General features: G+C 64.9%; 53 protein-coding genes and 1 pseudogene (2 of these 54 only partly in view). 19 read left to right on the plus strand and 35 right to left on the minus strand.

Translation table 11 applies throughout. The features are described from left to right. Positions 1–1100, minus strand: partial view of an NAD-dependent succinate-semialdehyde dehydrogenase gene (locus tag FB460_RS00805; RefSeq protein WP_142092248.1) — the 5' portion only. The gene continues 367 nt to the left of window position 1, outside the view; only the first 1100 of its 1467 coding nucleotides appear in the window; the start codon lies at positions 1098–1100; its stop codon lies off the left edge, out of view. Positions 1101–1328: 228 nt separating this feature from the next. On the opposite strand from FB460_RS00805, the gene FB460_RS00810 reads away from it, so the two are divergent. The 4 genes from FB460_RS00810 to ptsP are packed head-to-tail and all read left to right on the plus strand — an operon-like array spanning position 1329 to position 6313. Then, entirely contained in the window at positions 1329–3404 is a 2076-nt protein-coding gene (locus tag FB460_RS00810) for a glucose PTS transporter subunit IIA (RefSeq protein ID WP_142093272.1), read from the plus strand. A 38-nt stretch (positions 3405–3442) separates the two neighbouring features. Next, positions 3443–4336 carry a PRD domain-containing protein gene (locus tag FB460_RS00815; RefSeq protein WP_142092249.1) on the plus strand — a complete coding sequence of 298 codons (894 nt, stop codon included), beginning with the start codon at positions 3443–3445 and terminating at the stop codon, positions 4334–4336. Next, complete coding sequence (locus tag FB460_RS00820) at positions 4333–4599, plus strand: HPr family phosphocarrier protein (RefSeq protein ID WP_142092250.1); 267 nt, start codon at positions 4333–4335, stop codon at positions 4597–4599. Before FB460_RS00815 ends, FB460_RS00820 begins: the two co-directional genes overlap by 4 nt. 7 nt (positions 4600–4606) lie before the next feature. After that, the gene (ptsP, locus tag FB460_RS00825) at positions 4607–6313 is read left to right on the plus strand and encodes a phosphoenolpyruvate--protein phosphotransferase (RefSeq protein WP_142092251.1); all 1707 of its coding nucleotides are present in this window, start codon (positions 4607–4609) and stop codon (positions 6311–6313) included. 94 nt (positions 6314–6407) lie between these two features. Here ptsP and FB460_RS00830 read toward each other — a convergent pair whose 3' ends face one another. The 3 genes from FB460_RS00830 to FB460_RS00840 form a co-directional block, all read right to left on the minus strand. Further along, a complete protein-coding gene (locus FB460_RS00830; protein ID WP_211345772.1) occupies positions 6408–7325 on the minus strand; it encodes an AEC family transporter in 918 nt (305 codons plus the stop codon). A gap of 84 nt (positions 7326–7409) precedes the next feature. After that, on the minus strand, positions 7410–7919 hold the full coding sequence (locus FB460_RS00835; protein ID WP_170209890.1) for a GtrA family protein: 510 nt from the start codon (positions 7917–7919) through the stop codon (positions 7410–7412). Between the two features lie 8 nt (positions 7920–7927). Continuing rightward, the gene (locus tag FB460_RS00840) at positions 7928–8284 is read right to left on the minus strand and encodes a DUF423 domain-containing protein (protein WP_142092253.1); all 357 of its coding nucleotides are present in this window, start codon (positions 8282–8284) and stop codon (positions 7928–7930) included. A gap of 261 nt (positions 8285–8545) precedes the next feature. On the opposite strand from FB460_RS00840, the gene FB460_RS00845 reads away from it, so the two are divergent. From FB460_RS00845 to FB460_RS00865, 5 genes and pseudogenes are all read left to right on the plus strand, one after another. Beyond that, positions 8546–9802 carry a quaternary amine ABC transporter ATP-binding protein gene (locus tag FB460_RS00845; RefSeq protein WP_142092254.1) on the plus strand — a complete coding sequence of 419 codons (1257 nt, stop codon included), beginning with the start codon at positions 8546–8548 and terminating at the stop codon, positions 9800–9802. Then, positions 9799–10710, plus strand: a pseudogene (locus tag FB460_RS00850) (ABC transporter permease); the annotation flags it as partial. The gene FB460_RS00845 and the pseudogene FB460_RS00850, both read left to right, overlap by 4 nt. A 156-nt stretch (positions 10711–10866) precedes the next feature. Further along, positions 10867–11886 (plus strand): glycine betaine ABC transporter substrate-binding protein, encoded by a 1020-nt coding sequence (locus FB460_RS00855; protein WP_142092256.1) that lies wholly within the window; start codon positions 10867–10869, stop codon positions 11884–11886. 270 nt (positions 11887–12156) lie between these two features. Further along, the gene (locus FB460_RS00860; RefSeq protein WP_142092257.1) at positions 12157–12354 is read left to right on the plus strand and encodes a hypothetical protein; all 198 of its coding nucleotides are present in this window, start codon (positions 12157–12159) and stop codon (positions 12352–12354) included. Further along, positions 12338–12676 carry a type II toxin-antitoxin system PemK/MazF family toxin gene (locus FB460_RS00865; RefSeq protein ID WP_142092258.1) on the plus strand — a complete coding sequence of 113 codons (339 nt, stop codon included), beginning with the start codon at positions 12338–12340 and terminating at the stop codon, positions 12674–12676. The genes FB460_RS00860 and FB460_RS00865 overlap by 17 nt, the downstream gene beginning before the upstream one ends. A 119-nt stretch (positions 12677–12795) precedes the next feature. On the opposite strand, the gene tpx is transcribed toward FB460_RS00865, so the two are convergent. Genes tpx through FB460_RS00890 form a run of 5 tightly spaced genes read right to left on the minus strand, consistent with a single transcriptional unit; the run spans position 12796 to position 16853 of the window. After that, positions 12796–13293 carry a thiol peroxidase gene (gene tpx / locus FB460_RS00870; protein ID WP_142092259.1) on the minus strand — a complete coding sequence of 166 codons (498 nt, stop codon included), beginning with the start codon at positions 13291–13293 and terminating at the stop codon, positions 12796–12798. A 23-nt stretch (positions 13294–13316) separates the two neighbouring features. Continuing rightward, the gene (locus tag FB460_RS00875; protein WP_142092260.1) at positions 13317–14072 is read right to left on the minus strand and encodes a YihY/virulence factor BrkB family protein; all 756 of its coding nucleotides are present in this window, start codon (positions 14070–14072) and stop codon (positions 13317–13319) included. Between the two features lie 16 nt (positions 14073–14088). Continuing rightward, complete coding sequence (locus tag FB460_RS00880; protein WP_142092261.1) at positions 14089–14856, minus strand: metal ABC transporter ATP-binding protein; 768 nt, start codon at positions 14854–14856, stop codon at positions 14089–14091. Beyond that, on the minus strand, positions 14849–15664 hold the full coding sequence (locus FB460_RS00885; RefSeq protein WP_211345773.1) for a metal ABC transporter permease: 816 nt from the start codon (positions 15662–15664) through the stop codon (positions 14849–14851). Before FB460_RS00885 ends, FB460_RS00880 begins: the two co-directional genes overlap by 8 nt. Before the next feature lie 34 nt (positions 15665–15698). Next, positions 15699–16853 (minus strand): metal ABC transporter substrate-binding protein, encoded by a 1155-nt coding sequence (locus FB460_RS00890; protein ID WP_211345774.1) that lies wholly within the window; start codon positions 16851–16853, stop codon positions 15699–15701. 153 nt (positions 16854–17006) lie between these two features. Here FB460_RS00890 and FB460_RS00895 point away from each other — a divergent pair, with 153 nt between their 5' ends. Next, positions 17007–18746, plus strand: a complete 1740-nt coding sequence (locus FB460_RS00895) for a S49 family peptidase (protein ID WP_142092263.1) — start codon at positions 17007–17009, stop codon at positions 18744–18746. 220 nt (positions 18747–18966) lie between these two features. Here FB460_RS00895 and FB460_RS00900 read toward each other — a convergent pair whose 3' ends face one another. Beyond that, positions 18967–19587, minus strand: coding sequence for an L-threonylcarbamoyladenylate synthase (locus FB460_RS00900; protein WP_142092264.1), 621 nt, complete (start codon positions 19585–19587; stop codon positions 18967–18969). Positions 19588–19954: 367 nt separating this feature from the next. Here FB460_RS00900 and FB460_RS00905 point away from each other — a divergent pair, with 367 nt between their 5' ends. From FB460_RS00905 to FB460_RS00915, 3 genes are read left to right on the plus strand one after another with little or no spacing between them, the layout of a single operon-like run. Further along, a complete protein-coding gene (locus FB460_RS00905) occupies positions 19955–21343 on the plus strand; it encodes a TrkH family potassium uptake protein (RefSeq protein ID WP_246044188.1) in 1389 nt (462 codons plus the stop codon). Continuing rightward, positions 21336–22046 carry a potassium channel family protein gene (locus FB460_RS00910; RefSeq protein WP_211345775.1) on the plus strand — a complete coding sequence of 237 codons (711 nt, stop codon included), beginning with the start codon at positions 21336–21338 and terminating at the stop codon, positions 22044–22046. The genes FB460_RS00905 and FB460_RS00910 overlap by 8 nt, the downstream gene beginning before the upstream one ends. Positions 22047–22072: 26 nt before the next feature. Further along, positions 22073–23200 carry a MalY/PatB family protein gene (locus FB460_RS00915; RefSeq protein ID WP_142092265.1) on the plus strand — a complete coding sequence of 376 codons (1128 nt, stop codon included), beginning with the start codon at positions 22073–22075 and terminating at the stop codon, positions 23198–23200. 105 nt (positions 23201–23305) lie between these two features. Here the strand turns inward: FB460_RS00915 and FB460_RS00920 are convergent, their stop codons facing one another. Continuing rightward, on the minus strand, positions 23306–23698 hold the full coding sequence (locus FB460_RS00920) for a pilus assembly protein TadG-related protein (RefSeq protein ID WP_211345776.1): 393 nt from the start codon (positions 23696–23698) through the stop codon (positions 23306–23308). Positions 23699–23815: 117 nt separating this feature from the next. On the opposite strand from FB460_RS00920, the gene FB460_RS00925 reads away from it, so the two are divergent. After that, entirely contained in the window at positions 23816–25060 is a 1245-nt protein-coding gene (locus FB460_RS00925) for a DUF349 domain-containing protein (protein ID WP_142092267.1), read from the plus strand. Positions 25061–25075: 15 nt separating this feature from the next. Here the strand turns inward: FB460_RS00925 and FB460_RS00930 are convergent, their stop codons facing one another. The 9 genes from FB460_RS00930 to ruvC form a co-directional block, all read right to left on the minus strand. Continuing rightward, positions 25076–27355, minus strand: a complete 2280-nt coding sequence (locus tag FB460_RS00930; RefSeq protein ID WP_142093275.1) for a RelA/SpoT family protein — start codon at positions 27353–27355, stop codon at positions 25076–25078. Positions 27356–27616: 261 nt separating this feature from the next. Further along, complete coding sequence (locus FB460_RS00935; RefSeq protein ID WP_142092268.1) at positions 27617–28690, minus strand: potassium channel family protein; 1074 nt, start codon at positions 28688–28690, stop codon at positions 27617–27619. Continuing rightward, positions 28687–29196: an adenine phosphoribosyltransferase gene (locus FB460_RS00940; protein ID WP_246044189.1), complete on the minus strand. Its 510-nt coding sequence runs from the start codon at positions 29194–29196 to the stop codon at positions 28687–28689. The genes FB460_RS00935 and FB460_RS00940 overlap by 4 nt, the downstream gene beginning before the upstream one ends. Positions 29197–29200: 4 nt before the next feature. Next, entirely contained in the window at positions 29201–30376 is a 1176-nt protein-coding gene (secF, locus tag FB460_RS00945) for a protein translocase subunit SecF (protein ID WP_142092270.1), read from the minus strand. Between the two features lies 1 nt (position 30377). Beyond that, complete coding sequence (gene secD, locus FB460_RS00950; RefSeq protein ID WP_142093276.1) at positions 30378–31940, minus strand: protein translocase subunit SecD; 1563 nt, start codon at positions 31938–31940, stop codon at positions 30378–30380. 30 nt (positions 31941–31970) lie between these two features. After that, positions 31971–32315, minus strand: coding sequence for a preprotein translocase subunit YajC (gene yajC / locus FB460_RS00955; protein ID WP_142092271.1), 345 nt, complete (start codon positions 32313–32315; stop codon positions 31971–31973). Between the two features lie 141 nt (positions 32316–32456). Then, positions 32457–33527 (minus strand): Holliday junction branch migration DNA helicase RuvB, encoded by a 1071-nt coding sequence (ruvB, locus tag FB460_RS00960; protein WP_142092272.1) that lies wholly within the window; start codon positions 33525–33527, stop codon positions 32457–32459. A gap of 23 nt (positions 33528–33550) precedes the next feature. Next, the gene (gene ruvA, locus FB460_RS00965; RefSeq protein ID WP_142092273.1) at positions 33551–34156 is read right to left on the minus strand and encodes a Holliday junction branch migration protein RuvA; all 606 of its coding nucleotides are present in this window, start codon (positions 34154–34156) and stop codon (positions 33551–33553) included. Next, complete coding sequence (gene ruvC / locus FB460_RS00970; protein WP_142092274.1) at positions 34153–34806, minus strand: crossover junction endodeoxyribonuclease RuvC; 654 nt, start codon at positions 34804–34806, stop codon at positions 34153–34155. The genes ruvA and ruvC overlap by 4 nt, the downstream gene beginning before the upstream one ends. 137 nt (positions 34807–34943) lie before the next feature. Here ruvC and FB460_RS00975 point away from each other — a divergent pair, with 137 nt between their 5' ends. Then, positions 34944–35903 carry a patatin-like phospholipase family protein gene (locus tag FB460_RS00975; protein ID WP_211345777.1) on the plus strand — a complete coding sequence of 320 codons (960 nt, stop codon included), beginning with the start codon at positions 34944–34946 and terminating at the stop codon, positions 35901–35903. Positions 35904–35927: 24 nt separating this feature from the next. On the opposite strand, the gene FB460_RS00980 is transcribed toward FB460_RS00975, so the two are convergent. The 7 genes from FB460_RS00980 to FB460_RS01010 all read right to left on the minus strand — a co-directional run bounded on the left by FB460_RS00980 (position 35928) and on the right by FB460_RS01010 (position 44328). Next, positions 35928–36677, minus strand: coding sequence for a YebC/PmpR family DNA-binding transcriptional regulator (locus FB460_RS00980; RefSeq protein ID WP_142092276.1), 750 nt, complete (start codon positions 36675–36677; stop codon positions 35928–35930). A gap of 46 nt (positions 36678–36723) precedes the next feature. Further along, positions 36724–37761 carry a GNAT family N-acetyltransferase gene (locus FB460_RS00985; RefSeq protein ID WP_142092277.1) on the minus strand — a complete coding sequence of 346 codons (1038 nt, stop codon included), beginning with the start codon at positions 37759–37761 and terminating at the stop codon, positions 36724–36726. A 112-nt stretch (positions 37762–37873) separates the two neighbouring features. Continuing rightward, entirely contained in the window at positions 37874–38695 is an 822-nt protein-coding gene (locus FB460_RS00990; protein ID WP_142092278.1) for a lysophospholipid acyltransferase family protein, read from the minus strand. Then, positions 38692–40242, minus strand: a complete 1551-nt coding sequence (locus tag FB460_RS00995) for a lactate racemase domain-containing protein (protein ID WP_170209891.1) — start codon at positions 40240–40242, stop codon at positions 38692–38694. Before FB460_RS00995 ends, FB460_RS00990 begins: the two co-directional genes overlap by 4 nt. A 1-nt stretch (position 40243) precedes the next feature. Continuing rightward, positions 40244–42562 carry an HAD-IB family hydrolase gene (locus FB460_RS01000; RefSeq protein ID WP_142092280.1) on the minus strand — a complete coding sequence of 773 codons (2319 nt, stop codon included), beginning with the start codon at positions 42560–42562 and terminating at the stop codon, positions 40244–40246. Continuing rightward, a complete protein-coding gene (priA, locus tag FB460_RS01005; RefSeq protein WP_246044191.1) occupies positions 42555–43292 on the minus strand; it encodes a bifunctional 1-(5-phosphoribosyl)-5-((5-phosphoribosylamino)methylideneamino)imidazole-4-carboxamide isomerase/phosphoribosylanthranilate isomerase PriA in 738 nt (245 codons plus the stop codon). Before priA ends, FB460_RS01000 begins: the two co-directional genes overlap by 8 nt. A gap of 10 nt (positions 43293–43302) precedes the next feature. After that, complete coding sequence (locus FB460_RS01010; RefSeq protein ID WP_211345778.1) at positions 43303–44328, minus strand: hypothetical protein; 1026 nt, start codon at positions 44326–44328, stop codon at positions 43303–43305. A 41-nt stretch (positions 44329–44369) separates the two neighbouring features. Between FB460_RS01010 and FB460_RS01015 the strand changes: the two genes are divergently transcribed. From FB460_RS01015 to FB460_RS01030, 4 genes are read left to right on the plus strand one after another with little or no spacing between them, the layout of a single operon-like run. Next, complete coding sequence (locus FB460_RS01015) at positions 44370–45449, plus strand: glycosyltransferase family 2 protein (protein WP_142092282.1); 1080 nt, start codon at positions 44370–44372, stop codon at positions 45447–45449. Continuing rightward, positions 45442–46392 (plus strand): glycosyltransferase family 2 protein, encoded by a 951-nt coding sequence (locus tag FB460_RS01020; RefSeq protein ID WP_142092283.1) that lies wholly within the window; start codon positions 45442–45444, stop codon positions 46390–46392. The genes FB460_RS01015 and FB460_RS01020 overlap by 8 nt, the downstream gene beginning before the upstream one ends. A gap of 56 nt (positions 46393–46448) precedes the next feature. Further along, positions 46449–47831, plus strand: a complete 1383-nt coding sequence (locus FB460_RS01025) for a polysialyltransferase family glycosyltransferase (RefSeq protein WP_142092284.1) — start codon at positions 46449–46451, stop codon at positions 47829–47831. Positions 47832–47882: 51 nt separating this feature from the next. After that, a complete protein-coding gene (locus tag FB460_RS01030; protein ID WP_142092285.1) occupies positions 47883–48425 on the plus strand; it encodes a hypothetical protein in 543 nt (180 codons plus the stop codon). 70 nt (positions 48426–48495) lie between these two features. On the opposite strand, the gene FB460_RS01035 is transcribed toward FB460_RS01030, so the two are convergent. From FB460_RS01035 to dnaE, 8 genes are all read right to left on the minus strand, one after another. Further along, on the minus strand, positions 48496–49884 hold the full coding sequence (locus FB460_RS01035; RefSeq protein ID WP_142092286.1) for a hypothetical protein: 1389 nt from the start codon (positions 49882–49884) through the stop codon (positions 48496–48498). 194 nt (positions 49885–50078) lie between these two features. After that, entirely contained in the window at positions 50079–51563 is a 1485-nt protein-coding gene (locus tag FB460_RS12985) for a hypothetical protein (protein WP_170209892.1), read from the minus strand. Positions 51564–51692: 129 nt separating this feature from the next. Beyond that, complete coding sequence (gene hisH / locus FB460_RS01045) at positions 51693–52316, minus strand: imidazole glycerol phosphate synthase subunit HisH (RefSeq protein WP_142092287.1); 624 nt, start codon at positions 52314–52316, stop codon at positions 51693–51695. Beyond that, complete coding sequence (hisB, locus tag FB460_RS01050; protein ID WP_142092288.1) at positions 52313–52945, minus strand: imidazoleglycerol-phosphate dehydratase HisB; 633 nt, start codon at positions 52943–52945, stop codon at positions 52313–52315. The genes hisH and hisB overlap by 4 nt, the downstream gene beginning before the upstream one ends. Next, positions 52942–54087: a histidinol-phosphate transaminase gene (locus FB460_RS01055; protein ID WP_142092289.1), complete on the minus strand. Its 1146-nt coding sequence runs from the start codon at positions 54085–54087 to the stop codon at positions 52942–52944. The genes hisB and FB460_RS01055 overlap by 4 nt, the downstream gene beginning before the upstream one ends. Beyond that, positions 54087–55403, minus strand: coding sequence for a histidinol dehydrogenase (gene hisD, locus FB460_RS01060; RefSeq protein ID WP_425466943.1), 1317 nt, complete (start codon positions 55401–55403; stop codon positions 54087–54089). Before hisD ends, FB460_RS01055 begins: the two co-directional genes overlap by 1 nt. Positions 55404–55430: 27 nt before the next feature. Then, positions 55431–56045: a hypothetical protein gene (locus tag FB460_RS01065; RefSeq protein ID WP_142092290.1), complete on the minus strand. Its 615-nt coding sequence runs from the start codon at positions 56043–56045 to the stop codon at positions 55431–55433. Beyond that, positions 56042–57671 carry the 3' end of a DNA polymerase III subunit alpha gene (dnaE, locus tag FB460_RS01070; protein WP_246044271.1) on the minus strand. 1862 nt of this gene lie beyond the right edge of the window, so only the last 1630 of its 3492 coding nucleotides appear in the window; its start codon lies beyond the right edge, outside the window; the stop codon is at positions 56042–56044. The genes FB460_RS01065 and dnaE overlap by 4 nt, the downstream gene beginning before the upstream one ends.

The following is a 57671-nucleotide window of genomic DNA, read 5'->3' on the forward strand; positions in this document are numbered from 1 at the left end:
TCATGGGCCCTGCCGCCGAGCTCCAGCGTCGCTCCCCTGCTGATCGCGTCTCGCACGAGGGAATCGACCTTGTCCACCGCCTCGGCATCGATGAGTGGCCCCACCACGGCCTCGTCGGTGACACCGCGCCCCACGGTCAGTGCCGCGAGGCGTTCCCGAAGACGCTCGGCGAACTCGGTGGCGATCGGCCGCTGCACCAGAATGCGGTTGGCTGCGGTGCAGGCCTGCCCGATGTTGCGCATCTTCGCCTGCATGACGCCATCCACAGCGGCATCGAGGTCGGCGTCCTCGAACACCAGGAACGGCGCATTGCCGCCGAGCTCCATCGATGTGCGCATCACGGTCCGTGACGCCTGCTCCAGCAACTTCTTGCCCACCGGCGTCGACCCGGTGAAGGACAGCTTGCGAGACCGCGGGTCGGAGATCAGGCCACCCATCACCTCGCCGGAGGTGCTGGTGGTCACGACGTTGACCACGCCCGCCGGCGCGCCGGCCCGCTCGAGGATCTCGGCGAGCGCCAGCGTCGAGAGCGGCGTCTGTGAAGCGGGTTTGATGACCGACGTGCACCCGGCCGCCATCGCCGGCCCGATCTTGCGCGTGCCCATGGCCAGCGGGAAGTTCCACGGGGTGATGAACACGCATGGCCCCACGGGCTGACGCGCCACCAGCACGCGGCTGCCGCCGACGGGCGAGGTCATGTAGCCGCCGTCGATCCGGACCGCCTCCTCGGAGAACCAACGGAAGAATTCGGCCGCGTACGCCACCTCTCCCCTGCTCTCGGTGAGTGGTTTGCCCATCTCCAGGGTCATGATGAGGGCCAGACGCTCGGTCTCCTCGGTCATGATCGAGAAGGCCCGACGCAGGATCTCGGCCCGCTCGCGCGGCGGCGTCGCGGCCCACTCTCCCTGCGCCCGGTCCGCGGCGTCCAACGCTTCCACCCCCTGGTCGGCATCGGCATCGGCGACCCGGCACAGGACCTTCGCCGTCGAGGGATCCTCCACGGCGAAGGTCGACGCCCCGGGGCGCCACTGGCCGTCGATATGGAGCTCCTTGGGAACCGAGTTGATCGCGCCGACTTCATTGTGCTTCGTCTCGGTCATGGCCGAACCTCCTGAATCGGGTGGACACACGTGGATCGTCTGGCAAGTCCTACGCCACGTAGTGTATGGTTGTGTCAACCGAGGGCCCGCTGGGGCCTGCCACAGGGTTGTTACTCGCTGGGATCAACGAGGCAAGACCTGGGACATCATCCGTGTCCCGGGTCTTTTTTGCTGCCCGCACTTTGTTGACCGGACGCGAGAGCACCCCCGGATCAAGGAGTCATGACGATGCCGTCTACAAAGACCTCCGCCGAGGCCATCGTGGCCGGGCTGGGAGGGCCGGAAAATATCCGGTCCTTCACGCACTGTGCCACGCGCCTCCGCTTCGAGCTCGAGAATGCGGACAAGGTCGACAAGTCCGCTCTCGAAGAGATTCCCGCTGTCATGGGTGCGGTTCCCCAGAGCGGCGACCGTTACCAGGTGATCGTCGGTGGCGCTGTCGAATCCCTCTACGACGGGATCAAGCAGCTACCGTCCATCAGCAATCGCAAGGCCGATGCCGCTCGCTCCGATGACGACGTCAAGGCCGAACAACGCGCCAAGGCCCGTGGCAAGATGCCCTGGCTGGACAACTTCTTCGAGTTCCTCTCCGATTCGTTCCGGCCGATCATCGGCGTGCTTCTCGGTGCCTCGCTCATCATCGCCATCGCCTCGGTGATCGATGCGCTCGGCATCGTCGACTTCCGTGCCGAGGACAAGGGCGCATCGTGGGTCTTCATCGACGCGATGTGGAACGCCGTCTTCTACTTCCTGCCCATCATGGTGGCCTACAACGCCGCGAAGAAGCTGAAGATCGACCCGTGGGTCGGCGCCGCGATCATGGCGGCGTTGATGACTCCGGACCACTTCATGAAGCTCTCCGACACCGAGCGCTTCGCCGACACGATCTGCACCATGAACGAGACGCTCGGCACCGAGCAGTGCACGGCGCAGATCTTCGGCATTCCGCTGCAGCTCAATGAATACGGTGGACAGGTCTTCGTCCCGCTCATCATGGTCGCGGTGCTCGCGATGGTCTACAAGGGCCTGCAGAAGATCTTCCCGGCGAACGTGCAGATGGTGTTCGTACCCTTCCTGTCGATGGCGATCATGATCCCGGTCACCGCCTTCCTGCTCGGCCCCCTGGGCGTCTGGCTCGGCAACGGCCTCGGCGTCGGCCTCTCCTGGATGAACTCGAACGCCCCCTTCGTCTTCGCCATCCTCATCCCGATGCTGTACCCGTTCCTGGTTCCGCTGGGCCTGCACTGGCCACTCAACGCCCTGATGCTCATCAACATCCAGACGCTCGGCTACGACTTCATCCAGGGCCCCATGGGTGCATGGAACTTCGCCTGCTTCGGCGCCACCGCCGGTGTGCTGGTGATCTCGCTGCGCGACCGGGACACCCAGATGCGTCAGACCTCCATCGGCGCCCTGGCCGCTGGCCTGTTTGGTGGTATCTCCGAGCCCTCGCTCTACGGCATCCACCTGCGCTTCAAGCGGATCTACCCCCGCATGCTCGTGGGATGTTTCGCCGGTGGTCTGACGATCGCGATCCTCAGTGCGCCGTTCGAGGGCGTGCAGACGCATGCCTTCGCATTCACCTCGCTGCTCACGATCCCCGTCTTCGACCCGATGTGGGTCTACGCCATCTCGGTCGGTGTCGCCTTCTTCACCGCCATGGCCCTGATCGTCATCACCGATTACCGGACTCCCGAGGAACGCGCCGAGGTCCGGGCACGCGTGGCTGCGGCAACCGCCGGTGGCGGCTCTGCCGCAGCGCTCCATGCCGCTGATGACGCCGACTCCCCCGTCGCCGACTCCCCCGCCGCCGACTCCCCCGTCGCCGACTCCTCGTCGGACGCCGGGGAGACCGTGGAACTCCTCGCCCCCGTTTCGGGCAAGGTCGTCGCTCTCGACGATGTGCCCGACAAGGTGTTCGCCTCACGGGCACTGGGTGAGGGCGTCGGGATCCAGACCACCGAGGGAACGATCGTGGCACCGGTGTCGGGTGAACTCGTCACCGTCGCCAAGACCGGGCATGCCTTCGGGATCCGCACCGCCGACGGCGTCGAGGTGCTGGTGCACGTCGGTATCGACACGGTGCAGATGAAGGGTGAGGGGTTCGACGTGGCCGTGACCAAACGCGACCACGTCAAGGCAGGCGATGTTCTCGCAACGGTGGACCTCGCAGCCATCGAGAAGGCCGGTCATGACACCACCACCGTCATGACGGTGACCAACAGTGCCACACTGGGAGGCGTCACACCGATCACCGGAATCGACGCCACGCCGAGCGTGGCGGTGATCTCGGTCCAGCGCTGAACCGGTAGCGTTCCGGTTCAACCGAACACGGAAGAATCATGGACATCCTGCGTGTGTTCAACAACAACGTCGTCCTTGCCCGGTCTGCCGGGGGCGACGAGGTGATCCTGGTCGGGCGCGGTCTGGGTTTCCAGGCCCGGCCCGGCCAGCCGGTCGACCCGAAGCGGGTGGTGCGGAAGTTCGTGCCCGCAGACGGGCGCGACCCGGATCACCTGGCCGAACTGCTCGCCGATGTTCCGCCGGAATATGTGGCGTTGCTCAGCGAGGCCATGGTCAAGGCCGGGTTGGACCAGCAGGTCCATGATTCCCCGACGCTCGTCATCGCGTTGGCCGATCACGTCGCTTTCGCGCAGAAGCGTCTGGCCGCTGGCGTCAGCGTCGAATACCCCCTGTTGGCCGAGGTGCAGCACCTCTACCCTGAGGAATACGCCGAGGGCCGACGCCTGTGGGCCAGTCTGCGGGAACTCGACATGGATCTCCCCGAGGCCGAATCCGTGGCGTTCACACTGCATCTGGTCAACGCCGGGTTCGCCAGTGGCGATCTCTCCCAGACCTATCGCATGACCGGCGTCATCCAGCAGATGCTGGACGTGATCGCCACCACCTACGACATCGACCTCGACCAGAGCTCGGCGAATGTCGGACGGTTCATCACCCACCTTCGGTACCTGTTCGTCCGCATCCACGAGCATGCGCAACTCGCCGAGGACCACGCGGCGATCAACCTCGCCATCCGGCAGGCCCACCCGGTGGCGCTCCAGTGCGCCGAAAGACTGGCTCACATCATGGAACTGCGTCTCGGATCAGGGCTCACCGAGGACGAAATGGCCTACCTGACCCTCCACGTGGCCCGAGTGGCCGACGACCGGCTCGCAGCCGACACCACACCTGCCCGCAAGAAGGAAAGTCCAACGGAAGGAAACCCCTCATGATCACCCGAACCGCCACCATCGCCTCCAGCGTGGGGTTGCATGCCCGCCCCGCCGCGATCTTCGCCAAGGCAGCCGCGGACACCGATCTGGACATCACGATCTCCCTCGGTGACGAGGAGGCCGACGCCGCCAGCGTTCTCGAGGTGATGACCCTGGGCGCCAAGCACGGCGATGAGGTCACCCTTTCCTGCGAGGACGACGGTGCCGAGGCCGCCCTCGATTCCCTCGTCGATCTGCTCGGGCGCGATCTGGACAAGGAGTGAACCCCTGATGCCTGACCCCACCGACCTGACTGTTGACCCCCACCGTGTGCTGACCGGTATCGGCGTGTGCGCCGGCACCGCCAGCGCCCCGATCGTGCTGGTGAGCCCGGCACCCGGCGTCGACGAGGACGAACCCCCGTGCACCGATCCGGCCGCCGATGGGCAACGCGTCCGTGACGCCATGAAGGCCGTCGCAGACGATCTGACCGCCCGAGCCGAGGCGACCGACGGCACCACGCGGCAGATCCTCGAGACGACGGCCCAGCTCGCCACCGACCGGGCCATCGCCAAGGCGGTCGACAAGCAGCTCAAGAAGGGGTCAGGCATCACCCGCGCCGTGCACGACGCCACGGCCACCTATGCCGAGATGCTCGCGCAGCTCGGCGGCTACATGGCCGAACGCGTCACCGACCTCATGGACATTCGGGATCGGGTGATCTGCGAACTCCGAGGAGTCCCGGCCCCCGGTGTGCCGCGTCTGGAGCAGCCCACCATCGTGGTCGCCCGGGATCTCGCGCCCGCCGAGACCGCGACCCTCGATCCCGAGCTCGTGGCCGGCATCGTCACCGAACAGGGCGGCCCCACCAGCCACACCGCCATTCTCGCCGCCCAACTCGGGATTCCCGCCGTGGTGCGCGTCAACGGTGCCCTCGAGCTGACCGCGGACGACCGCCTCGCCATCGACGGTGGCGCCGGACGCGTCATCGTCTCCCCCACCGACGACGAAGTCGCCGAACTCGCCGAACGGGCCCGCCGCCGAGAAGCGGCCCTCGCCGACTCCCACGGCTCGGGACGCACAGCGGACGGACACGCCGTTCCGTTGCTGGCGAACATCGGCACCGCCGACGACGCCCGCCGCGCCGCGACCCAGGACGTCGAGGGCTCGGGACTGTTCCGCACCGAGTTCCTCTTCCTCGACCGGGACCAAGCTCCGACCCTCGAAGAACAGACCGAGACCTACACCACGGTTCTCGAGGCCTTCGGTGAACGCAAGGTCGTGGTGCGCACACTCGACGCCGGCGCCGACAAGCCCCTCGTGTTCGCCGACCAGGGCGAGGATGAGAACCCGGCCCTGGGCGTGCGTGGCCTGCGTCTCTCCCGTGCCCGGGAAGACCTCCTCGACACCCAACTGGAGGCTCTTGCCGCCGCGCACCGCGCCACCGGAGGAGACCTCCACGTCATGGCGCCCATGGTGGCGACCGTCGAGGAAGCCCGCTGGTTCGCCGAGAAGGTGCGTGCCACCGGTCTGCCCCACGTCGGCATCATGATCGAGGTCCCGGCGGCGGCCATCAACGCGCGGCATCTGCTGGCCGAGGTCGACTTCGCCTCCATCGGCACCAACGACCTCTCCCAGTACACCTACGCCGCCGACCGCATGCAGGGCGAACTCGCCGACCTGCTCTCCCCCTGGCAGCCCGCGCTGCTCGCCATGGTGCAGGCGGCCTGCATCGGTGGTGCGGAGACCGACTCCGCCATCGGGGTCTGCGGTGAAGCAGGCGGAGACCCCCTGGTCGCCCTCGTCCTCGTCGGGCTCGGCGTGTCCACGCTCTCGATGGCTCCGGGCAAGGTCACCGCGGTGCGAGCCGCCCTCGCCCGCCATGACTTGGCGACCTGTCAGGAAATGGCCCGACGCGCGGTCGCGGCCCCCACCGCCGAAGCGGCCCGGCAGGCCGTGATCGATCTGGCACACCCCGAGGTCCTCGACCTGCTGTGAGGCTGTCCGTGGATCGGTCGGTTCACCGACCGATCCACGACGCATCACAACGTGCCGATCCACGACGCATCACAACGTGCCGATCCACGACGCATCACAACGTGCCGATCCACGGCAACATCCACGTCACCAACGCCACCGTCACGAAGCTCATCACCGTGGTGACCGTGACGGTGTCGCCGACCGTGCGGGTATCGCCCTTCATCTCGATCGCAAACAGATAGGCGTTCACTGCCGACGGCATCGCCGACGCCAGCACCAGCGACTGCAACGGAATTCCGTGCATGCCGATGAGCAGACCCACGCCGACCGCAACCACCGGCATCACGAAGATCCGGATTCCACTGGCCACCAGCACGGACGCAGTGAGCCGTGGACGTCCCGTTGCCCCGAGCTGGATTCCCAAGGCCAACAGCACCATCGGAAGAGTGGCCTGCGACAACAGCTCGACGCCGGACATGACACCCTGCGGCAGCGACCATCCGAGTGACCTCAGGATCACGGCGAGCAGCATCGCCCACATGACCGGCATGCGGATCATCTTCATCACCGCCGAACGCATACCTCCGGCCGAGCCGTAGACCAGCGGAAACACGATGAAACCCAGGACGACCGAGGCTATGAACAACAGGACGCTCTGATCGAATCCGACCTGTCCGAGCGCGAACAGTGCAATCGGCAGCCCCATGTTCCCGGTGTTGCCGATGGCTCCGGTCACCATCACCGCGCGTCGTTTCTCCGACGGCAGTCCCATCCCCATTCCGATGACCAAACCGAGAACCACACCCACCAGGGTGACTGCGGTGTAGGCCACCGACACCTGCACCATCGCACCAGCCGACACCTCGGTGGTCAGCAGCGTGTGCAGCGCGAGTGCGGGAGTGAGCGCCTGAAGGCTGATCTTGCTGATCGTCTGAGTGTCCAGCGTGAATCGGCGCGCCAGAACCGCACCCGTGCCGGCCACGAGGACCACCGGGACGATCACGTTGAACAGCGCATTCAGCAGGGCCACTCACGCACCATAACGGGGCCGACGCCGGGTTGGACCCGATTCCACGAGCCACATCCCCTCATCCGATGACAGCCGGGGGTTGCGTCAGTCGACGAGGCGACCTTCATGGTCGAGCACCGAGTGACGCCGTGGGAACACCCAAAAACGCATCATGAGGTACATGTACAGGCCCTCCACCACCGCTGCACAGATCCGGGCCACCTCCGGTGGCGTCCCGGACCACTCCAAGAGGCTCGAGAAACCGAGCACCCAGAGCAGATAGTTGGAGATGACCACCACTGATTGTTTGCCGGACTGTTTGGCGAAGTCACCTTCGGCACGGAAGTTCAGCCACCGATTCAGCAGGAAGTTCACGATGGACGCCACCCCGAATCCGATCGACACCGCCACCGGATACGGCACCCCGCCGACGTGCACGAGGAGGCTCAACAGTGCGATGTCCAGAGCGAATGTCGTCAGGGAGAGGATGGCCCAGCCGATCCAGGTGGCGGGGATCCACGACAGCCACGTGGGCAGAAGTCGATGCACACCGTGCGTGAATGCGTTGTACCGCTCGGCAGCACTTGTGGTGCGTGACGACTCCGACGAACCCACGTGTGGCCTCAGGCGCGCGGCGGGCGCAGATCGAAGGCGGACAGGGCGAGGCCCACGATCATGAGCACGCCGCCGATGGGGGTGATGGCTCCGAGCCATCCGGTATCGGTGAGGACCAGGAGATAGAGAGTGAAGGAGAAGATCGCCGAACCGGCCACGATCAACAGCCCGGCGCGACGCCGGACCCCGGCAACCCCCAGACCGATGAGCGCGAGCGCCGCGTACATGTGATAACGCGCCCCGGTTTCGAAGGTTGCCACGCGCTCAGGACTCAGCCCTTCAGGGAGGCCATGGGCGCCGAATGCCCCGATGGCCACGGCCAGTGCCGCCCACAGAGCCCCCAGACGGACAAGTCCCGAACTCATTATTCCCCTCTCATCAATGGCCGGTGAGACTCCCTTCCAGCAGCCTCCGACCATAACGCCTGCATAACTTTCCTTGCGGCGAAGCCCCTAGTCAGAGGCTGATCGTCGATGCCGATGACGCTTTGCCGCCACAACATTCCACGGTTGATGACAGCGTAGGCGTTAGCATGCCATGGTGGCTCGTCGCGCCGAAAACGGCCGATACCTGCTGAAACCTATGTGGGCCGATACCTGCTGAAACCTATGTGGATGGAGTAGTACGTGAGCGCTGGGAACGCTGAACCCGCCAGTGGGGTCCGCAGAGAGGGGGAAGCGACGGAATCGGCGGCCGATCTCTCTGCTGTACCAGCCATCCAAGCGAAGAACGTCTGGAAGATCTTCGGATCCAAGACCTCGCACTATGCACGGCTCCTGAAGTCCGGAGAAGAACTCGATCCGGATTCGATCCATGGCACAGCGGCGGTGGTGAACGCCTCCTTCGAGGTGAAACGCGGCGAGACCTTCGTGGTCATGGGGCTCTCCGGCTCAGGAAAGTCGACGCTGCTGCGAACTCTCAACGGACTGAACCCGGCCACTGCAGGTGATGTGCTCATCAACGGTCAGGCCCTGACCGGAGTCTCCAAGCAGGAACTCCGCAGGATCCGTCGCGATGAACTCTCCATGGTGTTCCAGCACTTCGCGCTCCTGCCCCACAAGACCGTCCTGGACAATGTCGCCTACGGGCTGGAAGTGCGGGGCGTGGACCGGAAGTCGCGCTATGAGACCGCCATGCGGTGGATCGAACGTGTGGACCTCACCGGCAACGAGGGTTACTACCCCGACCAGCTATCTGGTGGCATGCGTCAGCGCGTCGGCCTGGCTCGAGCCCTCGCGGCCGAGACCGACATCCTGCTGATGGACGAAGCCTTCTCCGCACTCGACCCGCTCATCCGCGCCGACCTTCAGCAGCAGCTGCTGGATCTGCAGCAGGAGCTGGGCAAGACGATCGTGTTCATCACCCATGACCTCAACGAGGCCATGCGTCTGGGCGATCGCATCGCCATCATGAAATCCGGGCGCATCGTGCAACTCGGCACCACCACCGAGATCCTCTACTCCCCCGCCGACGACTATGTCCGCCGCTTCATCCACGACGTGGACCGAAGCCGCGTCCTCACCGCTGGGATGGTCGTGGACAAGACGGCTCCCACCTTCAAACCCGATGAGAGCGCGGAGGAGGTCTGTCGTCGGCTCGAGGCCGCCGGGCACACCGCGGGGTCCGTGCTCGAGGGCGGCAAGGTTCTGGGCGTGGTGCATCTGCGCAATGTCCGGTCCGCCACGGGGACGATCCGGGAAGTGATGAACACCGCCGAACCGGTCGGTAGATACACACCGATAGCCGAGCTCTTCAGCAGGGCGGCCGAACAGATCGAACCGCTGGCCATCATGGATCGCGATGGAACTCTTCTGGGCCTGCTGAGCCAGGACCGCATGCTCGATTCCATGTCCGGCTCCGACACCTCGGGAGGTCACGCCTGATGTTCGATCCGATCAATCCCGACATCCCCGTTGGCGAATGGATCGCCGACGGTATCGACGTCCTCACCGACGCATGGGCCGGATTCTTCGACGTCGTCGAAGAGGTTCTGGCGACTCTCCACGAGCAGCTCCTGTCCATTCTGGCGGGCCCTCCGTACTGGGTGATGATGATCGTGTTCGCGGCCATCGCCTACCTGGTTGGATCGCACCGTTCCTCCCTGAAGATCGGGAAAACCTCGGTTCCTGTTCTCGTCGGCTCCTGGCGTCTCGCCCTTTTCTCCTTGATCGGGTTCTACGTGATCCGCGGCATGGATGTGTGGGAGCACGCGATGGACACGATCGCCTTGGTGATCGTGGCCGTGGCTCTGGCGCTTCTGATTGCGATTCCGCTTGGCATCCTGGCGTCGAAAGTCACGTGGGTGTCGCGTGTTCTGCGCCCGATCCTGGACCTGATGCAGACCATGCCCGCCTTGGTCTACCTCGTGCCCGCCATCACGATCTTCGGCGTGGGCGTCGTTCCCGGCGCGATCGCCACGGTCATCTTCGCCATGCCTCCTGGCGTCCGTCTCACCGAGCTGGCACTGCGTCAGGTGGATGAAGAACTCGTGGAGGCAGGGCAGGCCTTCGGCGCCACGGGGTGGCGGATCCTGTGGCAGATCCAGGTCCCCGTCGCCATGAAGACCATCATGGCCGGTGTCAACCAGGTCATCATGCTCGCCCTGTCCATGGTTGTCCTGGCCGGTATGGCCGGTGCCGGCGGCTTGGGTGGTGACGTGGTCGGCTCGCTCGCGTCGTTGAACGTCCCGCTGGGTATGAGTGCCGGTATGGCCGTGGTCATCATCGCCATCTGGCTCGACCGCGTCAGCAATGGCCTCAGTGACCGGCGTCCACGCACCAAGAAGGCACCAACCACCGGACCCGACGACGCGGATGAATCGTCAGAACAGACCGAGCACGCCGAGCAGGGTGCAGCCTGAGACCGTCGGGCGCCCACAGGAAACACGGAATTCAATCCCGAGAACAAGTACCAAGAGACCACACGAAGAAGCGAGATCCAGGAGGACATCGTGACCATCAAGGCCAAGTACATCGCGGCGCTGGCTGCAACCGGCGCATTGGCACTGGCTGGCTGTGGGGCCAGCAACTCCGGTGGTGAAGGTGGAGAAGGTGGCAGCGGAGACAGCAAGGGCTCCGACACCGCCGCCGCATTCACCGACTGCACCGTTGGCGAGAGCTTCGCCGCGGCCGAGGGTGAGGGCACCGGTGAGGACAAGGACACCGAGCTCACCATCGGTGCCTTCAACGGCTGGGACGAGTCGTTCGCGACCGCGCACCTGCTCAAGGCCGTCCTTGAGGAGGAGGGCTACACCGTCACGGTCGAGGCCTTCGAAGCCGCGCCGGCCTTCGCAGGTGTCGCAGCGGGTGACATCGACATCATCACCGATGCGTGGATGCCGGTGACCCACCCGCAGTACATCGAGCAGTTCGGTGACGACATCGAGCATCTGGGCTGCTGGTACGACAACGCCAAGCTGACCCTTGCTGTCAACGAGGACTCCCCCGCCAAGAGCATCGAGGACCTTCCCGAGATGGCCGATGAGTACGGCGGCAAGATCTATGGGATCGAGCCCGGCGCCGGTCTGACCAAGACCACGCAGGAGAAGGCGATCCCCGAGTACGGCCTCGAGGACTACGAGTTCGTCGTGTCGTCGACGCCCGCCATGCTCACGCAGGTCCAGAAGGCGACCGACAGCAACGAGAACGTTCTTGTGACGCTGTGGCGTCCGCACTGGGCCTACAGCTCGTTCCCGATGCGCGACCTCGAGGACCCCAAGGGTGCCATGGGCGATGCCGAGATCATCTCTTCGGCAGCCCGTAGTGGCTTCGCCGAGGAGAACCCGCGTGCGGCTCAGATCATCAAGAACCTCGCGCTGGACGATGAGCAGCTCTCCAGCCTCGAGGACAACATGATGAACCCCGAGAAGCATGACGGCGCGAACCACGATGCTGCCGTCGCCGATTGGCTGAAGGAGAACCCCGAGTTCGCCGACCAGCTGATCGCCGGTGAGCTGAACGCTGGCTGACCTTCGTCCTTCATCAGCGCGACGTGCCCCCAACCGAGACCGGTTGGGGGCACGTCTGTGTTCACGGCTATCTCGGAGGCACGTGCTTGGGAGTGGATTTCGGAACGACGCACAGCGTCGTGTCAGCGGTTGACCGTGGGAACTACCCCATCGTCGCGTTCACCGACACCCATGGCGACATGGTTGACCATCTCACCGTTCGGTGAGGGTGTCAGCCCGTTCGAGCCGGGCGCTGTAGACTCTCTTGTCTACACGGGGCAGAATGAACTCATGAGCGACACCACCACCATCCGGGTCAGCCGCCAGACACACGGCCGCATCACAAGATTGGCCCAGCAGCGCCACGAGACCATCGACCAGACGGTCGATCGGGCCCTGCGTGCGTTGAGACAGCTGTCGATGGGGCGCGAGTTGAACGACGAGCTCACCGATGAGGAAAAGACCTGGCTCGATGCTGAACTCGGGTGACATCGTCGAGGTCGATCTCGGCACCCCGATCGGCAGCGAGGCGGGCCTGCGGCGACCAGCCGTGATCGTGACTGCCGCTGGCGTACTGCGAGGCAGCCCGAACGTGGTGCAGGTCGTTCCCCTGACCCGGACCATTCGGTCCAGCGGAGCGGAAGTGTACGTCGAGCCAGACGAAGAGAACCAGCTCAGCGCGCCATCAGCTGCTCAGTGCCAACACGTGCGATCAGTCTCGGTCGATCGACTCATCGCCACCCGTGGCATGGTGGGTCCAGCCCTGCTCGCTGAGATTCGCGAAGTGCTTGGCCTGCTGTTGGACCTCTAGTTGTACTCGACCACGTCGTCGTTGACAGCGTGCCCCTTCGACTTCACTGCTACGAAAAGACGCCCCGGCCCTGGTCGATCAACCGGGGCCGGGGCGTCAGAACAGGACGCTTTGACAGGTCAGCCGAGAGCGGCCACCGCTGCGTCATAGTTCGGTTCAGTGCCGATCTCGGGGACCAGCTCGGTGTGCACGACCTGGCCCTCGGCGTCGAGCACGATCACAGCGCGAGCCAGAAGGCCGGCGAGCGGGCCGTCAGCCATGGTCAGCCCGTAGTCCTGGCCGAACGTGCTGCGGAAGCCGGAGGCGCTGACGACGTTCTCAATGCCCTCGGCCCCACAGAAGCGGGCCTGTGCGAAGGGCAGGTCGTGTGAGACGCAGATGACCGAGGTGTTCTCGAGTCCGGCAGCGATCTCGTTGAAGCGGCGCACGCTCGTGGCGCACACCCCGGTGTCGATGCTGGGGAAGATGTTGAGCACCACGCGGCGTCCACGCAGGTCGGCGCTGGTCACCTCTCCGAGGTCGGTGCCGGTGAGGGTGAAGTCGGGCGCAGATGCACCGGTCTGCGGCAGTTCACCGACGGTGTTGACGGGATTTCCCTTGAAAGCAGTCGTAGCCATGGGCACCAGTCAACCACGCTGAGTCACTGTGCCGAAGGATGCCCGCCGGATGATTCGGATGAATCGTCTGGTGCCTGTTCGGCCTCGGCCTCGGCTTTGGCCGCCTGCTTCGCCTGCCGGGCGTCCTGCTTCTCCTGTTGTGCGACCAGCGGATGCGGACGCAGGATTCCCAATCGGGAACGGTTGCGGGCGCTCGCGTCGAGGGATACGACTCGGGTTCCGCCTTCACCGCAGACGGGAAGCCGTACGGTGGCGCCCTTCATGCGCTCCAGCGCGTTGCCGGGAAAGTCCGCTCGAAAGTTCGGCGGCGACGCCTCCTCCGTGGTCTGGCCCCACTGGTGACGTGGGCTCTGCACCAATCGCACATCGCGAGGGTGGAGTTCGGGGTCGAAGTGCAGCGTCGTGATCCGCCACGGATGTTGACGCAGCGGACCGCGCACCAACAGATAGGCCCGCAGGCCGAACACCGAGGCGATGAGCGCCCCGACGGCGATGCCGACGCCGAGAATCACGAGCCAACGTGCCACCGACTCGATGTGCCACCACATGGTCACCGTCACGATGACCAGAGCGATGCCCAACGCAGCCAGGATGAGCCCGATCACCGGGCTGATCAGACGTCGCTGGGCGAGACGCCGGGTGTCGGCGTCCTCCCAAGCGACCTCCTCGGTCTCGGGACGCATCGGCCGCCACGCGCTCGAACCGGTCGGCGGCGTTGTCGCAGGCCGAGGGTCCTGGGATGCGCCGGGATGCGGGAAGGGTTCGGATGGTTGGGTCACGGCCCTTGAGTGTAGGTCAGTCGACGGGTGGATGGAGACCTCGAGTGCCGAAGGCCTCCACCAGGTGCTCCTCGAGCAGCACCTCATCGGGGGGCCCCTCGGCGACCACTCGCCCACCCATCAGGATCACGTGATCCGCCGCAGCGGCTTCGGAGAGATCATGGGTGGTGTGGATGACGGTCCGCCGGTCACCGGTGCGGCTGTCCCCGGTATCGTGGACGATGCCGTCGATCACCTCGGCTGAGACGACGTCGAGCCCGGCCAGGGGTTCGTCGAGGATGAGGATGTCGTGCTCCTGCGCGAGTCCTTGGGCCACCAGAACACGATGGCGCTGTCCCCCGGACAACTCGTGAAGATGACGATGGGCCAGATCGGCTATCCGCATGCGTTCCAGTGCCGCGTCGATGGCGTCCCTGTCGGTGGATCGCAGCCGACGGAACCACCCGAGTGAGGCGTAACGGCCCATGGCCACCGTCTCCCGGACCGTCAGCGGAAGATCGACCGGGGCCTCCACGTTCTGCAGCACGTAGGACACACGTGGACGAGCGTCGACCGGGCGTTGGCCAAGCACCGCCAAGGTGCCGCCGACCGGAACGATCAGACCGGTTACCGAGTTCAGGAAGGTCGACTTCCCCGAACCATTGGGGCCGATCACGGCTGTCACTCGGCCGGCGGGAATGTGGCAGCTACTCTTGGCGAGAGCCACGAAGGTCCCGTGGGCGAGGGTGATGTCGGTCGCCTCCACCGCGTGCGGGGTGTCAACTTCCTGTGAGGTCTCAGGCATGGGCCACCCCTCGGCGACGGACGTTGACCACGATCTGCTGCACGGTCAGCAGAATGAAGAACAGGGCCACCGGAACCAGGCCCATGGTGGCCGACGCCGCGGTGCTCAGGTGATAGCTGACCACCAGGCCGATGACGACCGAGAACAATGCGATGGTGACCGCCAGCACCATCATCTGGCGGACCGAGCGGGCGAACAGTGAGGCGGTTGCGGCCGGGCCCACCATGAGTCCGAACACGAGCAGAGTGCCGACGGTGCGATAGCTCCCGATCACCGACATGGCGATCATCGCCAGCAGCAGCCCGTTGGCGAGCCGGGGGTTCATGCCAAGGGCGGCTGCCTTGCCCTCATGGAGGGCCATGGTGATCAAGGGACGGTGCAGCACGATGCTGAGGCCGATGACCAGCGTGGCGATGACCGCCTGTGTGCGCAGATCTTGAGGTGTGATGCCCAAGGCGTCGCCGAACAGGATGCTGGTGATGCTCCCTGCATAGGACGGTGTCTTGGACACCATCACCACGCCCAATGCCAGCATGCCCACGAAGAGCAGCCCGATACCTGCATCTTCACGCAGAGCAGTTTGTCGACGCACGACCTCCAATCCCACAACCATGACCAGGGCGGCCAGGGCGGCCCCCAGCATCGGTGAGAAGCCGAAAAGCACGGCCGCGGCGATCCCTGGTAGGACGCCGTGCATGAAAGCGTCGCCGAAGAAGGTCATGCCGCGCAGGACCAGCCACGTGCCAGCAACAGGCGCCATGAGTGCAACGAGGATTCCACCCATGAGCGCCCGTTGCTGGATTCCCATGAGAAAGGGGTCAAGTAGCCATTCCACCAGTGGTTCAGCCCAGCGTCTTGGAGATGAGTTCGGCATTGTCGAGCATCATGCCCTCGTAGGTTCCGGTGGCCGAGCCGGGCTCCCCCACCGAGCCGACGTGGAGGGACACGACCTCAAGGTCGCCGCCGACCTCCTTGCGGACCGCCTCGATCACCGGGGCCTTTGATGCGGTGTTCGCGAAAATGGCATGCACCCCTGCATCTTCGATGGTTTGGACAAGGTCGGCAACCTCGCGCGCCGAAGGCTCGGCCTCGGTGGAACCGCCGGGGATGACCACGCCGGCCACCTCGTAGTCGTAGGCCTCGGCGAAGTATCCGAAGGCATCGTGGTCGGTGACGAGGACGCGCTTGTCCTCGGGAACCGCCTCCAGCTTCTTGGAGACCTCCTCATGGGTGTCCATCAGCTCATCGTGAACGGTCGTGCCACAGGTCGCGTAGGCGTCATCACCGGAAGCCTCACTGAGCTTGTCGCCCATCAGCTGGGCTGCTTTGGCCATGCGAGAGACATCGAGCCAGAAGTGCGGATCGTGAGTGCCATGGTTATGGCCAGCGTGGTCGTCGTGGCCGTGGTCGTCGTGGCCGTGGTCGTCGTGGCCGTGGTCGTCGTGATCGTCGTGGCCGTGGTCGTCGTGATCGTCGTGGCCGTGGTCGTCGTGATCGTCGTGGCCGTGGTCGTCGTGATCGTCGTGGCCGTGGTCGTCGTGATCGTCGTGGCCGTGGTCGTCGTGATCGTCGTGGCCGTGGTCGTCGTGATCGTCGTGGCCACCGAACTCGATGGGATCGACCCCGGGCGCGAGCTCCACGACGTTGGCCCCATCCTGACGGGCATTCTCGAGCACATCGGTCAGTCCGCCCTCAAGCCCGAATCCTGTGGACAGCACCAGATCAGCCTTCACCAGCTCGGTGGCTTCCTTGGAGGAGGCTGCGAACTCGTGCGGGTCCGCGCCCGGAGGCATCAGCGTCTTCACCTCTGCTTCGGGGTCCACACACGAAACCACGCGCTGGGCAACGTCACCGATCATCGTCGTGGTCGCGACGACGCTCACATCGGAACCTTCGCCTCCTGCGGGATCGGCCTGCTGGCCGTCACCGCCGCAGGCTGTGAACACCATTCCGCCGGTGACAGCCAGTGCGCCGAGCCCAAGTCGCGTGAGTCGCATCGTTCCTCCACTGCTAATTCGAATGGTTCTCAAACGCGAAGATGTTAACTCTGATCCAACAAGAAACCAATTCTATTTACGCGCATATATGCATGCTGTTCATCTTGAGGATCCACCACGGATCCCGCTCGTTCGTCCACCTAGAGTTGACGCATGAGCGTCCTGCAGAAGATCACCGAACGCGTCCGTCCGAATCCCGCGAATCTCCCCGTGGTCCTGGAGCTGGATCTTGCACGGGGCGTCCTGACTCATGCGCCGACGAGCCCCATCGAGGCGTTGAAGCAACGCACGGCGACGACACTGCGCGATATCCGTGAGGGGTTGGCTCACGCCGAAAAGGACGATCATGTGGTCGGGCTCGCCGTTCACATCGGGACGGCGCCGCTGCCGCTGGGGGACGCCGACGAGGTCGCCGAACTCATCGCGGCCTTCACCAAACCCACCATCGCCTGGACCGAGACCTTCGGCGAACTGAGCGGCCACAGCTCTGCCTACCGGATCGCCTGTGCAGCCGACGAGATCTGGCTACAGCCCACGGGGACGGTGGGCTTCTCAGGTTTCCATGCCTCGATGACGCTGTTCCGCGGGACCCTCGAGAAGGTCGGGGTCACTCCCCACTTCGAGCAGCGCAAGGAGTACAAGTCCGCAGCCGAGACCTTCGGCGGCAGGGAGATCAGCGACGCGAACCGTGAGCAGACCCAGCGACTGGTGGACTCGCTCCTGGAACACGCCATCGGCGATGTGGCATCGGCCCGAAACCTCGACGAGGACACCGTGCGAGGGCTCGTCGACCAGTCCCCCATCGGGGCCGAGCAGGCGTTGGAAGCCGGCCTCATCGACCACGTGGGCTACCGCGACGAGGTGTACACGGCCATGCGGGAGCGCTGGGGCACCGAGCGGCGCACGCGTGGGGACGACCGGTCCGGTGAGGTACGGCACGCCATCCATCCCAGCTACGTGAACCGCTACAACCAGCGCGCCCAGACCACAGGCCGACTCAGCCGTATGTTCGCCACCGACCGCTCAGCGATCGGTGTGGTGTCGGCGATCGGCAACATCGTTCTTGGTCCTTCCACCCCCGGTGTCGGAGGGACACCGTGTGGGTGTGACACGCTCTCGGCCCAGCTCCGTAGTGCTCGCCATGACGATTCGGTGCAGGCCGTGGTGCTGCGAGTCGATTCCGGCGGTGGTTCGGCCGTGGGCTCGGATCAAGTGCGGCGCGAAGTATTACAGCTGCGAGAAGCCGGTAAGCCGGTGGTCGCGTCGATGGGCAATGTTGCGGCTTCCGGCGGCTACTTCATCGCGATGGGAGCCGATCGCATCGTCGCCAATCCCTCGACCATCACCGGGTCCATCGGTGTTCTGGGTGGGAAGTTCATCCTCGCTGGGCTGCACGAGCGCATCGGACTTGTTCGTGAAGGCGCCGACGCGGGTGCACGCGCCGGGATGTGGAGTGAGCGCGAATTCACTGAGGATGAGTTGGATGTGCTCAACGCTTGGCTGGATGAGGTCTACAGCGATTTCACCACCAAGGCAGCACAGGATCGCGGCATGCCCATCGATGAGCTCGAGCCCTTGGCGCGCGGGCGCGTCTGGACCGGTGCCGACGCCGCCGAGCGCGGCCTGGTGGATCATGTGGGCGGCCTCGCCACGGCTCTTCGCGTGGCTGCAGAGCACGCTGGTGCCAAGCCCGGTGAACTGGCGGTCCGGACCCTGCCGCAGATGCCCTGGCTCGACCAGCTACGCCCCCCGGAGTCCAGCGAGACGCACGCGTCGGCCGTCGGATGGGATCTTGGCCCAGACGGATTGTTCCGCGCCGCAGCAAGAATGCTGGGCATGGAGGCCCCAGCCGGAGTGCTGAGCCTTCCGTGGACACCGCACATCCGCAGCTGAGACATCTTCGACGGGACATTCTTTGCCGAGTTGGCTCTCTGTTTGACTCGCTGTCGCGTTGGCCCCGATCCGACCCGGCTCAAATCCGGGCAGGGTCGGGGCCACGCCCGTTTTCAGGGGCGGACGGAGTCAGCGCGGTGTCAGATCTCGGCGGTGCCAGATCCCGGTGATGTCAGGTCCCGGTGGCGTCAGATCTCGGTGGCGTCAGGTCTCGGCGGTGTCAGGCCTGGAAGGGTGAGGGGTCCCCTGCCCCGACGCGGTCGACGCTCACGCCGTCCACCAGATTGATGACGGTCGTGGGTTCCAGCCCCGCGTCCCCGGAGTCCAAGATCGCGTCCACCTGGGACCCGATTTCGTCATTGACCACCCACCCCTCATGCATCGGATCGGTCTGCCCGGGCAGGATCAATGTGGACGACATGAGCGGTGCATCGAGTGCTTCGAGCAACGCCAAGGCCGTGCGGTGCGGCGGAATTCGCACGCCGACGGTCTTCTTCTTCGCGTGCAACATCTGCTTCGGCACCTCCTTGGTACCGGGCAAGATGAACGTATAGGCGCCGGGCGTCGCTGCCTTCACCGCGCGGAACACATCGTTGTCCATGTGAACGAACTGCCCGAGCTGGGCGAACTCACGACACACCAATGTGAAGTGATGGGCGTCGTCCAAGTCTCGGATCGAGCGGATCCGGTCCAGGCCTTCGCGGTTCCCCAACTGGCACCCGAGTGCGTAACCCGAGTCCGTGGGATAGGCGATGAGGCCACCGGAGCGGACGATGTCCACCACCTGCGCGATCGAACGTGGCTGTGGATCTTTGGGATGAACCTCGAAATAGCGTGCCATGAACAGATGATACGGGCCACACTTCCGCCACCCATACCCGGGTTCGTCGATGCTCACGCTGGGGGCGTTGATGCTCACGCTGGGGCTCGTGGATGCTCACGCTGGGAGTTTTCCTGAGATCGCCATCGGAGCTCATCGAGGGGGCACCATACAAAGGAAAACATTGAGGTCAGATTCTGGCCGCAATGACGTCTGAAATCTCTTCACCGGATGTGGATGAGGACTGATTGTGGCCGCAATGTTTTTCCAGATGTGGGTGGGGTTTGCGGTTTTGGGCGTGGGTGGGGTTTGCGGTTTCGGGTGTGGGTGGGGTTTGCGGCTTCGGGTGTGGGTGCCTGCCTTCAGGTGACGCTGCTACCGTCAGTCCGTGATCATCCGTCACGGTGGCGCAGGGCGCCTCCGGAGGTCTTTCGCCCCGGCTGGGCGACTGGCCGCCACGCTGTCACTCGCTTGGCTGTTGGGAACAGCCTTGCTGCTGCTTCCTGCCGCCAGAGTCGATCCTGGCGGTGCAGCGCTCATCGAATCCGCGTTCACCGCAGCCTCGGCACTGTGCGTCACCGGTCTCACCGTGGTCGACACACAGTTCTACTGGACGCACTTCGGGCAGGGGGTGATCCTTGGCCTCATCCAGGTGGGTGGGCTTGGCGTCATGCTCATCGCAACACTGCTGGCCTTCGCCGTCTCCAAGCGCGTCGGGATGGGCATGCGGCTGGGACTGCAAGCAGAACTCCACGATTCAGGTACCGGCGGTGCTCGCGGGACGCTCGGTGTCGTGCGTCGCATCATCGCGATGACGATGCTGATCGAAACGGTCACAGCGGCGGTGCTGGCGTTGCGTTTCATGGCCGCCCACCACATGGGAGCCGGACAGGCCCTCTGGTACGGGGCCTTCCATTCAGTTTCGGCGTTCAACAATGCAGGTTTTGGCCTCCGTTCGGACAATCTGACGCCCTTCGCGTCGGATCCATGGATCCTGGTACCGATCTCGATCAACGTGATCGTTGGCGGCCTCGGCTTTCCCGTGCTCATGGAACTTCGGCGGCACTGGCGTCTGCCTCGCGAGTGGCACCTGACGACGCGGGTGGTCGTCGTGGTCACTCCCCTGTTGCTGCTGATCGGCACATTGGTGTTCTGGCTCCTCGAACGCGAAAATCCCGAAACGCTCGGCCCGATGAGCACCCCCGATGCTCTGCTGAATGCTTTCTTCCATTCCACGATTGCTCGCACAGCAGGTTTCAACAGCGTCGATATCGGTGCCCTCGATCCGGCGACTCTTTTCGCCCTTGACGGCCTGATGTTCATCGGTGGTGGACCTGCCGGTACGGCCGGTGGCATCAAGGTGACCACCTTCACCGTGATAATCGCCGTCGCAATGGCGGAGATCCTCGGCGCCCGGGCGGTGAACATCTTCGGCAGACGTCTTGCCCGCAGCGTCCACCGGGAAGCCCTCACCGTCATGACGCTGGCCTCGCTCATCACCATGACCGCCACCTTTACCCTGTTGATCCTCGAACGCGATCTGGTGATCGAGCATGGTGCCGCTCTCGACGCCGTCGTCTTCGAAGCCGTCTCCGCCTTCTCCACCGTGGGGCTGAGTACAGGTATCACTCCTCAGCTCTCCCCCACCGGCCAAGTGCTGATAATGCTTTTGATGTTCACAGGACGCCTCGGCCCGGTCACCCTCGCAGCGGCGTTGGCCGTACGCCCACGCCCGGCACGTTACGAACTACCAAGGGAAAGGCTGTTCATTGGTTGAGCGAAGATCATCACGTTTCACAGGCTTCTTCACCGGAAAACCTCAGCGGAACTCCGGATCGGTCGTGGCGGTGCTCGGGCTCGGCCGCTTCGGAGCCGCTCTGGCCCTCGAACTCATGGAGGTCGGCGTGGAAGTGCTGGGCGTCGACAAGGATCCGGCCGTCATTGATGAACTGTCGGGCCAGTTGACCCACACCGTCACCGCCGACACCACTGACGAACGCGTGCTGCAGCAGCTGGGTATCGACGAATCCGAGTGGGTCGTGGTGGGCATCGGAAGTGACATCGAAGCCTCGATCCTCACCGCCTCCCGGCTACTGAAATTCGGCGTGCACAGCATCTGGGCGAAAGCCATCTCCGAGCCGCACGCCGAGATCCTGAGCCAGATGGGTGTCAGGCATGTCATCTCACCCGAATCCGATATGGGGCGGCGTGTCGCCCACTTGATCCGGGGCCGCGTCAACGACTACATGCGCATCGACGAAGATCTCACGATCGTGAGGATGCGGCCGACCTCCGGCATCGTGGGACGGCCCCTGAAAGACCTCGATCTGCGCGCCCGCTTCGGCGTCACCGTCATCGCACTGAAATGTCCCGGAGAAACATGGGCGATGACGCACGGCGAATCAATCGTGGCAAAGACCGATGAGATCCTCGTCGCCGGCACACCAGGCGCCTTGGAGGCGCTGGGCGTCGATGGGTGAGAGCAGCAACCATTTAGACTTTCAGGATGGCTGTCTTCGACCTGACCGAATCAGAGCTCCGTGATCGTCGGAGCATGAAATGGCGCCGCTACCCGGCGGATGTGCTGCCCATGTGGGTGGCCGAAATGGATTGTCGACCGGCGCCGGAGGTGGTTCGGGCGCTCGAAGGATTGTTGGCCGACGGGGACACCGGATACCCGGGGACAAGGATGTATCCAGAGGCGTTCGCGTCCTATGCCACCGACACCTGGGGATGGGACATCGACGCCGATGAACAGATCGTCGGTCTGCCTGATGTGATGCACGGGATCGTGGAGATCCTCGACCACTTCACCGAGCCGGGATCCCCGGTGGTGGTGAACCCTCCCGTGTACCCCTCGTTCTACGAGTACTTGGAGTGGGCCGGACGGCCAACGGTCGAAGCCCTGTTGACCCCCGAGGGGCGTCTGGACCTCGAAGCCGTCGAACGCGCCTACACCGGCGCATCCCGTCCGGCAGCACACTTGATCTGCAACCCCCACAACCCCCATGGCATGGTGCCGACCGCCGACGAACTCGCAGCCTTGGCAGATCTGGCCAACCGGCACGGCGTACTCGTCATCAGCGACGAGATCCATGCGCCCCTGATCTCCGCCCCGGCCAGGCATGCGCCGTGGCTGACCGTTCCCGGGGGCGAGACGGGCATCGTGGTGACCTCGGCGTCGAAGGCATGGAACCTTGCCGGCCTGAAGGCGGCCCTTGCGATTGGGGGTGCAGACGTCGCAGCCAACCTGCGTCGGCTCCCAGCCCAGGTCACCGGTGGAGCGAGTCATGTGGGGATCGTCGCGCACACCGCAGCGCTCACCGATGCGCGTGAATGGATCGATCAGGTCATGGTCGAGATCGAGCAGAATCGAGTGCTGTTGGCTTCGCTGCTCCGCGATCACCTCCCTGAGGTCTCGTTGGCTGCAGGCCCGGCGACCTACCTGGGATGGCTCGACTGTCGCAGTCTCGGCCTCGACAACCCGTACGCCACCTTCCTTGAACGTGGACGTGTCGCATTCAACCCCGGGCCCGCCTTCGGCACCGGTGGTGAGGGCTTTGTACGGATGAACCTCGGCACCTCGCCGGAGATCATCACCGACGGTGTGCGGCGCATGGCTGCCAGCGTTTGACGCAATCTGGCGGCCAGCGTCAGACGCAACCCGTCCCAGTGCGTCAGACGCAACCCGGCCACAGCGCAGGGTCTTTTCGGAGTTCAGGCCTTCGCCGCACAGGTCTCAGCGGATGATCAGTTCGACCGATGCCTCTCCCCGCACCGGCAGGGTGTCGATGCCGATGAGACCCAGGAAGACAGTCGGGACGGTCTCGGTGACCTCGACCTGCAGGGAACCGTCGTCGAGCGATACCGAACCTTCGACATCCTGCTGTGCCAAGAAGGCGCGTGCTGTGACCACGGGATCGCCATGCGTATGCCCGGAGCCGACACGCGCACCGGCCAGGGAATCCCCACCGGCGCGGACGGCTCCCTGCGCGATTCCATTCACACGCTGTTGGGCACGCGCCTGAGCCGTACCGTCCACGACCAGGCCGGTCAGCACCACGATCGCAGGCAGCAGTGCGGCGACGAGAGTCGACGTCGCTCCCCCATGTTCTGATCGCGTGGCGTGCACGCCCCAGCCCTCTGACCGATGAAGATCCTTCACGAGGAACAGAATGCCGCAGCCAATCTCGGATGCGTAGGGGGGCCACACACTTGCGGGGTGGTCGAGATACGGCAAGATGGGCACATGACTGAAACGCAGGGCCCGCACTCCTTCGGACGTGTGGATGATGATGGCACGGTCTATGTACGGACCGATGATGGTGAACGCAGCGTCGGGCAGGTTCCCGACGCCACAGCAGAGGAAGCGCTCGCGTTTTTCGTCCGCCGTTATGAATCCCTCGAAGTCGAGGTCGGTCTGTTGGAGACGCGCTTGAAAGCCGGCAACGTCTCTCCCGAAGAGACACGCAAGGCCGTCAAGCAACTGCGTGACTCGGTCAGCCAGGCCAATGCCGTGGGAGATCTTTCCGCTCTGCTGAAGCGCCTCGATGCTCTCTCACCTGTGATCGACGAGAAGGCCGAAGAGCGTCGCGCGCAGCGTGCCGCACAGAACCAGGAGACGCTCGCCGCCAAGGAAGCCATGGTGTCCGAGGCCGAGCGCATCTCGCAGGGTAACGACTGGCGCGGTGGTGTCAACCGATTCCGTCAGCTTCTGGAGCAGTGGAAGAAGCTTCCGCGCATCGACAAGAAGACCGATGACGAGCTGTGGCACCGTTTCTCGTCGGCACGCACCCACTACACCAAGCGACGCAAGCACCAGTTCGCCGAGCAGGCCAAGAAGCGTGAAGGCGCCAAGGTCATCAAGGAACGCATCATCGCCGAGGCCGAACCCCTCGCCGAGTCCACCGATTGGGGTGGAACATCGGCAGCCTTCCGCGACCTCATGCAGCAGTGGAAGGCCGCCGGACCCGCTCCACGTGAGGTCGACGAGAAACTGTGGCAGCGTTTCCGCGGTCTGCAGGACCAATTCTTCGATGCGCGCTCAAAGGCGCAGGCCGAACAGGATGAGGAGTTCCGCGGAAATCAGCAGGCCAAGGAGGCCTTGTTGGATGAAGCCGAGAAGACCGTCCTTCCCGTCACCGACGTGCAGACGTCCAAGGCCGCCTTTCGGGACTTCCTGGAGAAGTTCAACGAGATCGGCAAGGTCCCCCGGGATGCGATGCGCGCGATTGACGGCCGGGTGAAGGCCCTGGAAAAGGCCGTGCGACAGGCGGAGGACGACGAGTGGCGTCGCACCGACCCCGAAGCACGTAAGCGGGCCAGCGACACAGCGAGCAAGATCCAGAATCAGATCGATGAGCTCACCGTCAAGGCTGAGAAGGCCGAAGCCCGCGGTGACGCAAAGAAGGCCAAACAGCACCGCGACGCCATTGCCACCTACCAGTCCTGGCTGGTGCAGGCGGAGAAGGCCGTGGAGGATTTCTCCGCCTGACCCGGGCTCGCCGGGTCACTGCGTCACGCGATACACCTCGTAGATGCCCGGCACCTGCCGGATGGTGCGCAACAATGCGTCCAGATGGGTGGGGTCGGGCGTCTCGAAGGTGATCTTCGCCTTGAATATCCGGTCGCGTGATGTCGAGATCGTCGCCGACAGGATGTTCACGTGGAAATCCGCGACCGAGCGGGTGATCTCCGACAACAACCCATGTCGGTCCAAGCCCTCGATCTGCACGGCCACCAGGAATGAGCTCTCAGCCGTGGGTGCCCAGGACACATCGACCATGCGTTCGGGGTGAGCCATCAAGTTGGTCGCATTGGTGCAATCACGCCGGTGCACCGAGACACCTGCACCACGCGTCACGAACCCGATGATCTCATCCCCGGGCACAGGCGTGCAGCACTTGGCGAGTTTCACCCACAGGTCGGTGTCGCCGTGCACCGCGACACCCGGTTCGTTGACAGAGGTCAGTCGGGCCGTGGCGGAGGCGTCTTCAGAAGTGTGGTCGATGACTGCTTCAGGGCCGCCCTCGAACCCGATGAGACGCTGAACCACGGCCTGTGCGCTGACGCCGCCCTCCCCCACGGCGGCGTACAGACCGTCCACGCCGTGGACGCGGAAATGGTTGGCCAAAGCGGTCAGGTGCTCGACGGTGAGGAATTTCTGCACCCCGAGCCCGCTGCGTCGCAGCTGCTTGGCCAGAGCGTTCTTGCCGGCCTCGATCGCTTCTTCACGACGTTCCTTGGTGAAGTAATGCTTGATCTTGCTGCGAGCCCGTGGGCTGGCCACGAACTCGAGCCAGTCGCGGCTCGGCCCGGCACTTTCAGCCTTGGAGGTCAGGACGTCGACCATGTCGCCGTTGTTGAGCTTCGACTCGAGCGGCACAAGACGCCCATTGACCCTCGCTCCGATGCAGGAATGCCCCACTTCGGTGTGGATCGCGTAGGCGAAATCCACGGGGGTGGATCCCTCGGGGAGGCTCATCACATCGCCGCGAGGAGTGTAGACGTACACCTCACCGGTGTTGATCTCGAATCGGAGGGAATCGAGGAACTCGTCGGGGTCGCTGGTCTCCTTCTGCCATTCAGTCAGTGACCGCACCCAGTTCAGGCTGCTTCCGTCAGCGTTGACCGGCAGATTCGACGCAGGGCCCCCGCGCTGGGCCTCCTTGTACTTCCAGTGTGCGGCAACGCCGTATTCGGCACGCCGGTGCATCTCATGGGTGCGGATCTGCAACTCGACCGGCTTGCCCTGCGGCCCCAGCACAGTGGTGTGCAATGACTGGTACATGTTGAACTTGGGCATTGCGATGTAATCCTTGAACCGCCCCGGCAGAGGATTCCACCGCACATGCATCACACCCAGAGCCGCGTAGCAGTCTCGAGGGGTGTCCACAAGAATGCGCAACGCCACCAGATCGTAGATATCGGAGAAGTCGCGTCCACGTACCACCATCTTCTGGTAGATGGAGTAGTAGTGCTTGGGGCGTCCCTGTACCGTGGCGCGGATCTTCGCGGTCCTGAGGTCGGCCTCCACCTGCTCGGTCACATTGCGCAGGAAGGCCTCCCGTGAAGGAGCCCGGTCGGCGACCAGGTGCACGATCTCGTCGTAGACCTTCGGATGCAGGATGGCGAATGCAAGGTCCTCCAGCTCCCACTTCACCGCGTTCATGCCGAGGCGGTGCGCCAACGGGGCGAAGATGTTGATGGTCTCCTTCGCGATCCGCACCTGTTTGTCTGGACGCAGATAGTGCAGCGTCCGCATATTGTGCAAGCGGTCGGCGAGCTTGATGACCAGGACGCGGATGTCCTGACTCATTGCGATGACCATCTTGCGGATCGTCTCGGCCTGCGCGGCCGAGCCATACTGCACCTTGTCGAGCTTGGTGACGCCATCGACCATGGCCGCCACTTCATCACCGAAATCTGCCCCGAGCTGTTGGAGCGTGTAGCTCGTGTCCTCCACCGTGTCGTGCAGTAGCGCCGCACACAGCGTCGGCTCGGTCATACCGAGTTCTGCCAGGATCGTGGTCACCGCCAGAGGATGAGTGATGTACGGGTCGCCACTCTTGCGGGTCTGCCCCCGGTGATAGTGCTCGGCTGTGCGATAAGCACGTTCGATCAGTGCGGTGTCGGCCTTGGGGTGGTTGTGTCGCACGACTTTGAACAACGGCTCGAGCACAGCCATCTGCGGCTGACGGGAACCCAGCCGCGCCAGACGGTGCCGCATGGACAGGCGAGGCTGCTCAGGTCCAGTGGAGAATCTGTCGGGCAGCACACCGGAGGTCATGGCATTGGCCTGCTCAGCGGACTTCTCGTTCACACGCACCTCCTAGCCCCCATGAGCCGATGGATTCATGTGCGTCTCTGGCTCACATGAACACCACAACCGATCGCACCCCTGTGGCACCTGTTCGGCTCCATCGCGGATCTGCTCGGCATCAGTCAACTCTACCGTGGCTCTCGCCATGCATCCGTGAGGCATCGGGTGAGTGTGCACCCGTGAGGCACCCGGTGAGTGTGCACCCGTGAGGCACCCGGTGAATGCTCGTCAGTCGCGTTCGGAGCGCTCCTTTTCCGCACGTGCCTCCGACTTGCGGATCACCACCACATTGTCACCGGTCTGGAGAGTGTCGACGCTCTGGTCGTAGAAGCGGCGCATGGTCTTGTTGCGTACCACGGCCACGACACGTTCACCGCGGATGTCGGCCGGGCTGTTGCCCACCTCATTGGCGGTCACCTGACGCTCGGCCACCTCCAGCCCCACTCCGGAGGAAAGGATGTCCTCTATGGCCGCCCCGATGTTGGGGCTCACCGCTGACAGGCCCAGCAATCTGCCGACGGCGTCGGATGAGGTGACGACCGCATCGGCGCCGGACTGACGCAACAGGGACACGTTCTCGCCCTCACGTCCACCGACCACGATGTGGGCGCTTGGATTGAGCTGGCGTACCGTCAGCGTCACCAAGATCGCCGAGTCGTCACGGTCCAGGGTCACGATCACTTCGCGGGCTTTCGAGATCTCCGCACGACGCAGCACTTCGCGGCGTGTCGCATCGCCATGGATGGCCGCGACACCGGTGAGGTTCGCCTCGTCCACCGATGCCGGACGATTGTCGATGACGACCATCCGGTTGAGGTCATGCCCTTGCTGATGCAATGTGTTGACAGCGCTGCGCCCCTTGACGCCGTATCCCACGATGACCACATGGTTCCGCATCCGCTTCCTCCATCGTCGATCGATCAGAACTCGCCGGACCTCGTTCGAGAGGACCTCCAGCGTGGTGCCGACCAACAGCACCAGGAAGGCAATACGCATCGGCGTGATGACCAGCGCATTGATGAGCCGGGCCCCGGGGGTCACCGGGGTGATATCGCCATAACCTGTGGTGCTGGCCGTCACCGTGGCGTAGTAGAGAGCGTCGACGAAGGTGAGTCCGTCGCCACCGGAATCGGAGTAGGCATCACGGTCGAACCACACCAACAAGGTGATGACCAACAAGATGGCCAATCCGATGAGAGCCCGGACGAGCAGCTCCCGTCCGGGGCGTCGACCTCCGTGCGGCAGCGACACCACGGCTTCGGTGCCCGCTGACCGCTGAGTGAACTGCGGGATGAAATTCATGCGCGGATCGCAGTCCGTACGTCGATACCGCGCTCCTCCAACGCTGCACGGCCATCCAGAGCGGTGAGTTCCAAGAACAGCAAAGCGCCGGCGACGGAGGCGTCGGCGTCCTCAACCAGGTCTGCTGCGCCCATCAACGTCCCACCAGTGGCCAGGACATCATCGACGATCAGTACCCGTGCACCGGCCGGGATCTGGCCGGTGTGCACGGCCAACTCGTCCTCGCCATACTCCAGAGTCACAGGCCGACGCAGAACCGGGCCGGGGAGTTTCGCGGGCTTACGCATGGCGACGAAGCCACACCCCAGGGCCAGTGCGATGCTGGGCGCGAACCAGAAGCCACGTGACTCCACGCCAGCCACCATGTCGATGCCCTCGGGAGCCAACGTGACCATCGTGTCGATCGCATCCCGAAGGCCAGCGGGGTCGGCCAGAACAGGGGTCAGGTCCTTGAACACGACCCCCGGCGTGGGGAAATCGTGGATGTCGCGGATCAGAGATTCCACGTCGTCACCGCTTCCGTTTGCTGCGGGGCCGATGGCGCGGCTGCTTGCGCTGCTCCGTGTCGGTCGAGGCCGCGTCCTGGCGGTCCGTTGATGCGTCGTCGGCGGGCCCCTCATCCATGTCCTCGTCGGCGGTGGTCGGCGTCAGACGCAACGCCGTCCCTTCCTCATCGAATGCCACAGCGACCTTCTCACGCTTCTTGGCGTTCTCCGGCTTCGCGTCATCGTCGGATTCGATCGCAGTGACGTGAGAGCTCTCGTTCCTGCGCAGATCCACCAGCATGGGAGTTGCGAGGAACAGTGACGAGTAGGCACCGGCGATCATACCGATCAGGAGCACAAGCCCGAGATCCTTGAGCGGCCCGGGAAGCCCGATGAACAGCAGCGCCGCCACCGGAAGCACACCGGTGAGAGTGGTGTTGATCGAGCGGACGATCACCTGGTTGATCGAGAGATTCGCCCGCTCCGCGTACTCCGGAGATCCGGGAGCCAGATCCTTGGTGTTCTCCCTGACCTTGTCATAGACCACCACCGTGTCATACAGGGAGTAGCCGAGGATCGTGAGCAGCCCGATGACGCTGGCGGGAGTGACGGTGAAACCGATCAGGGCATACAACCCCACGGTGATGATCACGTCGTGGAAGAGCGCGAGGATGGCTGCCAGCGACATCTTCCAGTTGCGGAAGTAGATGGCGATGAGCAGTGCCACCAGAGCCAGGAACACCACCAGGGCGATGAGGGCCTGCTTGGCCACCTGACCACCCCAGGTGGGTCCGATGATGCTGTTCGCGACGTCCTTCGGGTTCGCCTGTACGGTTTCGGCGACCACGGCGCGGACCTTGGGAACCTCGGTCTCCTGATCCAGAGGACGCGTCTGCACCCGGACGGTGTCCTCGCCGATCGTGGTGATGGTGCTGTCCTCGAGGTCGGGTACACCGGAATTGCCGAGTGCCTCGCGGACCTCGTCGACAGTCTGCGCCGTCACCTTCGCCGGTGCTTGGAATTCGGCACCGCCACGGAACTCGATGCCAAGTTCCAGGCCGCGCAACAGCAGAGCCGCTGCGGCGACGATCAAAATGATCACTGACGCGATGTAGTACCCCTTGCGACGCCCGACGAAGTCGTAGGAGAACCGACCGGTCAGCAGGCGTCGCCCAAGCGACGTCTCCGAGTGCGTAGCCATCTCAGGCCTCCGTTCCAGCAGTACGACGACGGCGCGTCCGCCCACCCACGACGTTGACGCCCACGCGGCTCTTGCCGAGCCCCGAGAGGGTATGGCCGCGCCCGAAGAATTTCGTGCGCAACAGCAGCATCGTCACCGGATGGGTGAAGGCGAAGACGATGACGAGATCGACCAGCGTCGTCAATCCGAGGGTGAAGGCGAACCCCTGCACTCCCCCGACGGCCAGGACATAGAGCACCACGGCCGAGATCAGTGACACGGCGTCGGCGATCAGCAGCGTCGGATAAGCGGCCTTCCATCCACTCACGGCAGCCGAACGCACGGACCGGCCTTCGCGTATGTCATCACGTATGCGCTCGAAGTAGATGATGAACGAGTCTGCGGTGATGCCCACCGCGACGATCACACCGGCGATACCGGGAAGATTGAGGGCAAAACCCATCGACTCGCCCAGCAGTGTCATCAGCCCGTAGGTCAGCACACCGGCCAACACCAACGAGAGCATCATGATGACGCCCAGGCCGCGGTAATAGAACAACCCGTAGAGAAGAACCAGTGCGAGCCCGACCGCGCCGGCAATGAGGCCGGCACGTAGCTGCTCGCCGCCGAGGGTGGGTGACACGGTGTCGACCGACGAGACCTCGAACGCCAGCGGCAGGGCGCCATAGCGCAGGACGCTGGCGAGATCCTCCGCAGTGGCCTGGTTGAAATTGCCCTCGATCTGGGCCTGCCCACCGGGGATGGGTTCGCTGACCGAGGGAGCCGAGACGGTCTCACCGTCGAGAACGATCGCGAACTGATTCTGGGGCTCCTGCTTGGCAGCGAGTTCACCGGTCGCGCTCTGGAAGGCCTTGCCACCCTCCTCGTTGAACTGCAGCGTCACCACGTAGGAGACGCCACCTTGCGGGATGCCGCTGCTTGCATCGGTCACCTGATCGCCCTTGATGATCGCGGGTGTGAGCAAGTACTTGGTGGTGCCCTCCCTGTCGCAGGAGAACAACGGCTGGTCGCTGACATCCGGAGCCGGCATGTTGCACGTCCACCGTTGGAAGTCGGCGATATCCTGCTCGCTCGGCTCCCAGCCCAATGCCTCTGAAGGCGGAAGTCCTTCCCCCTCGGCGGTCGGTCGTGGGGCCGGCGGCGCCAACGGGAGCTCCGGTTGACGATTCGGGTCCTTGGCGCGCTCCTCATCGGTCTGTCCGGGGGTGCCTGCCTGTGAGTTCTCCACCGGCATGCCGACGTAGACACCGCGGAAGCGGAGCTCGGCGGTCTGGCCGACCATCTCGACAAGCTTGCCCTCATCGACATTGGGCACGCTGACGACGATCTGACGATCGCCCGAAATGGCGACCTCGGACTCGCCGACACCCATGCTGTCGACGCGTTTCTGGATGATGCCGCGGGCCTCTTCCAAAGCTTCACCCGCGGGCGCACCACCGCCGTCGGTGCTGGCGGTGAGGGTGACCGTGGTGCCACCACGCAGGTCGAGCCCCAGTTTGGGTGTCCAGGCGTCGGTGGCGAACATGCCACCGATCATCGCGCCAACGGCGATGAACAGGGCCATCAGAATGCGTACGGGATACTTGGACACAGATCAGGCCTTCGCGTCTTCGTCCGGATCAGAGGGGTTGGCATCAGCCTGTGTGCTCTCATGCGGGCCATCGGCTTCGGACGCCGTCTCATCCACGCGGCGCAGAACCGCCACCTGTGCGGCCTGGATACGCACTCCGTCGGCGATCTCGAGCTCGAGATCCTCGCCGTCCCGTGCCGTGACACGTGCGTAGACGCCGCTGATGAGCATGACCTGATCTCCGACTCCCACGCCGCTCTGCAGATCCTGTTGCTCGCGCTGACGATTCAACTGGGGTCGGTAGAAGAAGAAGTAGAACATGGCGAGGAGAAACGCCATGAACACCAAGGGCATCACCAGATCGGGCATGAACCTGCTATCTCAACGACGCGATTCCCACAAGGGCTGACTGCGGGAGTCTACATAGAACGAGCACGAATTCCCCAAGGCACGCGCCAACCTTGTGATCGGCCCCGTCTCTGCCCGGCGAATCGGCCACCACAGCGGTCGTCAGTCGGTGAGCCGGGGCTGCATGTTCGAAGGCATGTCGGGAGGCACCATCCCGATGTGGGCCCAACCGGCAGCGGTCGCCACACGCCCCCGGGGTGTGCGCTGGAGAAAACCGAGTCGGATGAGGAAGGGCTCGGCGACCTCCTCGATCGTCTCGGCCTCTTCCGCCACGGCCATGGCCAAGGTCGTGACACCGACCGGCCCACCCTCGAACTTGCCGCACAAAGCTTCCAACACACTGCGGTCGAGACGATCCAACCCCAGTTCATCCACTTCGTAGAGTGTCAAGGCTGCTCGCGCCACCGTGAGATCAACCGATCCGTCTCCGCGAACCTGGGCGTAGTCACGGACCCGGCGCAGCAACCGGTTCGCGATGCGGGGGGTGCCACGTGACCGGGAGGCGATCTCCGCGGCGGCGTCGGCATCGATCTGCAGACCGACCAGACCTGCGGAACGATGCACGATCCGCTCCAGCGCGGGCTGTTCGTAGTAATCGAGCTGCGCGGTGAAACCGAATCGGTCCCGGAGTGGCCCGGGCAGCAACCCGGCCCGCGTCGTGGCACCAACGAGCGTGAACCGAGGAATGTCCAGGGGGATGGCGGTGGCACCGGGCCCCTTCCCGACGACGATGTCGACACGGAAGTCCTCCATGGCGAGGTAGAGCATCTCCTCGGCCGGCCGGGACATCCGATGGATCTCGTCCAGGAAGAAGACCTCCCCCTCCACCAGACCCGAGAGGATCGCCGCCAGATCACCGGCATGTTGGATCGCCGGTCCGGAGGAGATGCGGATCGGCGCGCCCATCTCCTCCGCGATGATCATGGCCAGGGTCGTCTTCCCCAACCCGGGAGGGCCCGAGAGCAGCACATGGTCGGGCGGCGTGTCGCGATGCCGGGCCGCATCCAGCACGAGCCCGAGCTGATCGGCGACCCGGCTCTGCCCGGCGAAGTCAGCCAACTGCTTGGGTCGCAGGGCGGCCTCGGCCGCGCTCTCGCTCTGGTCCGCCCACGGGTCGAGCGCACCACCGGCGTGCGGCCGAGCCTGGGACTGCTTGTCATCTTCGGGCGTCATGTCGTCGATGGGAGCCAATCTGATCAGCGTTTCTTCGCGAAGGTCTGGAGAGCCGCGCGCATGAGCACGGCCACGTCGGTCTCGTCCTCGGCCATCGGCGCGATCGCATCACAGGCCGATTCGGCATCCTTGGCCGACCATCCCAGACCCTCCAAGCCCTCGGCCACCTGACGGCGCCACGCTCCTGCGTCCGATGGGCTGGTGGAGATGTCGTCTCGAACGGCGCCGAGGGCATGGACCTTGTCCTTGAGCTCGAGGATGATCTTCTGGGCCGTCTTGGACCCGATCCCGGGCGTCTGGGCCAGACGCTTGGGGTCCTCCCCCGCGATCGCTTCGACGAATCCGTCGGCGCCGAGGACGGCCATCATCGCCTGGGCGATGCGCGGCCCCACCCCCGATGCGCTCTGCGCCAGTTCGAAGCAGTCCCGTTCATCGGGGTTCGAGAACGCGTAGAGCGTCAGTGAATCCTCCCGCACCACCAATGAGGTGTGCAGTTCGGCGCGTTCGCCCAAGCGGACCGCGGCGGAGGTCTCGGGCGTGCACTCGGCCCGGACCCCCAGGCCGCCAAGATCGACCACCACGTGGGTTCCACCCGCTGCTGTCACCGTCCCGTGCAGATGCGCGATCATGTCGTGGTCCTTCCCCGGCTGGCCGGCTTTCTGATTCCAGTTCTTGCGTTCGTCGAGGCCGTGGCCTTCGCACGAGCCTGCGACACCGCACGACGCTGACGCTCGGCGATCTCCTGTGCCCGGGCCTCAAGGTCGGGACGCTGACGCCCACGAGCCGCCACGGCCTCGGTGATCCGGTTCTTCGTGGCGCCACGCCACAGGTGACAGATCGCAAGGGCAGCGGCGTCGGCCGCATCGGCGGGTCGCGGCGGGGCGTCCAACGACAGGATCCGCGTGACCATCGTGGTGATCTGGGCCTTGTCGGCACGACCCGACCCGGTGATCGCCGCCTTGATCTCGCTGGGGGTGTGTTCAGCGACCGGAATCCCACGTCGTGCTCCCACCATCATCGCGGTACCAGCCGCCTGCGCGGTCCCGATGACGGTGTTGAGGTTGTTCTGGGCGAAGACGCGCTCCACGGCCACCACATCGGGCAGCCATCGTTCCATCAGCGCGTCGAGCTCGGCCTCGATCGTCACCAGACGACGTGGGGTGTCAAGGTCGGCATCGGTGCGGACCACGCTCACGTGCAACAGCATCGGAGAGCGAGAGCCTTCGACCACGGCCACACCGCAACGCGTCAGACCGGGGTCGACGCCGAGTACCCGCATGCCCACTCCCTTCGGCCTGCCGCCACCTGGGGCATGGCCGGCATCGACCAGAACGTACGTTCGATCCCACCTTAGGCGCACCGAAGAATCCCGGCAGATGGACACGCCGGGGCCCGGTGCGCGCTACCTTGACACCTATGGGACGGATCGCATTGGTGCTCGGCTCGGGAGGTGCGCGGGGTTATGCGCACATCGGCGTCATCCAAGTGCTCGAAGAACGGGGGCACGAGGTGGCCGCCGTCTCGGGAGCATCCATGGGGGCCCTCATCGGAGGGCTCCACGTGGCCGGGAAACTGGGCGAATTCACCGGCTGGGCCCTCGGCCTCAAGCAATTCGACGTGCTCCGGATGATGGATCTCACGGTGCGAGAACCAGGGCTCGTGCGCGGCGACCGCATCACTCGCTACCTGAGCGGTCTGCTCGACGGGATCCAGATCGAGGACTCCCCCATTCCCTACACCGCGGTGGCGACCGACCTTGGTTCTCGCCGAGAGGTGTGGTTCCAGCAGGGTCCCATGGACGTGGCGATCCGTGCCTCCATCGCCATGCCGAGCTTCATCACCCCCGTGGTGGTGGGTGACCGTCTCCTCATCGACGGCGGTGTGGTCAATCCGCTACCCATCGAGCCCACCCTGTCGACGCCGGTCGATGCGACCGTCGCCGTCGAGCTCAACGGACCGAGCCGCGCTGACAGCCGGAACAAGGACATCGCAATCAGCACGCCTTACCACGCCAGCGCAGATGAAGTCGATCAGGAATCCACCGGACGCGACTGGCTGGAGCGTTTTCGCATGGGCGCGGTTGACCTGTTCGCCCAGACCGCCTGGGCACGTAAGAACGTCGATCCGGCCCGGAGCAACGACCTGTATCGGCTCGGCCCGGCTCCCAAGGGCCTCAGCTATCTCGATCTTGTCGCCCAGAGCGTGGACATGATGGGGTCGATGATCGCGCGCTATCGGTCGGCAAGCAATCCGCCGGACGTGGCCATCCAGATCCCGCACGACGCGGCACGTGTCTCGGAATTCCACCGCGCATCCGGCATGATCACGCTCGGACGCAAACTGGCAATCGAGGCCCTGGACCGAGCAGGGCTCTGAGGACCTCCCGGAGGAGGAACCGGATCAGTCGTCGTCCTCGGGCAACTGCGCGTTGTGGTAGATGTTCTGCACATCGTCGCAGTCCTCGAGCACATCGATGATCTGTTCGAGCTTGGCTCCGTCCGCAGCGTCCAGTGGCGTCTCGTAGTCGGCCACGAAGCGCACTTCGGCGACATCGTAATCGAGCCCGGCGGCCTGCACGGCCTTGCGGATCTCGACGACATCGTTCGGATCACACTCGATCACGAAACCATCACCGAGGTCGATGACATCCTCGGGGCCGGCTTCCAACGTCACCTCGAGCAGCTCGTCCTCGGTGACCGTGCGGCCGTCCTGCTCACGCGGCACCTCCACCACGCCCTTGCGCTGGTAGATGCGGGAGACCGATCCCGCGTCGGCCATGGTGCCGCCGTTACGAGTGACAGCCACGCGCACCTCGGAGGCCGATCGGTTCCGGTTGTCGGTCAGGCACTCGATGTAGATCGCGCTGCCGGCGGGGCCCATCGCCTCGTAGAACAGGGTCTCGTACTGTGCGCCGCCTTCCTCGGCGCCCGAACCGCGCTTCACTGCGCGATCGATGTTGTCGTTGGGCACCGAGTTCTTCTTGGCCTTCTGGATGGCGTCATACAGGGTCGGGTTGCCGGCCGGATCACCACCACCAAGACGCGCCGCGACCTCGACGTTCTTCACCAGCTTGGCGAAGAGCTTGCCTCGCTTGGCGTCGATGATCGCCTTCTTGTGCTTCGTGGTGGCCCACTTGGAATGTCCGGCCATGGTTCTCCCTCCAGAAGGAATCTGATGTCAACAGGAACGCATCGGGTCAGAGGCGTTCTGAAGCCTGTGCGATGGTCTCGCGCAACCCGAACTGAACGATCGTGTCCCTCGACTGGTACCCGACCGAACCATACAGACCCAAGCCTTCGGGTTCCTTGCGGAAGTCCACGCCGAGCCCGCCACCGACCAGTCCGGCGCGTCGGAAGGAGCCCAGCGACGCCTGCAACAACGCTCGCCCGATACCGCGTCCACGCCAGTCGGGCAGGACGCCGAGCCGGTCGGTCCAGCCCTCCGCCGCATCGGTCCCCCAGTCGAGCACCGAGCTCAGGGCATAGCCGACCATCGACCCGTCGTCGGTCATCGCAACCCACGACCATTCGGGACGCGCGGTCGAGACACTCAACGACTCCAGCCACTGCTCTGGATCGATGTGGCGCACTCCCGGCTCGGTGGCGAAGGCCGTGTTGTGGGTCGTGCGCACGGCGTCGGCCATCCACGGAAGGAAGGGGCAGATCGAGATGCCCTCCAGGTGGTTCGGCGTGGTCCGGCTGTCAGGATCGACGCTGTCGAAACGGCAGTGCCAGTCGATGAACCATCGTTGGGGTGTGAATCCGTTGTCGGTCAGCAGCGTCTTGCGTCGTTCATCTCGATCCTCACTGATGGAGAGGATCTCCAAGGCGTCCTGATCTGTGTCGGGATCCGAATCGGAGCAGGAGATCGCAATCTCACGCGCGCGGTCGATCTGCCACTCGATCATGGATTCACCGATGCGTTGGTGACGATAACCCGGGTGAACCTCACCGAGCAGCCGGAACTGCTTCGGGCCGCTGCTCCCGTCCTCGGCGTCCTGCCCGATCAGCCACGTCATGGCCACGGCGCTGTCGCCGCCGAATCCGATGAGCAGGTGTGAATCATCCCGTTCCGACGCATGATCCAAGATGTTCGCGATCTCAGCCGAAGAGACGGTCACCTCACGCTGGTCGATGTATTCGACCGCCTCGATGAGGTCAGTGAGCGTACGCAGATCGTCGCTGGTGGCGTCACGCCATTCCAGCGGCGTCACATCATCGAGTGCATGCGTCATCGTCTCTGCTCCCCATCCGCCCCGAGCACCGGACCGAGCAACCAGTTTAGGCGTACCGGTCAGGGGCGCTGTGATCCCGGGTCAGAGGAGATCCTTTCCTCACACCACCGCGTCAGCGCCAGATGGAGCGACGTCGGGACGACTTGTCCGCCCCGGGAGCCGAATTGCTCCAGATCCGACGCCACGTGGCGTGGTCTGGCTGCGGAGAATCAGTCTCGGGGGTGGTGAGGGCCTTCCACCACGATGTGGCCCCCTCGGCGAGGAGCGAAGCCACAGCGGCACGTGAACGGCTCGCGGCGGTGTCATAGGGCTCGATGGAGATCGGTGCTCCGAAGCGCACGTGGACCTCGTCGCCGTTGAACGACCCCTGCACTGCAGCGGGAGCGATCCGCACTCCGGCTCGATGGGCCAGTTCGGCGCCGAAGGGGTGGAAACCGCCAAGCTCGCCATCGGTGCTGATTTCGGACTCGGGAAAGAACAGCACCGTTCCGCCGCGCTGAAGCCAACGCACCAGACGACCGCCACCGATCCGTGGACGATCCACGTTCACCTCGGCCAGTGGCAGCCGCATCCACTGCTGAAAGTTGGGCCGACGAAGGACGACGAGCGTGTGTCGACGACGCTCGGCGGGAAGCGCCGCCAGAACACGGCCCGGGTCGGCGTCATCGGCCATATTGGCCACGATCACCAACGGACCGCGCCCGAGCAGGTGCTCTCCCAGCCCCGTTCCTTCGGCATGGAACTTTGCTCGTAGCGCGACCGGAGCGGTCGAATGAGGCATCACCGGCAGGCCTCGGATCGGCTTGGGGGCGTTCTTGGGTCCCTTCCAGCCACGGTGGCCGACAAGGCGTCGGATATCTGCCAGGGCCTGCTTCCACATGCTCTGCCGTCGCTGCCCACCACCGTGTGCCCACGTGGCCGGTTCGCGGCTCATGCCGAGACCCCGCCGGTGACGTCAGCGACCATTGAAGGCGGCGTGTGCATGTATGTGATGGAGGGCTGGCGTCCCACCGCATTGGATGCGATCTCCAAGGCATCGGCCAGCGTGGTGGCGGCCCGCATGCCCAGCCGCTCGGCGCTCGCGCGGTCGGCGCCCACCCAGATGATGTCGGCGCAGTGCTCACGAGCGGGCTGCATCGCGTTCCACAACCACAGCGGGTGTGCCCCGTGGAAGGCCCCCTGCGCGCGGTACAGGTGCGTGTACCAGGCGTCGGAGAGGAACTTCTGCTCGAACTCGTCACGGATCCGCTGCGGGTCAGAGGTCTCCTGCAACGTGGTGTTGAAGAAGTCCTCGCTGGCGGAGTGTCGACGCGAGTTGAACGCCTGCATCAGCGGGTGGAAACAGATCATGACGCCGCCGCGACGCACCACCGGCGTACCGGTGTGCTGGCCGAACGTGCGTCCGAGTACATCCCAGGCGGCGATGAGCGGATTCATGACCGAGTCATGGTTGTGCTCGGTGGTGCTTGCAGGACCGGCGATCATCACGTCAGCCTGGCCCTCGATCGGAACGATCTGCTGTTCGAGCAATCGCGCACGTGTCATCTCCGAGACCTTCGCAACCTCACCCCCCACCAGGGCGATGGCACCGTATGCGCCTGGGTTCCGCTCGAAGAACGCGCGACGGACTCGGTGGGGTGCCACGTTGAGTGCCTGACGCAGCGCCAGGAGACCGGCTCTGTCACCGAGGTTCCACTCCCATTCACGCTTGCCGAGGAATGCGAGACGTTCGGGGTACAGCGACTGATCCAGCGCCACTTCGATCTGCAGTACCGACAGCTTGTCGGACAGAACTTCCTCCACCTGGGAGGTGACCTTCCCGGAGGTGTCGGAGAGCTGCGCCCAGACCGTCTCCGTGGCGGTTGCGCCGGTGGCGATCTGGTTCCACCCGACATGACCGGGCTCGGTGCCGATGACCACGTTGACCACCAAGTCTGCCTTGGCCAGGCGACTGTTGATGCGCACCGACACCCCGTCATCGGTGGCGCCGATCTCGGTGAGATTGGAGTCGTCGGTGGCGTCGTGGGTGTCCAGGAGACCTTCATCGTGGAAGGAACGGAAGACACGTTCGCCCACGAGAGCGCGCAAGGCTTCGGTGTCGGGGCGTGCATGCAGGCCATTTGCGGCGAGCAGGGAGACCTCTTTCACCCCTGCCTCGGCAAGACGTCCGACAACAGCCTCGAGGATGCGGATCCGCAGATCGACGCCTCCCATCGGCGGGGCTGGACGATGCGCAGAGGTGAAGACGATGGCGACCCGCTCCGCCCCCGCCACGCGGTCGGTGAGCGGCGCGCTGTCGAGCGGGGCGTCGACGGCAGCGGAGATGGCCTCATCCACGTCGGGGAGGGCCGGCAGCGATTCCGCCGGGTAGGCGACGCGTGTGCCGACCGGCAGCTTCTCCAGCCGACACCCCGCGCCTTGAGGAATCAGCAGCGCAGGTGTTCGCTTGTCCACATCGAGCACGAATCCCGGGCGGGCCATCTCAGTTCTCCTTCGTCCGCGGCAGGGTCCAACGTGGCATCTGGGGGCTCGCCTCCCAGTCGACGACGGACCACTTGTAGGCATGTGTGGCACGCAACAGGCCACGATCGGGGTTGACGGCGACGGGATGCCCCACCACCGAGAGCATGGGCAGATCCACATGGGAATCGCCGTACGCATAGGACGCGCTGAGGTCCACACCGTGCACCTCGGCGTAATGCCGGAGCCACGCAGGGCGGGACTCCCCCACCATCGGTGGGCTCGACAGGAAACCGGTGCACCGACCGTCCTCGTCGGTGAGCAGCTCTGCGGCCACGATCTCGTCGAACAGTGGCGCGAGCGGTCGCGTCAGCGGACGGATCGCACCGGTCATCAGGATCGTCCGATGACCGGCCTCGCGATGCGCCCGGATCCGACGGATGGCATCAGAGCTGACGCGCTCGAGGATGTGCGGGGTGATCTCCTCGTCGATCACGCGTTCCAGCTCGGCGAGGTCGGCGCCGGCATAACGCCGGTAGAACGCCCGCAGGAAGGTGCCGCGCTCGGTGTGCTCGGCACGCAGGTACTCCGGCAGCTTGCCGATGATCGAGCCGAGTTCGCGCAGGCGTCCTCGCCCATTCAGCTCCGGAAGTCGCGTCCACAGATATGTCTCGACCACATTGCCCGACATGACCGTGCCATCCAGGTCGAACACCGCGACCACAGTCGAGGGGTCGGCAGTGTTCTCGGACGGATCGCGGAAGGTCGGCGGGGCCTGCGCTTTGCGTCGGTCATTGCGACGTACCGGTTCGGTGATGCTCGGGCAGTGGATCTCGACGATGTATTCGTACCAATCCACTTCCGATGTGTCGAAGGCGAATGCGGCCACATCGTCGGGATGCAGTGAGCGGTGCAGCGCCAAGGTGTGGTCGTCCACGAAGTGCAGCTCCGAGCGCAGATACTCCATGTAGATCTTGAAGTAGCGACGCAGGAAATCGAGCTTCTTGCGACTCTTGTCGACCTCGGAGACGATCTGCCGGGTTCTTCTGCCACGTGGAGCGAAGGCGAGGAGCCGATCGGCGCCTCGCGAGGCCACCTCGGAGGTTGCCAGCAATCGTTCGACACGGGCCCACCCGGGGAAGTCCCACACCGGGAGCGACACGGCTCCCGAGCCGGGTTTCTCGAAGGGATGTTCGGCGAAGTAGCCGCGCACCAATTCGTACAGCCGGCGGAACGTCAGCGGGTTCCTGGAGCCGGAGGCCACGTGGTAGAATTCCGGGTCCCCCACCTCCGGTTCGGTGGCGCAGACCGCGAGGATGGCGTTCACCACATGGTCACAGGGCACGATGTCGATCACCGAATCCGGTGACGCCGGGAACTCCGGAAGGTTGCCCTTGCCGTAGGCGAGGATGATCGGCTCGGCCATCTTGAAGCCCTCGATCCAGCCTGGATGCGGGTACCTCAGCGACGATTCGACGATGGCCGGACGCACGATCGACACGCGCATGTCCCGGCCGAGGTCGGCCACGATGTTCTCGCCCATCGTCTTGGCGAAGGTGTAGACATCGGTCCAGCCGAGGGAGCGGGCGCGTTCGGTCCCGGCCTCGATGAGCTTGTCGGCCACCCACTCCTGACGCAGCTTCTCGGTGTGCTCGGCCGTGGTGAGGTAGCCGGCCTTGCCGTGATCGCGTTCGGAGCGGCGACGCAGTTCGGCGAGTTTCGCCGGGGTCCGTGAATCGGCCTCGATACGCCGGGCCATCGTCTCGGCGGCCTCGGCCTCCACGTTGTAGTCGACGTCATTGGCGTGAGCGTTCTCGAGGATGTGTCCGCGCCTGCGACCGGCGGTATAGGCGGTGGAGATGTGGACGTAATGCGGAACCCTCTCGAGATTCCCCTCGGCATCCGAGCAGGACTCACGCAGTCGAGTCATCAACGCGCGGGTACCGACCACGTTGGTCTGAAATGCACGATCGATGGGCGGATCGAAGGAGACATCCCCGGCACAGTGCACCAGAACGTCCATATCGCGCGGAAGCTTCGGAACGTTGGGCAGGTCACCTTCGATCACCTGGACACGATCCTCCAGGAGTGCCTCGACACCGCCGGCGGCATTCCTGACCTCGTCGAAGATGGGCTTCTCGAGCAGTGAGCGGACGCGATCGGTGGCGCTACGTGGCCCCTTGGGGCGCACCAGGACCCCGGCGGTGGTACCGGGGAGATCGGTCAAGATCTTCCACAGGAGTTGTTCACCGATGAAGCCGGTGACGCCGGTCATCACGATTTTCTTGCCGGAGAGGAGATCCTCCAGGCGTGACCCGTTGAGCACCTGTCCCTCAGCCATGGAGCTCTCCCTGGGCCACCTCGAGGGCCTCGGTGAGCTCGAACTTGCCCACATACAGCGCGGTGCCGATGATCGCTCCCTCGATACCGATGGGGACCAGCCCGCGAAGACGTCGGATGTCCTCCAGCGACGACACGCCGCCCGACGCGACGACGGGGCGCTCGGTGCGGGCACAGATCGCCCCGAGCAGCTCGTAGTTGGGGCCGGTCAGCATGCCGTCGGATGCGACGTCGGTCACCACGTAGCGGGCGCAGCCTGCAGCATCGAGACGCTCGAGGGTCTCGAAGACATTGCCACCCTCACGCGTCCAACCGCGTGCAGCGAGTTTGTCGCCCTTGACGTCGAGGCCGATGGCGATGCGATCACCGTGCTCGGCGATGATCTTCTCGCACCACTTGGGATCCTCCAGCGCTGCGGTGCCGATGTTGACACGCGTGGCACCTGCGGCGAGAGCGCGTTCCAAGCTCTCGTCGTCACGGATGCCGCCGGAAAGCTCGATGTTGATCCCCACCGAGCTGGCGACATCATTGATCACCTCGGTGTTGGTGCCACGGCGAAAAGCAGCATCCAGATCCACCAGATGAATCCATTCGGCGCCGGCGTCCTGCCACCGACGTGCGGCGGCCACGGGGTCACCGAAGGTCTTCTCCGTCCCGGCAACACCCTGTACGAGTTGGACGGCCTGACCGCCCGCGACATCCACGGCTGGCAAGAGGGTCAACGCATTCACTCGCCAGACACTACCGGACGACAGCGAAACCGGCCTCTCGGGAAGACGACTCGGCAACGGCGTCCTGAGGGTTCTTGTTGATTCCAGCCACGAAGCCCCGCGCCGAGGCATCGTCGGTGACGAACCACTCATCTGCGACATCGATTGCGGTGACCTCGATGCCGGTCCCGGCGAGTACCAACGGCAGGGTGTGCACCACCGTGGACGGGAACGAGAGGATGTGCCGACCGATCGGGCCACGGCAGGCATGCCACTCCATCGGCAGCTCGGGGCGTACGATCTCCACGCCCATCTCGGCGATGGCTGCGACCTTCGCAGCGGCCTCCGCGCGGTGCGGCAGATAGCGTCCGACGCCGTACTCGGCCACGAGTCGCTGCACCCCTGCCAGATACCTCTCCTCTTGGACCACGCCGGTCTCGACGAGGGATGAGCCCATCAGATCCACGGTGTCCAGAATCTCCGGTGGGCCGAAGTGCTCGCGCGTCCACGCATAGGTGCAACGGCGGGCCGGTGGACGCTCACCGGTCAGGGGCATCGCACTGAACAACTCCACATGCGGCGATCGACGCCCGAGCCATGGCGCCACGCGTGGCGCCAACAACCGCGCGGCCCGTGGCTGCTCGGTGAGATGCCACCGCTGCAATCGACCACCAAAGGCCCATTGCTCGGCGTAGCGGAGCGTCGCGGTGCCATCATCGACCACCACGATCCGAGGGGCACGCGAACGCATCGCCAAAAGCATCTGGATGATGCCGGAGTAAGGGTCACCGATCACCAGAGTCGATGCCGCCTGAACACGAGCCGCCGTGCGGGCGAGGTCAACGGTCCGGGTCGGCAAAGGCCCTCGGACTTCGGCCCAGCAGTGGTCGAAGCCTGCACCAGTGCAGATCTCGGCCACTCGATGCATCTGGAAGCGGGTACGCGCCGGTTCTGGCCCGAGCGTCACCAGGCGCACATCCGCATCGGATGCTGCTGCCCATTCAGCGGCATTGATCAGTTGCGCCGGGGACTCCACCAAGGCCAACGCGTCATTCATGGTGGGCATGTTACGTGGCCCCAGCCAGTAGGCTGCTCGGCATGGCGTCCCGCGACCGGCTCACCGTATTCGTCCTTTTCCACAACCTTGGTGGTTCCAACCCCCTTGCCCGGGAATGCCTGGCGAGTCTTGCCCACTCGGTCGACGATCGCATCCGTTTCGAACTGATCGATGACGGCTCCACCGATGACACCCCACAGCTCCTGGCCGAGGCCGCCCGGCGTCTTCCGGGGGCGAGCGTCCACACCCATGCGAGTGCTCGCGGTGCCTCCGCCGCGCGCAACGGGGCCCTCACCCGGGTGGAGACCACGTGGTTCACCTTCCTCGACGGTGACGACTGGGTGCGCCGTGGGTACTACCCCGCGCTCCTCGATGAGGCCGAACGAACAGGTGTTCCGTGGTTGCGAGTGGACCACATCGCCACCACCGGAAAGGAACGGCTCGTCACACGTATCCCCAGCGGTGCACGCGGACGCGTGATCGCTCCGCGTGAGGAGATCCTTCCCGGTCACCGCACCACGCCGGTGGACTTCGCCCATTCCTGGGGTGGGTTGTATCACCGTTGCCTGGCCGATGAACAGATCTGGTGGTTCCCGCCCCAGCTGCGGACCGCCGAGGACCGCCCCGGAATCTGGAACCTCCATCTCTCGGTCGATGCGTACGCGATCTCCGAGGTCTGTGGGCTCCATTATCGACGCGGCATCCCCACCTCCCTGACGATGGTGCGGGACGAACGCCAGCTGGACATCATCGAATCCATGCGCCTCATGGGTGAAGTGGTCGCACGGCACGATGACACCGAACGATTCGCCCCCAAGGTGGTACGCACGTGGGCGGGCCTGCTTGCCTTCCACTATCTCAACCGGCACCGTCTCAGCCCTGCGTTGCGCCGTCGTTTCATGGTCGACGCCGATGCTCTCCTGGCCACCGCACCACAAGAACTCCTCGCCGAGGTGCTGACGGTGATGCCCGAGAGCCGACGTCAGTCGGTGCAGTCACTCAGGCGTCAGGCCGCCGCCCTGCGGGCCACAGGCATGCGTCCGACCCCCACTCCACCGTCGGTGGCATGGGGCTCCACCACCGGTCTGGAGAACGTCGATCAGGTACGGATCGATGGCTGAGCGGCTCGGTGTCATCATCCCCATACACAACGGGGAACAGCACCTCCCCCAGCTCCTGCGGGGACTCTCCCGGGCCGTCGATGATCGCACCGACGTCGTGATCGTGGATGACGGCAGTACCGATGCCACCGCCCGGATTCTCGATCAGGCCGAGGTCGACTTCTCTCTCGACGTGGTCAGGCATCGGCAGCCCCGAGGTGTCTCCGCGGCACGCAATACCGGGCTCCGGCAGACGCGTTCGACCTATCTGACCTTCCTCGACTCCGACGACACCTTCGACCAGCATCATCTGCGCACATTGCGTGATGTGCTGGATGCCACCGGCGTCGACATGGTGCGCACCGACCATCTCGAGGTCCGCGGCAAGGAACGCACCGTGCGCCGTGTGCCCGACAGCCACCGTGGTGGGCGTGTCGGGGATCCGCGTGAGGCCATCTGCCCCGCGTTCGTGCGCACTGCGGTGGATCACCCCAATGTGTGGGCAGGGGCATTCCATCGTCGGCTTCTGGACCGTGGTGTGGGGTGGATGCGCGAAGACCTGCGCACCGCTGAGGACCGTGTGTGGACCTGGGACATGTTCCTTCATGCGCACACCTTCACCATCTCCCCGCGAATCGGCGTCCACTATCGGCGTGACGTCGGTGGATCGCTCTCCCGTGTGGCCGACGAGCGTCAGCTCGATTTCATCAGGGCCCTCGACGCGATCATCGATCTCCTCGCCGTGGATCCCGACGGCGAGCGTTTCCTGCCGAAGGCCATCCAACGATCCTGCGAACTGCTCCTGCATCACCTGAGCAACACTCGCCTTCCCGGGCCACTCCAACGCACTTTCCAGGCGATGGCTGCAGAACACTTCCGCTCCCTGCCCGCCGAACCTCGTGACCGGGTCATCGCGGGGTTGCTTCCCGACCGTCGGGCCCGCATCGAACGGGTGATCGCATGACCCACTCGACCAGACCTTCTTCGTCCTCGCGCCCCTCGATTCAGCAGGAGTCCCCCATGCCTCTCGACGCCAGCCAGCACTCCTCCAGCACGGAGCATGTGCAGATCTTCGAAGCCTCGACCCTCTACGGGCTCGCCTGTCTGCACGCGGGCATCATCCATGGGACGTTCGACCGGGAAGGGCCCGCCCTGCGGCGGATCCTGCTCACCAGCAACAACGCGGCGGTTCCCGAGACCACTGCGGAGATGAGCGAGAATCCCGATTTTGAACGTCTGACGGCGGTGTTCGATGAGGTGGTCTCGTTCAACGAGACCCTCGCACCTCTCCACCCGGGGCATTGGCGGCCGACGCCCGAGGAGGCACCGGTCTGGGAGCGTGCCTTTCGTGCCCTGTGGGGGTTGGGCAACGCTCCCGTGGAGCTGATCATGGAGTCGATTCAGGTACCACCGGCCTGGTCGTTGGGGTGGGTCTTCTCCCAGGCCCCGATCACCGTTTATGCCGACGGGCTCATGTCGTATGGCCCCACCCGCATCAAGCTGGACGCCGAGGTCGGTTCCCGGATCGAACGTGTGGTCACGCTCCCGCTCATCCCAGGACTCGAGCCCCTGCTGCTGAACGAGTTCGGTGTGGACCATGAAGAATTCCCCGTGGACACCTGCCGTGAGGTCCTCTCCGGGCTCGGTGCCGATGTTCCACTCGAGGTGCCCGAGGATCGTCCGGTGACGGTGCTGCTCGGGCAGTATCTCTCACCACTGGGGCTGATAAGCGCCGAGGATGAAGCGCGGTTGCATGCCGACATGGCTCAGCACGCCATCGATTTGGGGGCCCGCACACTGGTGTTCAAACCGCATCCCACCGCTCCGAGTGAACTCACCGGCCCTCTGCTGGAACGCGCAGCCCATCTGGGCGTCGAGGTCCATGTCTGCACCGCGCCGGTCCTGGCCGAGACCCTGTTCGCGCGGCTCGACGTGGAGCGTGTTGTCGGCTGCTTCTCGACGGGGCTGTTGACCGCCTCGACGCTCTTCTCCATTCCGGCTGCTCGCGTCGGTACCGGAGAACTCATGACACGGCTGAAACCACTGGCCAACAGCAACCGCATTCCCCTGTTGCTGGTCGACGCCCTTGTGCCGGGGCCGGACAACCTCGAGCCGACAAGCATCGAACGCACAGCTGACCTGTTGGTGACGCTGGGCCATGTCATGCAGCCCGAGGTGTTGGTGCATCGCCGCCCTGAGGCGGTGCGTGTTCTGGCCGGCGAACTCACCGACCGCGAACGTGCTCTGTTCCCGCCCGCCCGATTGGCCGAACTCGCACTACCCGGGGGAACGCACACATTGCGGACCCGTGCCCTGCCGATCGTCCGCCGAGTGGCGCGACGCGTCTACGCGACCGAACGTCGACTGGAGCAGCGTCTCGGCAGCAATATCCGACCGTCCTGATGCGACGGGCAGGTCCTCGTGGGGCACGGGCGTGATCGGTATAGTCCCGGCATGAGCACCGGACGCATCGTCTTCACCGACAGCCCCTGGCCCGAAGGACATTCGCTCGAGCGTTTCCGTCTGACCCTGCGTGGGGATGAGCAGGGAAATCTGCGGCTGCATGCGCACATCGTGTCGGCGCCCTATGAGTCGGCTGGATCACCTGTGGGGGCTCTCGCCGATGCGTCTGCGTGGAACCGTCCTGAGACCTGGCTGGAAGCGCAGTGCGCCATCCTGTCCTCACTCCAATGGGGCAACCGCGGGTTCAAGCTTCCGTCGAAGACCTCGACGTTCGAGGAGCACAAACTCGATGGCATGGTGCTGACCGCTGACCCGGTGAAGCAGGTCTCGCTCGACAACCCTCTTGAGGATCTTGCGATCGGCGCATGGGTGCTGGGCAACGGCATGGTTGGTGGTCACCGAATCACCCTGACACGGGTGCGGCCGTACGTGTTCGACGTCCACTGGACCGGATCACTTCGCAACAGCTTCCTGGGCGAGGAGACCTTCGACCATCGTTTCGAGGTGAATGCGGAAAACGTCCGGCTTTCCTGACCACCTGATCGGGCTTCACCGTCCGATCGACGTCGAGCGATCAGATCCAACAGACAAAGACCGGTGCAGGTCAGCGAGGATGGTTCGGATCGGGACGCAATCCACCGATGGCGAAACTCCCGTCGGTATTGGTGTCCACGACGATGGCCAGGCCCGAGTTGGACACGCCCCACGGAACACCGGTGCCGGGCCTCAGCTCGGTGACGCCACCTTTCGCTGTCCAGAACTGACGGGTGCCATTGACTGTTCCGTACATACCGACGTCATTCGACATCACGGTGGACCAACCGGGGACCACCTGCACATCACCTGTCTGGAGATCTGCGAGGAGCGGTCCGGCCGCGGCATGCGTGGCATGTTCGGAGACGGTGAGCGGCATGCCATCGGCCACCTGCTGCGCCGACAGTCTGCCTTGGGCCAACAGGTCACCGGTGTCTGCGGAGTAGAGACCCACGGTGCGTCGAGATCGGTCACGCATCTCGCCCCAAGCGGCGACAACGCCACGTGAACTCCACGCGATCTTCATTCCTCCGACCGTGCCTTCGGGCTTGTCGATGATCTCCACCTGACGGCTGTGGTCTTCACGATCGGTGAAGGTCCACGAATTCTCCAACGGCGCCGAGAGCAGCTCGCCATCCCCGTTGACGCCCAAAGCGACATGCTGGCCGGGCAGATTCAGGGGCTCGAGCTCAAGCTCCTTGGTCAGCCGCCACGAGCCGTTTCCGGTTGAGACAAGAAGACCACCGGACTGGCCGAAGACCTGTGCGTTCAACGGCAGAGTGATCCGTGTACCGGCTGCTCCATTGGGTGACGGGAGTGGCCAGAGCGTCAAGACCGAACCGTCCTGGACACCGACGACGGGCCTGCCCGCGATGCGTGAGATGACCGGAACAGCGTTCGGTGACAACTGCAGAGGCGGGGAGATGAACTCTTCGGAGCCCGAATCGCCGTCAACAACGGTCAGTCGTCCATCCTGCACGAAGGCGACCCGATTCATCAACACTGACACCGCGGGGGTGGTTGCGATGTTCTGGTGCCATGCGAGTTCAGGGGTCCATCCCGGTGGGGCGGGACGATTGAGCACCCTGTTGGTGCCTTGGGAGGCCGGAGGCGGTTCAGTCATGGGTGAGTTGGAACGCCATAGGTGGATTCCTCCCAGCGCGGCCACCACGGCCAGAGCGATAACGGGGAGGATCCATCGAATCATGTCCGGCAGGCCGCCCTTTCGACGGCCACCGCGGCGTCCACCACGCGGGGGCATCTGCTGCGGGGCGGGATCCTTGGGGGTTGTGAAGTCGATCTCCGGGCTGCTGACCGGAGGAGGTGATGTTCGTCCGGGTTCGGGCCAGAAGCGATCATCACCCTGCGCCCAGACGGGCATTGACCCGGTGGGTGCACCTGAACGGGCGGACGTCGCTGCGGTATTGGGCTGCGAGGGGGACGCGTGTTCTTTGTTCATCGGAGAAGGTTGTGGAGGAAGATTTCCGTTGACACGTTGCCCCGGAGGGCCGGGTGCAAACGGGCCAGCGGCGGCATCGGCTCCACCAAGGTGTGCTGGCGGTCCCAGCGCATGGCGGCTTCCCGGTCTCGGTGCAGGCCGAGCCGTCGCCTCTGGATTCTGATACCTGCCTGGCATCGGATGCCGTTCGACACTCAGGAACGCTTGGAAGCTCGGGGGCTCGTGGCGCGCGTGTTCATGGGTTCAATCGCCACTTCGTCCTGCGGAGTCAAACCGTTCGTCGACGCATCATCAATCGGAGCGACATCCTCCACGGACTCGCCGGTGGTGGCGGGATCGAAATGCTCCTGCTGAGGTTCCGAGGTCATGGTCGGTTCCGGCGCGGTGGTCGGTTCCGGCGCGGTGGTCGGCTCCGAGGTCACGGTCGGTTCCGGGGTCTCGCCCGGAGTCGGAGTGGGCTCGGGCGTCTCACTCGGAGTCGGTGTCGGCTCGGGCGTCTCACTCGGAGTCGGTGTCGGCTCGGGCGTCTCACTCGGAGTCGGAGTGGGCTCGGGCGTCTCACTCGGAGTCGGTGTCGGCTCGGGCGTCTCACTCGGAGTCGGTGTCGGCTCGGGCGTCTCACTCGGAGTCGGTGTCGGCTCGGGCGTCTCACTCGGAGTCGGTGTCGGCTCGGGCGTCTCACTCGGAGTCGGAGTGGGCTCGGGCGTCTCACTCGGAGTCGGTGTCGGCTCGGGCGTCTCACTCGGAGTCGGAGTGGGCTCGGGCGTCTCACTCGGAGTCGGTGTCGGCTCGGGCTCCGGACCATCTGTCGGTTCGGGATCGAATGTGGGCTCGGGCTCCGGACCATCTGTCGGTTCGGGATCGAATGTGGGCTCGGGCTCCACTGGGGAACCCGTCGGCTCTGGCTCCACCGGGCGCCCCGTCGGCTCGGGGTTGCTCGTGGGCTCAGGATTGCTCGTGGGCCCAGGATTGCTTGTGGGCTCAGGATTGCTCGTGGGCTCGGGGCCATCGTCGGAATCATCGCCCGGATCGATCACCGGCACGGTCGTCGGCTGGTTTCCACCTGGTCCCTCAACGTCATCACGGTCATCGTTTTCTCCGGAACCGGGCTGCTCATCACCCGGCACGGGAGTTTCCGGCTCAGACGGTTCGGGCGCGGGGCTCGGACGGTGTCCGGGGACGACCTCGTTGTCTGCGGGGCCGTCAGCCTTCTCGCTGCTGCCCTCCTCGGAGTCCTCTGTCTCGTCGCCTTCGTCCATGGGCGAGTCAGTGGGAAGAGGAACGCTGCCCGGTGCACGTCCAGTTCCGGGATCGACAGGCCCCTGATCAGGTCCCGAGGTTCCCGGGTCACGATTCGGGTCGGTCGCCCCGTCGCCCGGTGAGTCACCCACGGTTCCAGGATCGTGGTTCGGATCGATCCCCGAGTCCGGATCACCGCCGGGGTCCATGCCGGGGTCCATGCCGGGATCCGGACTATTGGCACCCGGCTCCGTGGAGTCGTCGTTCGTCGAGGAGTCCGGTGTCTGCGAAGCCACCGGCGGCTGCGTGTTCACATTCGCGGGGCCCTGACCGCCCTGCTCCGAAGAACGAGCGCAACCAGCCAGCGTGAGACTCAACACCGCCACACCGGCCAAAGCGATGCGAAGCGAGCTGGTTGACCGCTCGAAGAACGAGTTCATGGGTGACTACTCCTCGGATAACACGACATGCGCCTGATCTGCGTGCCGCCTCAATTGATGGCAGTGGGCACGCACGACGACCAACGCGCCAACACGTCCACGGAGAAACCGTATCGCCAGAACACGGTTTCAGCCGAGCTTGGATCGCCTTGTACGGAGCCAGTTCACCAGAAGTTCATGCCCGGCGAAACCGGACTTCTCCGGATGGAACTGTGTGCTCGAGACGCAGCCATGTTCCACCGCCGCCACGATCTGCGCGTTCTCATGACGACAGGTCGATACGCCGGTACGGTCACCGCGTACGAGCACCCCGTACGTGTGCACGAAATAGAAATACTGTCCCTCCACACCGCGAAACAGTTGTGTGTCCGCCGCTGCCGACACCGTGTTCCATCCCATGTGGGGAAGACGTTTCGCCGGCACACGCTCCACGACTCCCTCGAGGATCCCGAGCCCTTCAGCGTCGATGCCGTGTTCGATGCCGCGCTGGAAGAGCATCTGGTGTCCGACGCAGATGCCCAGCAGCGGACGTTCGGCTGCCAGGTGCTCACGCACCAGATCATCTCCGCCCACGCTCACCAGACCACGCATACACGCGTCGAAGGCACCGACGCCGGGAAGCACCAGAGCATCGGCGCGGGCGGCGTCTGCCGACGCGCTCCCGAGAACAACCGTTGCCCCGGCCGCCGAGACCGCTCGGCAGACCGAGCGCAGGTTCCCCGACCCGTGGTCGAGAACCAAGACCCTCGTCACAGGGCACCCTTGGTGGAGGGGATCACCCCTGCGGTGCGCGTATCGGGCTCGATGGCTGCACGCAGCGCCCGTGCCACGGCTTTGAACTGTGCCTCGACGATATGGTGCGGATCCCGTCCCGAGAGCAGACGCACGTGCAGACAGATGCCTGCATGGTGCGCCAGCGTCTCCAGCACATGGTGCGTCATCGACCCGGCATAAGGCGTTCCCGGCCTGCCGTCGGGCGTCGGCCCACCACCGATGAGCGCATAGACCTGCGTATCGGGCTCGCCCTCGAGAACGGCGTAGGGACGTCCAGAGACATCCACCACACAGTGGGCCAAAGCCTCGTCCAACGGTACGAACGCATCACCGAAACGCCGGATACCGGCTTTGTCGCCGAGGGCCTCGCGCAAGGCATCGCCCATCGCGATCGCGGTGTCTTCGACGGTGTGGTGGGCATCGATCCACACATCACCGGTCGTCTCCACCGTCAGGTCGATCAGGGAATGCTTGCTGAGCGTGGTGAGCATGTGGTCGTAGAAGCCGACTCCCGTGGAGATGCTGCTCCGGCCCGTGCCGTCGAGATCGAGTTCGACGCGTACCGAGGATTCGCTGGTGGTCCGGCTGATCGTCGCGGTTCGACTCATGCATTGCTCCTGTTCACCTGTGCTGCTGCCTCGTCCGTCATCACTGCGGTGTCCATCAGTACGGCGTCCGGCACGATCTCCGACATGGCCCTGAGGAAGGCGTCGGTCTCCTCCGGGGTTCCGGCGCTGACCCGAAGCCATCCCGGTGGGCCGACCTCGCGGATCAACACGCCACGTTCGAGCAGATCGGCCCACACCGCATGCCGATCCTCGAAACGCCCGAAAAGGACGAAGTTCGCATCGCTCTCGGCGACCTCAAGCCCCATGCCGCGCAATTCGGCCTCCATCCGATCACGCTGGGCACGAAGCTCGGCCACCTGCCCCATCAGCACATCGGCATGGTCCACGGCGGCGGATGCCACGGCCTGGGTCACTGCGCTGAGGTGGTACGGCAGACGCACGACACGGCACACATCCACCACCTCGGGCGCAGCGGCCAGATAGCCGAGTCGACCACCGGCGAAGCCGAAGGCCTTGCTCATCGTCCGGGTGACCACGAGCCGGGGGTTGTCTTCCAGCAGGTCGAGCGCGGAGGCTGTTCCCGGGCGGGCGAACTCCTGGTAGGCCTCGTCCACGATCACCATGGCCGATGCCTCGCCGTTCTCGGTGATCTCGAGGATCCGCGCGATCACCTCGAGTGGGGTCGCGGTGCCGGTGGGGTTGTTGGGCGTGGTGACGATCACCACGTGCGGCATCTCCTGGCCGACCGCCGCCTCGAAGGCGTCGAGATCGATCGAGAAGTCCTCGCAACGCGGAAGAGTCACATAGTCGCTCCAGGTGTTCCGCGCATATTCGGGGTACATGGAGTAGGTCGGGGTGAAGGTCAGGACGCGACGCCCCGGGCCTGCGAACGCCTGCAGCAGGTGCGTCATCACCTCATTGCTTCCATTGGCGGCCCAGATATGGCGTTCATCGAGGCCGTGCCCCAGATAGCCCGCGAGTCTGCGTCGCAGGGCCACCGCATCGCGGTCGGGGTAACGGTTCAGCCCCGCGGCCAGCCCACGTGTCGCCTCGGTCACGGCGTCAACCACGACCGGCGGCAGTGGGAACGGATTCTCATTGACATTGAGACGCACCGGAACGTCCAGCTGGGGCGCACCGTAGGGCTCCTGCCCCACGAGTTCAGGTCGTACCGGAAGCATCAGGCACCTCGCGCACGAAGTCGGATCGCCTGGGCGTGCCCCGGCAGGAGCTCGGCATCGGCGAACGCGATCACGTCATCGGCCACACCGGCCAGGCCCTGTTCGTCGTACTCGATGATGTGCTGGACGCGCTGGAAGGCATGCACGGTCAGACCCGATGAGTGTCGGGCTGCTCCTCCGGTCGGCAACACGTGCGTGGAGCCGGCACAGTAGTCGCCGAGCGGCACCGGCGAATACGGTCCGACGAAGATCGCACCGGCATTGCGGACACGGGCCGCGACGGCCGAGGCATCTCGCGTCTGCACCTCGAGATGTTCGGCAGCATAGGCGTCGACCACATCGATCCCCTGGTCGAGATCATCCACCAGGACAATCCCGGACTGCTCCCCCGCCAATGCTGTCTCGATCCGTTCGATGTTCGCGAGCTGCGGGACCTGCTCGGCGATGGCGGCATTGACGCGTTCGGCGAGCTCGACCGAATCGGTGACCAGCACCGAACCAGCGAGCGGATCATGTTCGGCCTGGGAGATGAGATCGGCGGCCACGTGCGCGGGATCGGCCGAATCATCGGCCAACACCGCGATCTCGGTGGGTCCGGCCTCGGAGTCGATGCCCACCAACCCGCGAAGCAGACGCTTGGCCGCCACCACGTAGATGTTTCCCGGCCCAGTCACCAGATCCACACGCTCACAGACGTCGGTGACCCCGTGCGCGAACATCGCCACGGCCTGCGCACCACCGACGGCCAGAACCTCCGAGACCCCCAGCAGCCCGCACACCGCGAGAATCGTCGGATGCGGATAGCCGCCGTGGTCGGCCTGGGGCGGTGAGGCGACCGCGATCTGTTCGACACCGGCGACCTGTGCCGGAACCACGTTCATCACGACGCTGGAACTCAGTGGGGCCAGCCCGCCGGGCACGTACAGGCCGACACGCCGTACCGGCACGGTACGGTTCACCACCTTCGCGCCCGCAGCAAGCTCCACCTCCGACTCGGCGGCTCCCATCTCGGCAGCGCAGACGCTGCGGCGACGTGCGATCGCCACCTGAATGGCCTTGCGCACCGTTGGGTCGAGCTGCTCGACTGCTTCGTCGATCTTCTCCTGCGGCACGCGGAATGTGGGTGGCACGCAATGATCGAAACGTTCGCTGAAGCGCTTCAGCGCAGCCGCACCCTCGGCGGCGACTGCGTCACACACCGGCTGCACGGTGTTGAGCGCGGCATTGACATCGAACGTGGCACGAGGAACGACGAGCGGATAATCGATCTGCTCGCCCGCGGCGAGACGCCCGCGGAGGTCAGTGATGGTGAGCACCGATCCAGTCTAGGAGAAACGTCCGCGTCACGGCGCGGTGTCCGCATCCGGATCAGGACGGGGAGCCCAGCGATCATCGTCCGACTCGTCCGGGGTGGCGCGCCCCTCGATGGCGGTTTCGGGATCAGGAGTCAGCGAGGCCAACGTCATCAGCACCACCGAGGCCCCGAAGAGGCCCGCAGCAAGAGGCACCGGCGTGGTGAGCGCCAACTCGGCGGAGAGAGTGTCTCCCGGCTCACCGGCAAGAATCCGAGGATCAAGCGGCCCGGGCCCGAAGAAACTGCCGATCCCCCACATGATGGCCTCGGCGACGAGCACCGAGCCCAGGGTGATCGGGACGGTGACCCACCCCTGGCGTCGGCTCGGCCCCCACAGCATCAAGGCGGCGATGATGCCCAGCACCAGGGCGATGATCGTGAAGGCGGCGACGGGACTGGCGCCCAATGCGAGCCCGCGTTCGGTCGTGGTGGCGGTCCCTTCCTCGGTGATGACGTACGACGTGAGGGGTGTTCCCCACAACCAGACGAGGCCACCGGCGATCCCCAACACGAGAACGGCTCCGATCCGGAACAGCATCCCCTGCACCAATGGGGTGCGTGGTTCCGGACGAGTGGGCAAATCCTCGGGAACGAAGACGGTCATGCGCTCAGACAGGACGGGCCCAGCAGAGCCTTGAGGTCGGCGCTCAGGGCAGGAGAAGAGGTCACACGGAGATTCTGCCCCACGCGCCACAGTTCCTTGCGCTGCTGCTCGATGAGCCGCAGGTGCACATCGGTCACTCCCGGATGGCTCTCCAACACCGACTTGAGCCGTTCCACCACCGGTTCGGTACAGCGTTCCTTCGGCAGCGTGATCACCACCGGGCGAGCAACCCCTTCGGTGCTGACATCGGGCACGGTGACCTCCTGCGCGAAGATCGAGACCGAGTCATCACGTGTCTTGACCTGCCCACGGATCCGCACGACGGTGTCGGTCGCGATGGCTGTGGAGACCAGCTGGTACACCTTCGGGAAGAGCAGGACCTCGACCGATGCCTCGAGGTCCTCGATCGTTGCGATGGCCATGGCATCGCCCTTCTTGGTGGTCTTGCGCACCAACTGTGTGATCATGCCGCAGAGCGTGACGCTGGTGTCTCGCGGACCGTCCTCCGACATGAGGCGACCGATCGAGATGTCCCGCTCCGCCTCCAGCACGTGTTCCAGGCCCTGCAAGGGGTGATCGGAGACGTAGAGGCCGAGCATCTCGCGTTCGAAGGCGAGCTTGGTGCGTTTGTCCCAGTCCGGCATGTCCGGCACCGGCGACAGAAGCGTCAGGCCACCGCCACCGGTCTCTCCCCCGCCCATGAGATCGGCGAACAGATCGTCCTGACCATTGGCGGCGTTGCGTTTGGCGTCGATGACCTGATCGATGTTGGTCTCGAACACCTCCATCAGGCCACGTCGGGTGTGTCCCATCGAGTCGAAGGCACCGGCCTTGATGAGCGATTCGGTCAATCGTTTGCCACACGCGGCCAGCGGTGTCTTCTCCAGGTAGTCGTTGAAGTCGGTGGCTGGTTCGCACTTCTCACGTTCGGCGAGCATCTGGTTGACCACGTTCTCGCCCACGTTGCGGATGGCCGAGAGTCCGAAACGGATGTCGGTGCCGACCGGGGTGAAGTTCAATTCCGACTCGTTCACATCGGGGGGCAGCACCTTCGTCCCCATGTGGCGGCACTCGGCCAGGTAGGTGGCCATCTTGTCCTTGTCGTCCTTCACCGAGGTGAGCAGGGCCGCCATGTACTCGGTGGGATAGTGCGCCTTGAGGTACGCCGTCCAATACGAGACGACGCCATACGCGGCGGTGTGCGCCTTGTTGAACGCGTAGTCCGAGAACGGCAGAAGCACGTCCCACAGGGCCTGCACCGCCTCGGCGGAGAAGCCGTTGTCGATCATGCCGCCCTTGAAGTTCACGAACTCCTTCTCCAGGACCTCGCGCTTCTTCTTGCCCATGGCCCGCCGGAGAAGGTCTGCGTTGCCGAGCGAGTAGCCGGCGAGCTGCTGGGCGATGGCCATCACCTGCTCCTGATAGATGATCAGGCCGTAGGTGGTGCCGAGGATGTCTTTGAGCGGCTCTTCGAGCTCGGGATGGATCGGGGTGATCTCCTGACGCCCGTTCTTGCGCAGCGCGTAGTTGGTGTGTGAGTTCGCGCCCATCGGTCCTGGGCGGTACAGCGCGAGTGCTGCCGAGATGTCCTCGAAGTGGTCGGGCTGCATGAGACGCAGGAGTTCG

Origin of the sequence: Propioniferax innocua (assembly GCF_006716235.1) — a bacterium.
In the GTDB taxonomy this organism is placed as follows: domain Bacteria; phylum Actinomycetota; class Actinomycetes; order Propionibacteriales; family Propionibacteriaceae; genus Propioniferax; species Propioniferax innocua.

Excerpts from the sequence above, each read along its gene's own strand:
- FB460_RS00810 (WP_142093272.1), top strand. The coding sequence starts at position 1,329 with ATGCCGTCTACAAAGACCTCCGCCGAGGCCATCGTGGCCGGGCTGGGA.
- FB460_RS00815 (WP_142092249.1), top strand. The coding sequence starts at position 3,443 with ATGGACATCCTGCGTGTGTTCAACAACAACGTCGTCCTTGCCCGGTCT.
- FB460_RS00820 (WP_142092250.1), top strand. The coding sequence starts at position 4,333 with ATGATCACCCGAACCGCCACCATCGCCTCCAGCGTGGGGTTGCATGCC.
- ptsP (WP_142092251.1), top strand. The coding sequence starts at position 4,607 with ATGCCTGACCCCACCGACCTGACTGTTGACCCCCACCGTGTGCTGACC.
- FB460_RS00840 (WP_142092253.1), bottom strand. The coding sequence starts at position 8,284 with ATGAGTTCGGGACTTGTCCGTCTGGGGGCTCTGTGGGCGGCACTGGCC.
- FB460_RS00860 (WP_142092257.1), top strand. The coding sequence starts at position 12,157 with ATGAGCGACACCACCACCATCCGGGTCAGCCGCCAGACACACGGCCGC.
- FB460_RS00865 (WP_142092258.1), top strand. The coding sequence starts at position 12,338 with ATGCTGAACTCGGGTGACATCGTCGAGGTCGATCTCGGCACCCCGATC.
- tpx (WP_142092259.1), bottom strand. The coding sequence starts at position 13,293 with ATGGCTACGACTGCTTTCAAGGGAAATCCCGTCAACACCGTCGGTGAA.
- FB460_RS00880 (WP_142092261.1), bottom strand. The coding sequence starts at position 14,856 with ATGCCTGAGACCTCACAGGAAGTTGACACCCCGCACGCGGTGGAGGCG.
- FB460_RS00885 (WP_211345773.1), bottom strand. The coding sequence starts at position 15,664 with ATGGGAATCCAGCAACGGGCGCTCATGGGTGGAATCCTCGTTGCACTC.
- FB460_RS00890 (WP_211345774.1), bottom strand. The coding sequence starts at position 16,853 with ATGCGACTCACGCGACTTGGGCTCGGCGCACTGGCTGTCACCGGCGGA.
- FB460_RS00895 (WP_142092263.1), top strand. The coding sequence starts at position 17,007 with ATGAGCGTCCTGCAGAAGATCACCGAACGCGTCCGTCCGAATCCCGCG.
- FB460_RS00900 (WP_142092264.1), bottom strand. The coding sequence starts at position 19,587 with ATGGCACGCTATTTCGAGGTTCATCCCAAAGATCCACAGCCACGTTCG.
- FB460_RS00915 (WP_142092265.1), top strand. The coding sequence starts at position 22,073 with ATGGCTGTCTTCGACCTGACCGAATCAGAGCTCCGTGATCGTCGGAGC.
- FB460_RS00925 (WP_142092267.1), top strand. The coding sequence starts at position 23,816 with ATGACTGAAACGCAGGGCCCGCACTCCTTCGGACGTGTGGATGATGAT.
- FB460_RS00930 (WP_142093275.1), bottom strand. The coding sequence starts at position 27,355 with ATGACCTCCGGTGTGCTGCCCGACAGATTCTCCACTGGACCTGAGCAG.
- FB460_RS00935 (WP_142092268.1), bottom strand. The coding sequence starts at position 28,690 with ATGAATTTCATCCCGCAGTTCACTCAGCGGTCAGCGGGCACCGAAGCC.
- secF (WP_142092270.1), bottom strand. The coding sequence starts at position 30,376 with ATGGCTACGCACTCGGAGACGTCGCTTGGGCGACGCCTGCTGACCGGT.
- secD (WP_142093276.1), bottom strand. The coding sequence starts at position 31,940 with ATGGCCCTGTTCATCGCCGTTGGCGCGATGATCGGTGGCATGTTCGCC.
- yajC (WP_142092271.1), bottom strand. The coding sequence starts at position 32,315 with ATGCCCGATCTGGTGATGCCCTTGGTGTTCATGGCGTTTCTCCTCGCC.
- ruvB (WP_142092272.1), bottom strand. The coding sequence starts at position 33,527 with ATGACGCCCGAAGATGACAAGCAGTCCCAGGCTCGGCCGCACGCCGGT.
- ruvA (WP_142092273.1), bottom strand. The coding sequence starts at position 34,156 with ATGATCGCGCATCTGCACGGGACGGTGACAGCAGCGGGTGGAACCCAC.
- ruvC (WP_142092274.1), bottom strand. The coding sequence starts at position 34,806 with ATGCGGGTACTCGGCGTCGACCCCGGTCTGACGCGTTGCGGTGTGGCC.
- FB460_RS00975 (WP_211345777.1), top strand. The coding sequence starts at position 34,944 with ATGGGACGGATCGCATTGGTGCTCGGCTCGGGAGGTGCGCGGGGTTAT.
- FB460_RS00980 (WP_142092276.1), bottom strand. The coding sequence starts at position 36,677 with ATGGCCGGACATTCCAAGTGGGCCACCACGAAGCACAAGAAGGCGATC.
- FB460_RS00985 (WP_142092277.1), bottom strand. The coding sequence starts at position 37,761 with ATGACGCATGCACTCGATGATGTGACGCCGCTGGAATGGCGTGACGCC.
- FB460_RS00990 (WP_142092278.1), bottom strand. The coding sequence starts at position 38,695 with ATGAGCCGCGAACCGGCCACGTGGGCACACGGTGGTGGGCAGCGACGG.
- FB460_RS00995 (WP_170209891.1), bottom strand. The coding sequence starts at position 40,242 with ATGGCCCGCCCGGGATTCGTGCTCGATGTGGACAAGCGAACACCTGCG.
- FB460_RS01000 (WP_142092280.1), bottom strand. The coding sequence starts at position 42,562 with ATGGCTGAGGGACAGGTGCTCAACGGGTCACGCCTGGAGGATCTCCTC.
- FB460_RS01010 (WP_211345778.1), bottom strand. The coding sequence starts at position 44,328 with ATGAATGACGCGTTGGCCTTGGTGGAGTCCCCGGCGCAACTGATCAAT.
- FB460_RS01015 (WP_142092282.1), top strand. The coding sequence starts at position 44,370 with ATGGCGTCCCGCGACCGGCTCACCGTATTCGTCCTTTTCCACAACCTT.
- FB460_RS01020 (WP_142092283.1), top strand. The coding sequence starts at position 45,442 with ATGGCTGAGCGGCTCGGTGTCATCATCCCCATACACAACGGGGAACAG.
- FB460_RS01025 (WP_142092284.1), top strand. The coding sequence starts at position 46,449 with ATGCCTCTCGACGCCAGCCAGCACTCCTCCAGCACGGAGCATGTGCAG.
- FB460_RS01030 (WP_142092285.1), top strand. The coding sequence starts at position 47,883 with ATGAGCACCGGACGCATCGTCTTCACCGACAGCCCCTGGCCCGAAGGA.
- FB460_RS01035 (WP_142092286.1), bottom strand. The coding sequence starts at position 49,884 with ATGAACAAAGAACACGCGTCCCCCTCGCAGCCCAATACCGCAGCGACG.
- FB460_RS12985 (WP_170209892.1), bottom strand. The coding sequence starts at position 51,563 with ATGAACTCGTTCTTCGAGCGGTCAACCAGCTCGCTTCGCATCGCTTTG.
- hisB (WP_142092288.1), bottom strand. The coding sequence starts at position 52,945 with ATGAGTCGAACCGCGACGATCAGCCGGACCACCAGCGAATCCTCGGTA.
- FB460_RS01055 (WP_142092289.1), bottom strand. The coding sequence starts at position 54,087 with ATGCTTCCGGTACGACCTGAACTCGTGGGGCAGGAGCCCTACGGTGCG.
- FB460_RS01065 (WP_142092290.1), bottom strand. The coding sequence starts at position 56,045 with ATGACCGTCTTCGTTCCCGAGGATTTGCCCACTCGTCCGGAACCACGC.